Here is a 55,247-nt window from a genome sequence, read left to right as displayed (position 1 = left end):
CTGGCGATCCAGCAGCGCGCGCAGCTTGTCGCCGACGTCGGCCGGATTGCCGCCGAGCAGGCCTGCGGCCTCGGCCAGGCGATGCTCCTCGCCGGCGATGTAATCCAGCGCGCCCTGCCCGGTCACGGCCTCGATCCGACGCACGCCGGCCTGGATGCCGCCCTCGGACACGATCTTGAACACGCCGATGTCGCCGGTGCGGCGCACGTGGGTGCCGCCGCACAGTTCGGTGGAGGTGTCGCCCATGCGCAGCACGCGCACCTGTTCGCCGTACTTCTCGCCGAACAGCGCCATCGCACCGAAATCCAGCGCTTCCTGCATGCCCATGTGGCGGATCTCGGCCTCGCTGTTGGCGCGGATCTCGACGTTCACGAGGCGTTCGATTTCGGCCAGCTCCGCCGGGGTCACCGGCTGGAAATGCGCGAAATCGAAGCGCAGGCGGTCCGGCGCCACCAGCGAGCCCTTCTGGGTCACGTGGGTGCCGAGCACGCTGCGCAGCGCCGCGTGCAGCAGGTGGGTGGCGCTGTGGTTCAGGATGATCGCGCCACGGCGGGCGCCGTCGACGCGGCCACCGATGCGGTCGCCGCGCTTGAGGCTGCCGGCCGACAGCGTGCCGACGTGGCCGAAGAACTGGCCGGCCAGCTTCTGGGTGTCGGTGACGGCGAACTCCGCACCCTCGCCCGCCAGCGTGCCGGTGTCGCCGACCTGGCCGCCGGATTCTGCGTAGAACGGCGTGCGATCGAGGATGACGGTCGCATCATCGCCCGCCGTGATCGCGTCGACCGGCTTGCCGTCCTTCAGCAGCGCGACCACTTCGAGGCCGTCGGCGTCGAGGGCGTCATAGCCGAGGAACGCGGTGGGCGACAACTGGGCGATGAGTTCGCCCGGCAGCGCCACGCCGCCGCCGAACTTGCCGGCCCTGCGCGCGCGTTCGCGCTGTTCGGTCATCAGGCGGTCGTACTCGGCGGAGACCTCCGCCGACAGTTCGCCCAGCCCCTTTTCGCGCAGGATGTCGGCGATGAGGTCCGGCGGGCAGCCATAGGTGTCGTGCAACTGGAACAGTTGCTCGCCGGTGAGCGCGGGATCGGTCGCGCCCGGCTTGTTCTGGTGCAGATAACCTTCCAGCCGCATCATGCCCGCGTCGAGCGTCTGCGAGAACGCGGCTTCCTCGGCCTTCAGCGCACGCTCGACCAGCGCACGCTTCTCGACCAGTTCCGGGTAGGCCTCGCCCATCACGTCGATCAGCGGCTGCACCATCCGCCAGAAATTGCCTTCGGCACTGAGCGCACCGAGCTTCCACAGATGCCGCACGGCGCGGCGGATGATCCGGCGCAACACGTAGCCGCGGCCTTCGTTCGACGGCAGCACACCGTCGACGATCAGGAAACTGCACGCGCGCGTGTGGTCGGCGATGACGCGCAGCGACTTGTGTTCGAGGTCGGTCGTGTTCGTGATCGCGGCCGCGGCCTTGATGAGGTGCTGGAACAGGTCGATCTCGTAGTTGCTGTGCACGTGCTGCAGCACCGCCGCGATGCGCTCCAGGCCCATGCCGGTGTCGACGCATGGCGCCGGCAGCGGCAGCAGCGTGCCGTCGGGCTGACGGTCGAACTGCATGAAGACGTTGTTCCAGATCTCGATGAAGCGGTCGCCGTCCTCGTCGGGCGAACCCGGCGGACCACCGGCGATGCGCGCGCCGTGGTCGTAGAAGATCTCGGTGCAGGGGCCGCAGGGGCCGGTGTCGGCCATCTGCCAGAAGTTGTCGGAGGCGTACGGCGCGCCCTTGTTGTCGCCGATGCGGACGATGCGGTCCGCCGGCAGGCCGATCTGCTTGTGCCAGATGTCGAAGGCTTCGTCGTCGGTGTGGTAGACCGTGACCAGCAGCTTGTCCTTCGGCAACTGCCACACGCCGGTCAGCAGTTCCCACGCGTAGGCGATGGCGTCCTGCTTGAAATAGTCGCCGAAGCTGAAGTTGCCCAGCATCTCGAAGAAGGTGTGGTGGCGCGCGGTGTAGCCGACCTGGTCGAGGTCGTTGTGCTTGCCGCCGGCGCGCACGCAGCGCTGGCTGGACGCGGCGCGGGTGTAGCTGCGCTTCTCGGCGCCCAGGAATACGTCCTTGAACTGGACCATGCCGGCGTTGGTGAACAGCAGGGTCGGATCGTTGCCCGGGACGAGCGGGCTCGACGGCACGATGGCGTGGCCCTTCGAGCGGAAGAATTCGAGGAAGTCGCGGCGGATGTCGGCTGTGGTCTTCATGGCGATTCGGATGACGGGTGCGGCGCGCCTCCGCGGAACCGGCAGGATGCCGGCGCGGAATCGAGCGAACCACCCAAGATTCAATAGATTAGCAGGCGCCACCGGGTTCGGGCGCCGGCACGCGAGCGGTCGCGATCGACCGGCTCAATCCTCGTCCGCGTCGAAGCGGACCGCGGCGCGGATCTGGTCGCCGCCGAACCCGCGGCGGGCCAGGAAATCGGCGGCCTTGCGCCGCTGCGCGAGGTCGTCGGTGCCGCGGGGAAAGCGGCGACGCACGAGATCGCGGGCGTTCGCGGCCCAGTCGCCGTCGTAGCCGTCCATCGCGGCGGCGACGGCGTCGCGATCGAGGCCGTGGGTGCCCAGCTCGGCGCGGATGCGCACCGGGCCGTAGCCGTTGTTCGCGCGGCTGCGGACGAGCTGCTCGGCGAAGCGCTCGTCGCTCTGCCAGCCCTCGGCGGTCATCCGTGCGACCGCCGCCTGCGCGTCTTCGTCCTCGATCCCGCGGGCAGTCAGCTTGCGGGCCAGCTCCTTGCGGGAATGCTCGCGCCGGACCAGCAGCCCCAGCGCGCGCTGCTGCGGGGTGAGTTCGGGGCGGCGCCGCTTGCGCGGCGCGGGGGCCTCGTCGGCGGGCGGTTCGATCTCGTGGCTCATCCCGGAAGTGTACGGCGGGCGGCTCAGCGCGGCAGCCAACCCTCGTTCTCGCGGACGAACAGCCGGTCGGTCAGGGCATAGGTGGCTTCGGCGCGCATCCGGGTGGCGAGGTCCTGCAACTGCGCGACGGCCTCGGCATCGGCGCCATCGGCGAACAGCAGCAGGTCGCGCGCGGGCACAGCCACGACCGGCGCGCCGCGCAGGCGCTCGCCTTCGCGCGCCCACAGGTCGTCGAACAGCAGCAGCGACGCCTCGTAATTGCCGTCGGCGACGACCATGCCGAGCTTCTCGCCGCGCTGCACCTCGATCCCCGGCAACAGGCCGCGCAGGTTGCGGACCGCGAGGGCACGCAGTTCGCCGCGATCGACGCCCAACTCGTCGAGCATGCCGGGCGAGAGGTAGGCGATGTTGTTCGGCGTGTCGATGGCATAGACCACGGCGAGCTCGTCGTTGAGCGGCTCGAAGACCTTTTCCTGCGATTCGCCGCCCTGGGCGCGGACCGAGGCCTCGACCTCGCCCAGCCAGGCGCGGTCCTTGACGATCGGGATGATTGCGTCGCGGGTCGGCTCGAAGCCGCGGGTGGCATCGGCGAACGAGCGCACGAAGCGCTCCATCATCTCCTCGCGCTCGGCGGGCGCGAGCCCGCAGTACATCCGGTAGGCATTGTCGAGATAGACCCTGCCGCTGCTGTCGGTGCTGGAAGCGAGCTCCAGCTGGAGTTCGCCGGGGACGAGCACCTCGACGTCGGGGGCGGCGACACGGACCCGGCGGGCCATCTCTTCGGTGAAGGCATCAGGGGCGAGCGCGGGCGCCCGCCCGGCAGCGCCACCGAACAGCGCGCGAATGGCGGAGAACAGGTCCATGGTGTCGGATCCGGGAAAAAGGCCGGTGCAGGATACGGCACGCGCGGCCGCCTTCCCGGGCAGCCCGGGCCGGGTGCCGGGGACTGCGCTTCGCCGGACGAATCGTTCCATTTGCATGATCAATATTTGCCTTGACAAATATTGTTTGGGCGACAAAATGGCGCCCCATGAACGAGTCCTGCCTACCCCCGTCCGAACCCGGCACCCAGCTCGGGCTCCTGTTCCGGCAGGTCCGCGATGCAATGTGGGCCAGGATGGAACGCGAGCTGGCCGCGGCCGGCCACGACCTCACCTTCAGCCAGTTCATCACGCTCAAGCGGCTCGCCCACGGCGAAGCCAGCGCGTCGGAACTGGCGCGCAAGGCCGAGTTGAACCCGGGCGCCATGACCCGGCTCCTCGATCGGCTGGAAGAACGCGGCCTCACCGTCCGCATCGCCGATCCGGCCGACCGCCGCGCGCTGCTGGTCCGCCTCACCGACGCGGGGCGGGCGATGTGGGCGGACATCGACCAGTGCGGCGTCCGGGTCCGGACCCGCGCCTTCGAAGGCCTGTCCGACGCCGAACAGGACGCCCTCGTCCGCCTGCTGCTGCAGGTCCGCGACAACCTCACCCGTGAAGACTGACATGCGCCCTCTCGCCCTCTCCCGCCTCGTCCGGCCGCTGTCCGGCGCGCTCGCCCTGGCGCTGCTCGCCGGCTGCGCCAGTACGCACGACCTGACGCCGGCCTCGTCGCCGCGCGGCGGGCTGCGGTCGAAGGCGGTTGGCTGCCAAAGCGGCATCACCGGAACATCAAAGGCGGCGCCGATCGCCTGCGCCTGGCGCACATTCGCCGCCCAGGCTGCTGCGGTGTCCGCCGCGAGGCGCAAGATGGCCGCACCGTCGAGCGCTTCGGGTGCGCTGGCGAGCAGCCGGCCGATCCCTTCCAGTTGCATCGCCCAGGCGCGCAGTTGCGCCCCGAAGCGGCGGGAACTGTTGAACTCGCGGCGCCGGTTGTCCTCGTTCTGCGGCCATCCGGCCTGGCGCGATTGCAGCGTGGCGAAGACATCGTTGGCGCCATCGAGGAAAACCGCGAGGTCCGCCGCCGGCTGGCTGCAGGCCAGCGCCGACTGGAACGCGGCGAGGCTCTGGCGCGAGACATAGCCGGACTCGCCGAAGTTCAGCACGCGCACCCGAAGTTCCGGCGCGCGCTCGGCGTAGACCTGCTGCAACTGCGCGGCGAGGGTGCCAGTGTCGCGGTTGCCGGTGCCCCAGGCCACCGAGCCGCCGAACAGCCAGATCTCGCGTTCTGGCGGCTCAGCCGGGCGCGGCGTGACGCGGAAGCCGTGCGCGTCGACGTTGATGATCTCGCCCTGGTGCGGCTGGCGGCGCCAGTAGACATAGCTGCGCCACGCCGTGTCGCGCGCCTGCGCGTGCTCAGCCCAGTAGCGTCCGATCCAGTCATCGCCGGCGACCGCTGCCGCGCGCTCGCGCGCGGGTGCGACTGCACCGGCTTCGAAAGGCGTCGCCGCCAGAGGGTCTGGCAGGAAGGCGCGCAACAGATGATCGACCAGCAGCAGCAACGCCAGCGTCAGGCCGAGGATGGCCCAGGCCTGGCCCATCCATCGCAGCAGGGTGCGCATCAGCACTCGATCACATTGACCGCGAGGCCGCCGCGGCTGGTTTCCTTGTACTTGTCCTGCATGTCGCGGCCGGTGTCGCGCATGGTCTTGATCACCTTGTCGAGCGACACATGGTGCTTGCCGTCGCTGCGCAGGGCCATGTGGCTGGCATTGATCGCCTTGACCGCGCCCATCGCGTTGCGCTCGATGCACGGGATCTGGACCAGACCGCCGATCGGATCGCAGGTCAGGCCCAGGTTGTGTTCCATGCCGATCTCGGCGGCATTCTCGACCTGGTAGATGTTGCCGCCGAGCGCCGCGGCGAGCCCGCCGGCGGCCATCGAGCAGGCCACGCCGACCTCGCCCTGGCAGCCGACCTCGGCGCCGGAGATCGAGGCGTTCTCCTTGTACAGGATGCCTATGGCGCCGGCGGTCAGCAGGAAGTCGAGCACGCCGTCGTCATTCGCGCCGGGGCAGAAGCGTGCGTAATAGTGCAGCACCGCCGGCACGATGCCGGCCGCGCCATTGGTCGGCGCGGTGACCACGCGGCCGCCGGCGGCGTTCTCTTCGTTGACCGCCAGAGCATACAGGTTGACCCAGTCAAGGATGGTCAGCGGATCGCGCAGGGCCGCTTCCGGCTTGGCCAGCAGCTCGCGGTACATCGCCGGCGCGCGCCGCGCCACCTTGAGCCCGCCGGGCAGCACGCCGTCCTCGCGCAGGCCACGGGTGACGCAGTCCTGCATCGCCTGCCAGATATGCATCAGGCCGGCGCGGATCTCGGCCTCGCTGCGCCAGGCGCGCTCGTTGGCGCGCATCACGCCGGCAATGCTGAGGCCGGCCTCGGCGCACTCCTTGAGCAGTTCGTCGCCGGTCGTGAACGGGTGCGGCAACGGCGTCGCATCCGGCACGATGCGATCGGCCGCCGCCTCGTCGTGATTGACCACGAAGCCGCCGCCGACCGAGTAGTAGTCGCGCGTGAACAGCACTTCATCGCGCTCGTCGAAGGCAGTGAAGCGCATGCCGTTGGAGTGGTAGGGCAGCTTCTGGCGTTTGTTGAACACCAGGTCGGTCTTCTCGTCGAAAACGATCTCGTGCTTGCCGGAGACGCGCAGGCGCTTGCTCTGGCGGATGCGCTCCAGGGTGGCCGGGATCTGGTCCGGATCGCAGCGGTCGGGCTCGGCGCCTTCGAAGCCCATGAACACGGCCTTGTCGGTGCCGTGCCCGCGCCCGGTGTGGGCGAGGGAGCCGAACAGCTCGCCGCGCAGGCGGACGGTGCGCGCCAGCACGCCGCGTTCCTCCAGCCGGTGGGCGAAGCGGCAGGCGGCGCGCATCGGGCCCACCGTGTGCGACGACGACGGGCCGATGCCGATCTTGAACAGGTCGAATACGCTGACAGCCATGGCGGAGGATCCGGGGCGCGGAGATCGGGGCCGCGATTATGCTTGCTGCCTCAAGCATTCGGGACACGCGCGCATGGCGCTACGTTTTTATCACCGCGACGGCTGCCATTTGTGCGAACAGGCGCTGGAACTGCTGCAGGCGGCCGGGCTGGCGCAGGGGCTGAACCTGGTGGACATCGATGAGGATGCGCAGCTCGGCGCCGACTACGGGCTGCGCATCCCGGTGCTGGAGCGCGCCGACGGCCAGTCGCTGGACTGGCCCTTCGATGCCGTACAGGTGCGCGCCTTCAGCGGCGGCGCCTGAACCGTTTCAGCCCGGCAGGCTGAGCGCCGCGTAGCTCTTCTTGCCCTTGCGCAGCAGCAGGTAGCGGCCGAACAGCAGGTAATGACTGTTCAACGCTTACACGTAAATTAGTATCTAGATCTTCAAGAAGCTTGATTAAAATTGGAATTGCTTCTGTCGAACCAATCTCACCAAGTACTTCTGCTGCTGTTCTGCACACTCTCAAATCTGCGTTTTCCGTCATCAGTTTAAGCAGAATTGGAATTGCCATTTCTTCATCCAGTTTAGCTAATGCAGGTGCAATATCATAAAATGCATCAAAATCTTCCTTAACAAGCTTAAGCAACACTGGGATTGCTTCTTGTGAACCACTATTGCCTAATAAGCAAGCTGCACTCGCCCTCACATCAGGTTCTGAATGCTGAAGGAGTTTGAATACAACTGGAGGTATCTCCTCTAAACCGAGCTTAGTCAGGGCATCCGCTGCACATATGCATACAAGAGAATCTGAATCTTCAAGGAGTTTAATTAAATTTGGGACAGCGGCTTTTGCGCCAATCATACCCAGTGTTTCTGCCGCATGAGCACGTACGCCTGCTTCTGAATTTTTGAGAAACTTAAGTAGAACTGGTACGGTTTCTTCTAAGCCAATCTTACCTATTATTTCTACCGCTGTAGCAAATACTCCATAATCTGGATCGTCAAGGAGTGTGACGATAACGGAGATCGTTTCATCCGAAGCAACTTTTCCTAGTGCATAAGTCATAGCTTGGCGTATATGAGGATGTGGGTGCTGAGCAAGCTTCACGAAGACAGTAACAGCTTCTTCAGGAGCAATCTCAATTAATGCCAGCACTGCGCGCTCACATACTAAAAAGTCTGAATCTTCAAGAAGATCAACCAAAATTGGAATAGATGCTGTTGAACCAATGTTTCCTAGCGCTTGAGCTACGTACATGCGGATAAAAGAGTCATGATCCCCTACTAGACTAAGCAAGGTAGGCATAGAGAGAGCAGATTTGATTTTGCTGAGTACTGCCACTGCACGTCTACGAGTATCACGATTAGAGTTTTCTATAATCTGAAGTAGCTCAGGAATAATACTGTCAGAGCAAAAGCTGTTTAATGCTTCTACTGCATTCCAACATAACTCAGGATCTTCTATAAGTTTGAGTAGTTCAGGGACAGATGTATTAAAGCTGAGTTTGCCTAAGGCATGCACCGCACTCTTACGCAAATCAACATCAAAATGCTTTAAAAACTTAATAATTTTAGAAGCTGCATAGTCTGATCCTGTCTCTTCTAAAAGTTTAATCTTTAGCCAGCTTGGTCTTTTTAGAGTATCTACGAATTCAATAGTTCTTTGATGAAGCTCAGGTTCTACCTCTCCCGATAGTCTTGCGCCCATCTTTTGATCAATCTCTAATGCTGATTTAACTATCTGTAACGCTAGGCATTCGTTTGAGAGTCCTAGCATCAATGCTATAGGTTCCGTCCACTTCAGAAAATTCAAAAACCCTTGCTTGAATTGCTCACCATCTTCTAGATCAAATTCTTCTAACCGCGCTAATAATGCTTCTGCCGCATAATATTCCTGAATCAGTTGATGCCGAAACTCTAATTCCTCTTGGTTCGTACCCACCTGGATCAAATGATGCTTCTGCAAATCCCGCAAACACTTCCGCGCAAAATCTTCTGCATACGGCACTTTCTGATCTAGAAATTGAGCGATCGCTCCCACAGCTTCCTCAAACCTTATCGCCACTCGAAACTCCGTCGGCTTCTCCCCCTGCATCATCACCCAAGCTAACTGCTGAAGGACGGGCTTCCACCAAACCTTATCGCTCTCGATCCGCACATCATCTTTCAGATATCGCTGATATCCCTGCGTAAACTCCCGAAACACCAACCCCAAATTCTCAGGAATCTTCCCGGTTTGCCGAAACAAGCTACACAGCATCCAGAGCAACAACGGCGTTTGTCCCAACTCCCGCAATCGGTCTTTTAACTGCTGCAACATCTGTTCAGCTTGCTCTGGCACGTAAGCTCGAACAAACTCCCGCATCTGATCTTCAGAAAGCGGCTGCATTTCTAGCTTCTTCTCAATTCCCAGATCTCCCCCGATGCTCAAATCTCGCGTGGTGAAGATCATCGGGAGTTTCGGATGGTTGCGTCGAAAAGCGGAAAGCTGCGATCGAGCTTCCTCAGAGGGCAACTCGTTAACCCCATCAAACAGAATCAGCGCATTCTTCAATGCTGCCTCAACCTGTTCAGCAGGCATATCATGTCGAATCAATGAATCACGGATCAACTGCTCGATCGACCCTTGCCAGTAACGCAATTCTACTAATACAGGAATCCTTGCTTGCTGATTCGTCGCTTCTTCCAGCATCAGTCGCGCCAAAGCCGTAGACTTCCCCGATCCTGGTCGCCCAATTAATAAAACCTGCTGATCCGCATACTTCCGAAGCCCATCCAGCACGGAAAATCGCTCGACTTTCTCTTCTGTCTGTCGATCGCGCTCCTCCCGTTTCACCGTCTGCACCATCAAACCAAAGTCGAAAAACGGCGAGTCTTCTCGCGACTGTCGTTGTTTCCCAGTCGCATCCGTTAAGGTATAGTACTCCCACCACTTGGCGTAAGTCGTGCGAATTGATGCGAGATAAGACTGGAAATCAAAAGTCATACGGAAGCGCGATCGCAAAACGCCATGTCTTTTATTCTACATCGCGCTTTTTTTCTGTTGCTCGATCGAACCTGCAAACAGAAGTACGAAGCAAGAAGAGTGAGGAGTAGGGAGGTACAAACAGAACCACTCCCTACTCCCCACTAAACTTAGAACGGCGATAGTAGCCGCAAATTCCATTCAGCCAGGCAAACGCAATGCGACGCTCTGCCGAACTGATTAGATCCTAGATTTGACAAAAGCAGCTAAGCGATCGAGTCCTCGCTCGATCGTATTCATATCCGTCGCGTAAGAGAAGCGAATATGATCGTCTGCGTCAAATGCAATTCCTGGAATTCCAGCAACTTTCTGTTCTGTCAGCAAACCATCACAAAACTCAAGCGAAGTCATCCCAAGCTGACCAATATTGATAAACAGATAGAACGCTCCATCCGGTTTAACACAAGTTAATTTGGGAATCGCAGTTACCCCGTCAAACATCACTTGTCGCCGCTCGGCAAAGGCTTGGCGCATCTTTTCGACACAATTTTGTGAACCTTCATACGCAGCGATCGCGCCATATTGAGCAAACGTACAGACATTCGAGGTGCTATGCCCTTGAATCTTCGTCACCGCTTTGATTAAATCCAGATTCCCCGCGAGATAGCCGACTCGCCAGCCCGTCATCGAATAAGCTTTGGCAAATCCATGACTGATAATTGTGCGCTCAAACGCTTCTGGACTGACAGCCCCAATGCTCAAATGCTCTGCACCGTCATAGAGCAAGCGCTCATAGATTTCGTCTGAAACCACGTAGATATTTTTCTCAACGATCACTTGAGCGATCGCGCGAATCTCATCCGGCGTGTAAACCATACCCGTGGGATTCGAGGGCGAGTTGAGAATGAAAAGTTGCGTCTTATCCGTAATCGCTTGGCGCAACTGCTCCGGCGTAATTTTGTAGCCTGTTTCAGCCGTCGTTTTGACGATCACAGGCACACCACCTGCAAGCTTAACCATTTCGGGATAACTCACCCAATAGGGAGCCGGAATGATCACTTCATCGCCCGGATCAATCATTGCCATCATCAAGTTGTAGAGCGAATGTTTACCGCCATTCGTCACGATGATATTTTCGGGAGCATAGGAGAGTTGATTTTCGGTTTGCAGTTTGTGCGCGATCGCTTCTCTTAAGAGCGGTTCTCCAGCAGCAGGGCCGTATCGAGTTTTACCTTGTTTTAACGCATCAACCGCCGCTTGCTTGATATGGTCTGGTGTATCGAAATCGGGTTCGCCTGCGCTAAAGCTACAGACATCAATACCGTCACGCTTCATCGCCTTGGCTTTTGCGTCGATCGCGAGGGTGAGCGATGGAGTCACCTGACTTACTCTTCCTGCCAGTTTCATATCAGTTCCAGAACGCGGAGGTTAAATTAGGATTTAGATCTTAACGTGATCCCCTGATCTTAAATGCTAATTTTTTTGGGAATTCAGGTTTGAGAGCAGCCTAAATTTCTTGTTATCCTGATTAAACTTCATTGAGCTAAACGCTTATGAGTGATGATCACGCTCAGATTCTCAATCGCTATCGCAAATTAGACAAAATCAAGCGCCAAATCGTACAGGTGTTCTCGGTCATGTATGAACCGATATACCGTGCAGCTTGTTTGAAATGTCTCCAGCATGCGGGGATCAGAGAGGGTGGGAAAGTCTTGAGCGATGCGATGCTGAAGACGAGACTCGATCGCTTAATTAATGATGAAATTTTAGTGCAAGTTTCAAACGGGTTTCAGTGCAATCCAGCGATCGTTGAAATTGCAACTCGGGACGCGATCGCAGACAACAAGTTTGAAACTCTGGTCGCCGCCACTGAGGCAGTCAATCCCATTCAAGTACTTTCAGGCAGCGCTAAATATTTCAAGACTGAGCAACAGTTTTTGCGCGAATTTCGCATCGGCATTTATCGAAACGATCTCACCTACGCCAGCAAACAGTTTGAGCACTACTCTCGCTACAGTTTCAATCGAACAAAAATCACGATCGATGAAGCGATCTTTCAAGTCTGTAATCGTTCATTTGATGCAGAGTGGGTGCGCTCATTGCCAGCACCTTTATATGAAACAGTCCTCCTCGGAATTTTGAATCATTCCGTGCAGCAATTCGTCCCCGCGAATGAGGCGTTTACGCTGCTTCAGGAAGATTGTCAGGAAAACAAGATTAAATTCAGGTGGCAACCGCTGCTTCTAGTCGAGCAACTGTTACTGAGAGGACAACTGGCTGAAGCACAATCTATTTTAGAACGCTTACCCGCAGAGCCAAGTGCCGCATTATCAGGATGGCTAAAAACGTTAAGTGGGGATTTCGAGACTGCGATCGCACAATATACGATCGGGCTTGCTGCCTTTCGCAAAGCTATCGGCAAACGCAAAGCCTACTTCAGCGGACTACTCGGCATCTTTTTCATTTTGGCATTGCTGAAAGCGGGATCGGCTGCCCAATTGAGTGAAGCTAAAACCTATGCAGGGATTGGAAAACAGGCAAAGAATTGGCTGAGTCCAACCTATGAAACGCTAGAGAAAATCATTCAGCTTCAGCAAGGAGATATTGCTCAGAAAGATTGGATTCTCGATTTAGCTCCTTATCGACATCAGCATGGCATCGAAACAATTGTGAATGCACTCGTCGTGTACTGGACAGACACATCGACTGCGAGATCCAGACTTTCAAGTGGACTCAGCGCTTTCTATGCTCAAGCTCAAGCCTCAGGCTATTACTGGGTCGCGCTCGAAGTTGCTATGTTACTCTCGCGATTCAAACCCAAGAGCGAATTCGTTAAGATTGCAGACCAGCTTCAGCGATCGACGGAAATTGTACCTTTAGTCGATTTAGTAAAGTCACTCGAACCTTGGGAGCTTTGTCTAAATGCCTTAACTAACCTCAATCAAGCTCCAGTTGCTTCTGAACCTTCAGAAACAAAGCAGCGCCTCGCTTGGTTTATCACAATGTATGCTAGCTCTTGGACAATTCAACCGAAAGAGCAATCTCTAAATGCAAAAGGCGAATGGGGAAAAGGTCGCAATGTTGCTTTGAAGCGCTTAGCTCGATCGAGTGAAGATTTTCCTTATCTAACCGAACAAGATCAGAAAATTTGTGCGGGGCTAAAAGCCTATTCATCAGGCGGATATTATGGACAAGTCGATTATCGATTTGACGAAAAAGCAATTCTAGGGTTAGTTGGTCATCCGTATGTATTTTGGGACGATGCACCGGGTACAAGAATTGAGGTGGTTCGAGGTGAACCAGAATTGATCGTGAAAAAGGGAAAGCACGATCGCTTAACCTTAGAACTTTCTCCGGCTCTCAGAGACAATCAAAGCATTTTGTTAATTAAAGAAAGTCCAACTCGGCTGAAAATTATTGAACTGACGGCTGAGCATCGACGAATTGGAGAAATTCTAGGCTCACGCAACAAATTAGAAGTTCCCGAACAAGCAAAAGATCGAGTCCTTAATGCCATTCATGCCATTTCTGGACTGGTGACCGTTCATTCAGATATCGGTGGCGGTGTAAGTGCCGAAGAAGTGCCTGCTGATCCGACTCCTAATTTTCATCTTCTGCCTGCGCGATCCGGGCTGAGAGTTGCCGTATTAGTTCGTCCCTTTGCAACGGGTGGATCATACTATCGTCCTGGAATGGGCGGAGAAACTGTCATTGCAGAAGTCGAAGGTCAGCGATTACAGACTACACGAGACCTGAAGCTAGAACGAAAATTGGCAAATGATGCCATGCTCGACTGCGATATTTTAATGGAACATGAGCAAGAAGATGGCGAATGGCTCATTGAAGATCCAGAGGATTGTTTGGAGCTATTGCTAGAGCTTCAGGAATTGGGCGATCTCATTATTATTTCTCATCCCGAAGGTGAAAAGTTCCGCATTCGCCGCGAAGTTGGAATCGGCAATTTTCAGATGAAGATTCAACGCCAGCGAGATTGGTTTGAAGCCAGCGGTGAACTGAGAATTGACGAAGACTCAGTGCTGGAAATGCAACGGCTGTTAGAACTATTAGGACAATCGAACAGTCGATTTATTCGTCTAGAAGATGGTCAGTTTCTCGCACTCACCAAAGAGTTTCGCAAACGACTCGATGAATTTCGAGCGATCGCAGAACAGCAAGGCAAGAAAACCCGATTTCATCCGCTTGCTGCAGTTGCGATCGAGGATTGGATCGATGAAGTTGGCGAACTAGAAGCCGATCAATATTGGCAAAAACACATTCAAAAACTCAAAGAAGTCGAATCTCTCGATCCGGTTCTTCCTTCAACGTTACAAGCTGAACTTCGCGACTATCAAATCGAAGGATTTCGCTGGATGGCAAAGCTTGCTCACTGGGGCGTAGGAGCCTGTTTAGCCGATGGAATGGGATTAGGTAAAACGTTGCAATCGATCGCCTTAATCCTCACTCGTGCTGCGAATGGAGCAACGTTAGTCATCGCTCCAACTTCGGTGTGCTTGAACTGGATTAGTGAAGTTGAGCGTTTTGCTCCAACGTTGAATGTTGTGCAATTTGGAAGTGGCGATCGCCAAAAAGTTCTCGATCGTCTACAACCGTTTGACATTTTGATTTGCAGCTATGGCTTACTTCAGCAAGATGACGTTGCCCAAAAGCTAGCTCAAATCGAATGGCAAACCATTGTGCTTGATGAAGCACAATCGATTAAGAACTTTGCAACTAAGCGATCGCAAGCTGCAATGAACCTCAGAGGCGGCTTCAAACTAATTACAACCGGAACGCCGATCGAGAATCACTTAGGCGAATTGTGGAATTTATTCCGATTTATCAATCCTGGCTTACTCGGTTCGCTTGAGCAATTTAACGAACGCTTTGCGACTCCAATCGAACGATTTGAAGATAAACAAGCCCGAACTCGCTTAAGAAAACTGATTCAACCGTTCATCCTGCGCCGGACTAAAACTCAGGTCTTACAAGAATTGCCTTCTCGAACTGAGATTGTCCTTCATGTCGAGTTGAGTACTGACGAACGACTTTTCTATGAAGCACTGAGAAAAAGCGCAATGCAGCGTCTTGCAGAATCCGATGCAACCGCGGGACAAAAGCACTTGCAAGTCTTAGCTGAGATTATGAAGCTTCGTCGATCGTGCTGTAATACTCGATTAGTAACTCCCGACTCTCCACTTCCTAGTGCGAAGCTGCAACTGTTTGGTGAAGTACTAGAAGAACTGCTTGATAACAAACATAAAGTTCTCGTCTTTAGTCAATTCGTCGATCATCTCAAGATTTTGCAAGAGCTATTACAAGAAAAAGCGATCGCTTATCAATATCTCGATGGTTCGACTTCAACCCCTGAACGCAAGAAGCGCATTAATGCCTTCCAAGCAGGTGAAGGCGATGTGTTCTTAATTAGCCTGAAAGCAGGAGGAACAGGACTCAATCTGACAGCCGCAGACTATGTGATTCATATGGATCCGTGGTGGAATCCAGCCGTTGAAGATCAAGCTAGCGATCGTGCACACCGAATTGGTCAGCAGCGTCCAGTAACGATTTATCGACTCGTGGCAAAAGACACGATCGAAGATAAGATTGTCGATCTCCATCAACACAAACGCGAGCTAGCAGATAGCTTACTAGAAGGCACAGAAGTCAGCGGCAAAATCTCGACCGATGAACTGCTTCACTTGATTCAAGAAGGTTAAACTCAGTTCAAGCTTTGCCAGTACCAATCAAGCTTCCAATTGCGTTCAGTCTTATTCTCTAAGACATTGGGGTTTACTTCAGAGAATGCGATCGCAAAGCACTTTGACTTCAGGAAATTGAACGAGCATCGAAAGATTGCTGTTCAATTTCTGATAGCTCCGAATCATTCTAAGGATTCCGAACAAGTGTCTGAACAATAGGGGCAAGAAATTCCTTCTTGATACAGAGGAGAGGCTTTTTCCTCGGGAGAGATGGGATGTCCGCAGGCATAGCACATCTCATACGAGCCATCTTTGACTCCCTGTGTCACTGCCACCCGCTGATCAAACACAAAACATTCGCCCCGCCACAAGCTTTCCTCTGAAGGTACTTCTTCTAAATACTTGAGAATCCCGCCTTCTAAGTGATAGACCTGCTGAAATCCTTGAGACAGCAGATATGCCGAAGCTTTTTCGCAGCGAATTCCACCCGTGCAGAACATTGCAACTTTCTGATGCTGAGTTGGGTCAAGCTGCGATCGCACATAGTCTGGAAACTGTCGAAACGAAGCAGTTTCAGGATCGATCGCCCCTTCAAAACTGCCAACACTGACCTCAAATCGATTACGCACGTCAATCACGATCGTCTCAGGATCAGAAATCACCGCATTCCACTCTTGCGGTTTCACATAGGTTCCAACTTTCTGAGTCGGATCGACTTCGGGAATTCCTAGAGTGACGATTTCTTTTTTGAGTTTGATCTTTAAGCGATCGAACATCCGCGATTCGGTTTCAGATTCTTTCACGTTCAGGTCAGCAAATCTTGAATCGCTGCGGAGATAGTCGAGAACTTGAGCGATCGCAGGTCTTGATCCCGCGATCGTGCCATTAATTCCTTCCTGCGCCAGCAGAATCGTGCCACGAATTTCTTGCTCTTGACACAGTGCCAGCAAAGGAGCGCGCAACTCCACATAATCTGGGAGAGAAACGAACTTGTAAAAAGCAGCAACCAACATGAGAGATGAAGAATCAGGGATTCTAGTTTAGCGTTTTCCGTCTAAAGTTTGATCCAGAAAAACGGGCGAAAGAGAATACTGAGCGATCGAGATAAAATAGGAATACTTTCAGGAGGTGAATCCTGTGACCGCCTCAATTACGTTACAACTTCCAGAACGACTCTATCAACGTTTGGTCAGCACTGCTCAAGCAACTCAGCAGCCATTGGAAGCTGTCATTCTCCATGCGCTAGAAGTCGGAAGCCCTCCAGATTGGGATGACGTTCCCGAAGAATTTCAGGCGGACTTAGCTGCTCTCGATCGATTAGACGACAATGCACTCTGGTCGATCGCCCGGAGTCATCAATATTCACCTGACACAGCCCGGTATGATGAATTGCTCGAACTCAATCGAGAAAGCAGCTTGAGTGATTCTGAAAAACTTGAACTTGCTCAACTCAGACACACAGCCGATGCTTTCATGCTTCGTAAAGCCCATGCTGCAACCCTCTTGCGCTGGCGCAGACACCTAATCCCAACGCCTTAAAAGTCTGTGTCAAACTACATTCCAGTTGAGCTACGAAATCAGATTGAAATCAGCGATCGCGGTCGGTGCTGCTACTGTTTGACTCAAGCAGTCAACAGTGGAATTGTTCTATCCTTTGATCACATTCTTCCACGCTCAAAGGGAGGAAAAACAGTCTTTGAAAATGTCTGCCTTGCTTGTCGAGCCTGCAACGAATTCAAATCAGATACGACAGAATCTACTGACCCACTCACTGCAACCACCGTTCCCTTGTTCAATCCACGCTGTCAAAACTGGAATGATCACTTTACCTGGAGTGAGGATGGTACAACTGTCGAAGGGCTAACTGTAGTTGGGCGATCGACGATTTTGGCATTGCAGATGAATCGAGCAATTATTCGAGTCGCTCGAAAACGTTGGGTATCGAGTGGATGGCATCCACCTAAAGATTGAGGCAGACAAATACCCAGCAGAGACTCGATCACTTAATGCGACGTGGTTTTAAGCAGTTGAAGAACTTTCGGCATCGGGAGAATGTGCAAAGAGTTTGTTCAGAATAGGCGAATTGATGAAGTCTTGGGCAAATTACTGACGTTACTGAGTCGGGGGGAATACTGTATCAGTATGTGCTGAGATCCCCCTAGGCAACATGAGTAAAAAAGAACTAAGTGAAGCTGATATTTGCGATCGCTACATTACCCCAGCAATTCACAATGCAGGCTGGAAAAAGAGCCAGATTCGACGCGAGTATTACTTCACAGACGGTCAGATGCTCGTTCGGGGTCAGATGACCGGACGGGGAAAACGGAAGTTTGCAGACTATCTGTTGTTTTATCAAACGAATCAGCCGATCGCGATTATTGAGGCGAAGGACAATAACCATAGCGTTCGAGCGGGGATGCAGCAGGCACTTGCCTATGCCGAGGTGTTGGAGGTTCCCTTTGTGTTTTCTTCTAATGGGGACGGGTTTGTGCTGCACGATCGCAGTGGGACTTATGCTCAAGTCGAACAAGATATTAGCCTGGATGCGTTTCCGTCACCAGATGAGCTATGGGAGCGCTATAAGCAGTGGAAGCAGCTTCAGGATGCGAATGAAGCGTTGCTGAGTTCGTCGTATTTTGTGGAGATTGGTGGGAAAGAGCCTCGGTATTATCAGCAGCTTGCGGTGAATCGGACGATCGAAGCGATCGCACGGGGTCAAAAGCGGTGTTTGCTAGTGATGGCGACTGGAGCCGGAAAGACTTATACCGTTTTCAATATCATCTGGCGACTCTGGAAAACGAAGGTGGCAAAGCGGATTTTATTTCTTGCTGATCGCAATGCGCTGATAGACCAGACGATCGTGAATGATTTTCGTCCCTTTGGTGAGGTGATGACGAAGCTCGATCGCAGACTCGTCGATGAAACAGGACGGATGAATACGTCTTACGAGATTTATCTGGGGCTGTATCAGGCGATCATTGGCAATGAGGAGCGTGACAACCTTTACGAAAAGTTCGATCGAGATTTCTTCGATTTAGTCGTGATTGATGAGTGTCATCGGGGGAGCGCCGCAGAAGATTCCAATTGGCGGCAGGTGCTGGATTATTTTTCAGCTGCGATTCAGGTCGGGCTGACTGCAACGCCGAAGGAAACCAAGTACGTCTCGAATATCGATTATTTTGGGGAGCCGATCTTCCAATACTCCTTGAAGCAGGGGATCGAGGATGGCTTTCTGGCTCCGTTTCGGGTGGTGCGAGTCAATTTGGATAAAGACCTGGAAGGATGGACACCCGAAGCTGGAGAATATGACGATTTGGGGCAGTTGATTGAGGAACGGGAGTATAACCTGCGGGATTACGATCGCACGATTTTCTTCAAGCAGCGGACTGAGTTGGTGGCGGAATATGTGAGCCAATTTCTGCATGAGGGTGATCCGATGCGGAAGACGATCGTGTTTTGTGAAAATATTTTCCATGCGGAACAGATGCGAAGCGCGATCGCGAACGTGGATTTGAACCGGGAATTGGTTCAGAAAGATCATCGCTACGTTATGCAGATTACGGGCGATGAGAAGGAAGGGAAGGCGCAATTGGATAATTTCATCAATCCGAAAGAAGCTTATCCGGTGATTGCGACGACCTCGAAGTTGATGACGACTGGGGTGGATGCTCAGACGTGTCAGGTGATTGTGCTCGATCGACGGATTCAATCGATGACGGAGTTTAAGCAGATCATTGGGCGGGGCACTCGGTTGCGTCCTGATTATGGCAAGAATTACTTCACGATTATTGATTTTCGCGGGGCGACTCAGCTTTTTGAAGACAAGGATTGGGATGGGCCACCGATTCAAGATCAGGAATTTGGTCAGGGGGGACGATCGACGGATTCTCAATCCGAGGGTGAAGAAAATGGTGGAGATGAGGGAGAGTCGAAAGAGCAACTGAAATATCAGGTGAGCCGACAGGAGTTTCAGGTCGCGAGAGAGCGGGTGAGCTACTACGGCAAAAATGGCGAACTCACCACGGAATCGCTGAAAGACTATACTCGTCGCACTGTGAATGAGGCGTATCAGTCGCTCGATCGCTTTTTGACCAAGTGGCATGAAGTCGATCGTAAGCAAGCGATTCTCGATGAGTTGAGAGAGCATGGCGTGATTGTGGAAGCCCTAGAAGAGATGGTGGGCAAGGATTATGACTTGTTTGATTTGGTTTGCTATGTGGCGTTCGATCGTCCACCTTTGACCCGGAAGGAACGGGCGGAGAAGGTTCGCAAGCGGGATGTGTTTGCCAAGTACAGTGGAACGGCGCGATCGGTGTTGGATGCGTTGCTGGATAAGTATGCAGATCAGGGTGTGATCTCGATCGAGGATGGAACGGTTTTACAGCTTGATCCGTTTACCCAGATGGGGACGACGGTGGAATTGGTCAGAAGTTTTGGAGGAAAGAAACAGTACAGAGCGGCGGTTCAGGAATTGGCGCAACTGCTGTATGAGGATCAAGGTGCTTGAGCTTTTTGACCAATATAGGGTACAACTGTTTCTTGGTCTTTGAGGGAGAACAGTTGTATGTCGCTGAGTGCCACCATCAAATCGATTCAAGACATCATGCGAAAAGATGTGGGGGTGGATGGCGATGCTCAACGGATCGGACAGTTGGGCTGGATGCTGTTTTACAAGATTTTTAGCGATCAGGATGCGGAGTTAGAAATCAACGAAGAGGATTATGAGTCTCCGATTCCGTTGAATTTGCGCTGGCATGAGTGGGCAGATAGCAAGGAATTGGGGAAGGATGCGCCGACTGGGAATGATTTGCTGGAGTTGATTGATGGGCAATTGTTTCCTAAGCTCAAGGCTTTGGATGTAGATGAGCTAGAGGGCGTTGCTAAACAGCGAGCGTTATTGCTGAGGAGTGTGTTTGAGGATGCTTACAACTACATGAAGTCGGGGACGCTGCTGCGGCAGGTCGTGGATAAGATTAACGAAAGCATTGATTTTAACCAGTCGAAGACGCGGCATTTGTTTGGGGATCTGTATGAGCAGATTTTGAAGGATCTCCAGAGTGCGGGGAATGCGGGTGAGTTTTATACGCCGCGTGCAGTAACTCAGTTTGCGATCGATATGGTCGATCCGAAGTTAGGGGAAAAGGTGCTTGATCCGGCGTGTGGGACGGGTGGTTTTTTGACTTATGCGTATGAGCATTTGAAGCAGCAGGCGAAGTCTACGAAGGATTTGGAGTTGGCGAAACGTAGCATTCTGGGGGTCGAGAAGAAGCAATTGCCTCATCTGCTTTGTGTGACAAATATGATGGTGCATGGGATTGAGGTTCCGACGAATGTGCGTCACGACAATACGCTGCGTAAACCGCTGCGAGATTATGGGCGTGAGGATCAGGTGGATGTGGTGGTGACGAATCCTCCGTTTGGTGGGATGGAGGAGGATGGGATTGAGCGGGGCTTTCCGAGCGAGTTTCAGACGCGGGAGACGGCGGATCTGTTTTTGGTGCTGGTGATGGAGTTATTGAAGCCGGGAGGGAGAGCGGCGATCGTGCTTCCGGATGGGACGTTGTTTGGGGAGGGGATTAAGACTCGGATTAAGGAGAAATTGCTGCGCGATTGTAATTTGCACACGATCGTGCGTTTGCCGAATGGGGTGTTTAGTCCTTATACGAGTATTCGGACGAATGTTCTGTTTTTTACGAAGGGGGAGCCGACGAGGGAGGTTTGGTATTATGAGCATCCTTATCCGCCAGGAGCGAAGTCGTACTCGAAGACGAAGCCGATGAAGATTCAGGAGTTTGATGCTGAGAAGGCTTGGTGGAACGATCGGCAGGAGTCGGAGTTGGCTTGGAAGGTGTCGATCGAGACGATTGCGGCGAATGGTTACAACTTGGATATCAAGAACCCGAATGCGATCGCGGATAGTCACGAAGATCCTTTGGTATTACTAGATAAGTATCGGGTAGCAGCACAGGAAGCGGATGCGGCACGATCAGCTTTGCTAGCAGCGTTGAAGGATTGCCTAGAATAGAGGAAAAAGTTGTTTATCTTGCGTGAGAGAGGATTGCAATGGAAACATCACTAGCAGAGGTTTTGGAGACGATCGATCGGATGTCTGAGGCAGATAAGCAGCAGATCTTCTTGCATCTTATGACTCAGCTTCAAGTAGGAACGCAGGCTGTAGACGACGATGTTGCCCATGACCCAGATGCTGAAACATTAAATCGTCGCTTATCAAATTGGTTAGAAGAGATGGAATCCTTAGAGCCTGGAGAGCCAATTCAACGATCGGGGTTGAAGAAGGAGATTGAAGAAATTCTGGTTGAGAAGTATCGGCATCAGGGTCTTAAGTTATGATCCTGTGCGATACGGGTGTTTTAGTTTGTTTTGTGGATAAGACGCAGCCTAAGTATGCTGCTTATTCGCGGCTTCTAAGATCTTTAAAATTAAAGTTACCTTTGGTTACGACTTGGGCTTGTCTGACAGAGGCGATGTATTTGGCAGGTCGAGGGAGTGGATATCTTGCTCAAAAACAACTGGGTGGACTTTTACAAGCGCGGATTCTTGAGATTTATGAGATTCAGGTGGGAGATTACGATCGCTTGTTTGGGTTGATGGAGCAGTATCGCGATCGCCCGATGGATTTTGCGGATGCGACGTTAGTGTTAACAGCAGAGCGGATGGGAATTAAGCAGATTTTGACGCTCGATTCAGACTTCTTGTTTTATCGAATTAATGAGAGCGAGAGTTTTGAGATGGTTGCAGTAGAGTGAATAGTTTAGATTTTTTAGATTGCAGTTTTGGGTTTTTAAGCAGGTGGCATTATTAATGGATTTGCAGGCTTTTTTTGATAATTTCGATACCATTGCTCAAGCACCCAACGGAATTGCAAAACTACGATCGCTCATTTTCGATCAAGTAAGCTGAGAACAAAATTGCACGAACAGAGGTTTTATGAAACTGAAAGTTGTTTTAGAACCGAGTGATGAAGGTGGATATACCGTTTATGTTCCTTCGTTGCCGGGTTGTATTAGTGAAGGTGAAAATGTTGATGAGGCGCTGGCAAACATTCAGGAGGCGATCGAGCTTTATTTAGAGGTTATTGAAGAGAGTTTTTCAGAAGGGACAATTGTGCGGGAGTTGGTCGTTTGAGTAAAGCTCCTAGCCTTTCTTATCGTGAAATTATTACAGCATTAACGAAAGATGGATGGGAGGTTGTACGGCAACGAGGTAGCCACATTCGGTTAGAAAAGGAATTGCCGGATGAAACGCTCAAAATTACTGTTCCTGCTCATCGACCTGTTAAGAGATCGACGCTATCTCAAATTTTGAAACAGGCACGAATTAGCGTGGATGACTTTCTGGAACTGCTGTAGAAGAACCTCAAGAGATTAGCTGAATTCATGGATTTCAAAACGTTTCTAGAACACTTTGACACGATCGCTCAAGCACCCAACGGAATTGCAAAATTACGATCGCTCATTCTCGATTTGGCAGTACGGGGAAAATTAGTTTCCCAAAATCCAGAAGATGAACCTGCACAAGAAATAATTGTCAGAAATAAAACACTAATAATTGAGGCTAATAGTGGTAAAAAACGAGATGTTCTACCCCTTCAGAAAACTGAAACATTAATTCCACAAGGTTGGATTAGATGTCGATTAGCTGATGTTGCACTTGTAGAAATGGGTAATTCTCCACCAGGAGATACTTATAACGAAGACGGAGAAGGCGTTCCGCTAATTAATGGTCCGGTCGAGTTCTCTCCTGGTGCATTTGGTCTTACTGTAAAGACGAAATATACCACTGCTCCGTCTCGAATGTGCAAACAAAATGATTTATTGGTTTGTGTAAGAGGCGCAACAACTGGAAGAACTAATATTGCAGCTTTTGATGCTTGTATCGGACGAGGAGTTGCTTTAGTTAGAGGGTGGGAAGCACAAAATTATCTAAATTATTTGCTTTGGCATTTAGGCGAACAACTTTTACAGCAGGGAAAGGGTACTACTTTCCCAAGCATTTCTTATTCAGACTTAGCTGGCTTAGAGGTATTATTACCTCCTTCATCAGAACAGAAACGGATTGTTGAGAAGGTGGATGAGTTGATGGCGTTGTGCGATCGCTACCAACAATCCCAAGAAGCACAAGACAAGCTGCGGCAAAAACTGAGGGAAAGCGCGATCGCTGCTCTCATGAATGCCGAAACCGATGAGGAATTGCAGAAAAGTTGGTCGATCGTTCGTGATAATTGGCGATCGCTCAGCCAAAAGCCGGAAGATGTGGGAGATTTACGTCGATCGGTTTTGCAGTTGGCGGTGAGAGGTAAGCTAACTATGCAAAGACCGACCTCAGTAGTAACAGAAGATGACGACAATTCATCTGACTCGAAGCGGAAAATTTCCAAACGCTGGAAGCATCTTCAACTTTCAGATATCACTGAGCATATTCAGACGGGACCTTTCGGAACAATGCTTCACCAACGCGATTACGTTACTGGCGGCATCCCAGTGGTAAATCCTGAAAACATGAAGGATGGAATAATAATTCCAAAAAATGACAAAACTCTTTCTAAAACTAAATATCAGGAGTTGAGCAATTACAAGCTTCAAGAAGGAGATTTAGTCGTTGCTCGACGTGGTGAATTAGGTAGATGTGCTGTGATTACGAAGGCGGAAGAAGGTTGGCTCTGTGGGACTGGCAGTATGTTCCTAAGGTTAAAAGAAGGCGTTTCTCCAGAGTTTATTGCCCTTCTATTGCGTTCTCCTTACGGTCGTAACCACCTTGGAGAAGCCTCCGTGGGTTCAACAATGAGCAACTTGAATCAGAAAGCTCTTAAAAGTCTTGAGTGTATTCTTCCTCCTCTACTAGAACAGGAAAAAATTGTGGAACTGGTTGAATCATTCTTCAATCTGTGCGATCGACTTGAAGAAAGCCTTCGTCAGACCCAACAACGGGTAGAAGCTCTCGCTGCTTCCGCGATTAACCATCTGACTGTCTAAGAGAGTGTTTGAAACGTATCAACAGTTTCCTCGCTCCGTTCTATCTCGCCCTGGAATGGAATTCCGGGGGCGGGTGAATGCGATGAACGATCTGACTCGATCTCGCTGCTCATCCAATCGATCGCTATCCAGGATTCTGTCTAAATTGTACCGTGACAAATTAAATGTCATCGAGACAGATTAATGTCATCAAGCTGTATCTATTATTTCATAAGAATTTCAGCTTCTTTAACAGGTATTAGAAATACTGCTTAGGCTTACAACTTAGCGACAAAATAATAGTCGCATTCAGGATTTGTGACAAAATAATAGTCGTCTTTCTTTTTGCAGCTAAATCCCAAAAATGACAAATTCGATGTCGTGATTCAATGGGTCAAGTAAGCTCAATCTGCAAACATAAGCGTATAAAGTAAATAGAAATTGCAAGCATTATTACTTCGTAATCTCTTGCAGAAGGAAACGCCTTGGTTCCGTCTGCAATTTTGTGATTATTAAAGTGGCAGAGCGATCGCTTATCGAGTGGTTCTTGAACAATCGCTCTCATTTGAATTGCTGTATGCTTCTGGCAGCGATCGCGAAGTGAGTCAAAGACAAAATCGCCCGTTACTCGCTTTTCTTCGGAAATTGACATTTGACGCTAATTTCCAGGTTGCAGCCACCTTTTGCATTGGCAATGTAAGGGACTCCCGCTTCGCTGCTGATGCTGATGCCGAATTTGAGCGTCACTTCGCTGACTTCGGCGATCGCGACACTCTTAAAGGCATTGAGCGTATGCAGCGTATAGGCTCGAATCGTGTGTTCGATCGCTTGAAAATTTTGAGTAATTGCCTTCTGGGGTTCGTCTGTAAATAAGCCGCGTTTGGGTTCAGTGTTTCCAACAGGTTTATCAGGAACGAGAACGCCAGAGGCAGTGTTGTCTGTAGCTTCGATGTAGATGAGAGTGCCGTCTTCGAGAGTGATCGGGGTCAGTTTTGCCATAAATTGTCTATTAGATAATAATTCTCAAGTTAGCTCAAGAAGCCAGCCGAGTAAAGGAAGCTACATTGATCCAGACAGGCGATCGTACCCTTATTTTTTGCTGGTGATGCCGCACATGGCACGATCTTTCTCGATCGCATTTGGATTTGTCCTCAAGTAATCCTGTACCCAGTTACAGCCAAGCTCCATTAGGCTGTCTATGTCCATGTTCCAGTTCCACAGCTTGATCGTCTTATCCTGACTCCCCGAAGCAATTGTTTGTCCATCAGGACTGAAGCTAACACTCCATACAACAGCATCGTGACTCTTCAGCGTCGTAATCAGAGTGCCGTCTCGCTTCCACAGCTTGATCGTCTTATCCTCACTCCCCGAAGCAATCGTTTGTCCATCAGGACTGAAGCTGACACTCCACACAGCAACATCGTGACTCTTCAGCGTCGCAATCAGAGTGCCATCTTGTTTCCACAGCTTGATGGTGCTATCGCCACTCCCCGAAGCAATCGTTTGTCCATCAGGACTAAAGCTGACAATATTCACATTATTATGCCCCCTCAGTGTCGTAATCAGAGTGCCGTCTCGCTTCCACAGCTTAATGCTATTATCCCAACTCCCCGAAGCAATCGTTTGTCCATCAGGACTGAAGCTGATACTCGACACAGCAGCATCATGCCCTCTCAGCGTCGCAATCAGAGTGCCGTCTTGCTTCCACAGCTTGATCGTCTTATCCTCACTCCCCGAAGCAATCGTTTGTCCATCAGGACTGAAGCTGACACTTCGCACAGTATCATCGTGCCCCCTCAGTGTCGTAATCAGAGTGCCGTCTCGCTTCCACAGCTTGATCGTCTTATCCTGACTCCCTGAAGCAATCGTTTGTCCATCAGGACTGAAGCTGACACTGAGCACATAATCATCGTGCGCCGCCAATGTGTTTTGTTCCCTTACCCCGTAAACTGCCTGTTGCAGGGCTGCTACGACTTGCATCTGCGTGTAATCTTTCTCCCAAACAGATCGATCAAGTTGTTTGAGTTTTTGCACGGCTCTCAGTCCCTCAAGCAACGCCCCAAAAGGTTTCCCAGAGAGAAATAATTCCTTAGAAGTGGCACTTTTGAGCCTCACATTTGCTGCTGCAAGCATCAAACTCGCTGACTTTGCTTCTGCTAAAACCTGTTGTCTTGCTGCTTCAGCTTCGCTCAAGCGTCGATGCGCTTTGCGGTTTGCCTCGGACAACACTTGCTTTGCCTGCTCCTCCGCTTCCAGCCGGAGTTGCATTTGTCGCTTATCCAGATCTTGGCTCGCCGCCAGAAACTGATAGTCCTGATCCCCCAAGCTCTTGCCTACTGCCCAAGCCTGAGCATCCAGCAATGCCTGTCCCCGCAGCAACCGCGATTCATCTTGTTGATTCGAGCCGAGCCAAGCGGAGATCGCACTTCCATACGGTCTTAACTCGGAGAGCGATCGCTCCAGCCAATCGCGATCGAACACCTGCTGATACACTCGGTTATAAACCCGCAGCATTCCCTGCCGCTTCACCACCAAACCCGTGAGCCGCAAATCCACTTGCTCTAGGCTGTCATCGGCTGCAATCTCTCCGTGTTGCACAATCTGTTGATACAGTCCCAACAATCGCCCCGTGCGTTCTTCGCCACTCAGCAATAAGCGATCGCGAATCGTCTTCAAATGCTCTGGAGTATCCTGCGCTTCCCAATTCTCAATGATTTTGCTTTGCACCAACGCCTCAACCCAAGCGGCTTCTTGTCCGATCGCCGCTGCACCAGTCGCGCTCAAAATCAATCGACAAACTTTCTGCGTCAAAAACGGCTGTCCACCCGTCCAGTCCAACACTGCCTGCATCAATGCTTGGGGATTGCTCGACTTTGCCGCTAAACCCTGAGCCAACGGATCAGCCTCGTGCAATTGAAATCCCATCAATTCAATCGGACGACCGATATTAAACGGCGTTCGCTGCTTGTCTTGCATCAAATCAGAAGGTGTGGTTACGCCCAACAGCGCAAACGTTAAGCGATCGTAGTCGGATTTCTCGGCTCGTCGGTTGTAGCACTCCCGAATCAATGCAAAAAAGTCATCGAGCTTAAACGGTAAGCTCAGAACGCTATCAATCTCATCAATAAAAACGACGATCTCTTGTGGAATCGCCTTCAGCAAGACTTCCTCAATGAATTTGTCAAACCGCCGTACATACGACAGCAAACGGTGTTCTTCCCACCAATTGTAGAGATCAAACGACTCGTACAACTCCAAACTACTGACAATACTATCGATCACGCTGCTATACCATTGCTCTGGCTCCATATCTGAGGTGCCAATGCGAGTGAGATCGATCGCCGCACACGCCACCCCTTCCGCTTGCAATCGCTGCATCGTTTGCACTTTCAAACTCGACTTGCCCATCTGTCGAGAATTCAGCACGTAGCAAAACTCGCCCTTCTTCAGTGCCTGGTAAAAAACTTCATCGGACTGTCGTTGCACATAAGTAGGCGCATCCGCAGGCAAACTCCCGCCCACCTGATACTCATATCCAGCCTCTGGCACGATGCTCATGCACCAACCCCCAACCGTTCTCTGAAGTATTGCCGATACAAATTACACGAGGGCACAACCTTGCTCCCTTGAAACAGCACTAGCCCCATACTGGTGAGCTTAAAGGCTTCACTGGTATTAATCGAAACGGATTGTTCCACTGCAATCACTTGTTTCATCGCTGCCATCAGTTTCTCATCTCCCTCCAAGTTCAGCAGATGACGACGCAGATGCTCACCATACAACCCTCCCTCAGTGGGAGACAGTTCCAACAGTTGTTCCAAGGTTACTTCATCTCGCGCAATTTGATACAACGCGGCTCGCACGAGATACGGATGTCCCCCCACCATTGCCATCAGTTGCTCAATGGTTGCTTCTGACCAGTTCAACCCATGCCTCTGTACTAAATCCATCACTTGCGGCTGAGTCAATTGCGGTAGTTCGATCGGTACTCCCACATTAAACGGCGATTGGTTGATATTGAGCGGAATATAGACCTCTTTAGAATGCACAATCACCAGCCGAAGGTTCTTCCAAATCGGCTTAATCTTGGCATCCTCATGCCATGCCCGCAGCATTCCAAAAAAGTCAGTCGCGATCGTCGGATACTCAAATACCTGATCGACTTCATCGAGGCACAGTACGACCGGACGTTGCAATTCTGGCAACAGATAGCGCTGAAAATAATTGGTGCATTTATTTTTTGGACTAAACGTACCTTTCCAATAGTCAGCTAAGCGATCGTCAAGGTTCAATTCCCAAGTAATGCTGTTACAGAACCACTGCAAAAATAGGTCGAGACTGCTGAGCGACTCACGATCAACGAGTTGAAAATTCAACGATGAGGTTTGATAGTTCTGCTCGATCGCATGATTGAGAATTCGCAGCATCAGCGAAGATTTACCCATCTGACGTGGCGCTTTGATCCGAATGAGTGCGCCTGGTTTGACGATCGCTTCATAGCAGCGAGCCTCGATCGGCGGACGATCGACATACAGCGCTGACTCTAGCGGCACTTGCCCTTCCGGTTCATCCAAATCCAACATCGGACGGGAAATGGAAGCGGCTGGAGTTGCAACCTTAACAGGTTCGAGCTTGCGCGATTCGCCCACGATGACGGGTTGTGGCGATAGTTCCGGTTCTGGCTCTACTATTGCCTCCGATTGCCGTTTGATCACGGGGGTCAAATCTTCGGGAATGCCATGCAAGCTAATACTGATGCAGCCATTTTCGTAGGCAAACTCGATCGATTCCCCGGCTCCCAACGCATCGTAAAACCCAACGGCAAACTCCCGCGCGGCACCATCTCCGATCGCTTGATTCATGCCGATGACAAAGGGAACGTGTTGAGCGATCGCATTAGCTTGCACTTCCGAATAACAGGCATTCAGTACCACACACTCAATCTTGCATTTTTCAGCAAAGAAGCGAAACAGCTTTGCTAGCGCCTCTCCCCGCACAAAGGTTGCTTGTCCAGTAATGTCCTCTAACACCAACCCTTCTTCGCCCACCCCATGCCCGGAGAAATGTACGATTTGGGGTTTGTAATCCAACATCGCTCGCTGCAAATCGCGTGGCGTGATGGCGGACATCTTCTCTAATTGAAATTTGTCCCGCTTTTGTGATCGTTGAAGTCCTGCATCAATTTCCTTAACCTCTTGATCCAATCGCAGTTGCGTCGAATTCTTCGGATTAGCAGCTAAAAATAAAATCGTTTTTTTCTTGCGGGACGAGCTACTCATGAATTCGCACTGGGGCAGGGTACGCTTCAAAATTATTATCTTTAAATACAATTAATTCGGGCAGAGGCGCAACAAACTACACAATAAGTTTGACTTTCAAGACCTAGATTCGCCTAACCCATTCTTAACTCTACTGTGGAAGAAATAACCGAAGCGGCGCACCCTTGCCTCAAATTCTTACGCCAAAGCCTAATCCATGTCGAACTGGCATAGTTCAAAATAAGTCATGCTCTGAAGAGGCTTGTGTAGAATAAGTATCTACCCGTGCTGAACAATACTGAGCTGAGATGTCACAGAATCTGCACTCTTGGAAACTGGGAACCTTGCGTGGAGGAGTTGTATTGCTAAGGATTGCGATCGCGGCTCGAAATTGTGCCCGAAAATCATCATTTACTTGAACTGCCAGAATCTCTACCACCTCATCCCGATAAATTAATCGACCTTGCACGGAAAGCCCTTGGCACGGAGCCAAGCTGATTGGAAGCAATAACAAGTAAATCAGGATTTGGTAGAAATCAGAGTTTTTTCTTTGCCCAGTCTTGCAATCCTCAACCCAAGCGTAGTTATCTTTGATTGCAATAATATCGGGCTTCCCAGCAACTTTCACTAAATGATCTCGACCTAATACTTCAAATCGATTCTCTCCCTCGACATAAACCGTATAACCTTCCGCTTCCAAAATGTTGATGCGCCTATTCACTAGAATGCGATGGTTTGCATTCCAGGCAGCAGAATCAAAGTTTGTATTGAGTTTTTCATACTTAAAGTGTGTCCGAAACCAAACCGACCAAACACACTGGATTTCATCTGCTATTAATCGCGACAACCACGTGACCCAGATTGAGGGAATGGCTTTCTGTTCATGCATATTCACTGCTTCTCATCCAAGTGTTTGACATTTTGCAGCTAGCGATTGCCCAAGGCTTGCTCCTCTGCAAATGTGGACTATGGATAAAAGTACGCTTGAACTAAATAAGATGACAAGAAAAACTTGCCATATGACAATTCCTATTTATCCTTCTTTCGTCGCTGTTTCGTGGCGTACATCTGCCGCAATGTCCGTAAGTACTCCGGTTCGGACTCAATTGTGAGCCAAAGATGGTGTGCCAGTGCTAGGCGCTGTTCGTGCTTATCTGTTGGGACTCTGCGATGTTCTCCCTGAGAAAACCAATGGTTCACAGTCGTCAATGAACAGTCGCAGATAAACGCTAACTCTTCACGTGATACATCCCAATGTTTAAGAAACTCATCAAGTTCCATCTGCTCACCGTCCAACGGTTGAAAATATGCCTTTAACGCATTCCAGTGTCGATGAGTCGGTAGACGAGGAGCAAGAGTCATAGCCAATGTACTTGTCAGCGTGGCAAATTACAAATTCTATACCTGAATAGAACAAATGTATTTTTTATAAGCTGTATTGAAAATAATCCAAACAATTAACGTTCCATACAGATCTGCACAATTTTTGAGGAACTTTGGATTGGCAAATTCAATGTCACTTTGCTTGTCGTTATGGTAAATTACGACAAGAATTAGTACATAAGTATTTATATGCTGTACTCCTCTGCTCCTGAAGACCCCGTGCCAAGTAATTATTCCGAAATTCCTGTACAGGAAACTGAGCAATCAGAAACTAGGATTATTGTGAGTACACTTACTCCTGAGGCTCAACGAAAGCTAGAGGTTTTTCAGAGCCTGATCGAACCCTGCGATCGCGCTACCTATGGTCAAAAGTTGAGAGATGCTGCTGAAAAGTTAGGAGTTTCAGTGCGTCAAGTTCAGCGCTGGGTGAAACGGTGGGAACAAGAAGGTCTAGCAGCAATTGCTAAAGATAATAGAGCCGATAAGGGTAGGCATCGCATTGGTGAGTTTTGGGAAACCTTCATTATCAAAACCTATCAGGAAGGCAACAAAGGCAGCAAACGCATTTCTCCCAAGCAGGTTGCTGTCCGGGTACAAGCAAAAGCTCGTGAAATTGGAGATGAGAAACCGCCCACCTATCGCACTGTTCTCCGGGTTTTGAAGCCGATCATTGAGCGGCAGGAAAAAGCCAAAAGTATCCGTAGCCCAGGCTGGCGAGGGTCAACTCTATCAGTCAAAACGAGACAAGGAGAAGATATCTCGGTAGAGTACAGCAACCACGTCTGGCAGTGTGACCATACACGTGTGGATGTGCTGCTTGTAGATCAGTACGGTGAACTGCTCAGTCGCCCCTGGTTAACTACCGTCATCGACACCTATTCCCGTTGCATCATGGGGATCAACTTAGGATTTGATGCACCTAGTTCTCAAGTCGTTGCCTTAGCTCTGCGTCATGCAATTCTGCCTAAGCACTATGGAGCAGAGTACAAGCTGAACTGTGAGTGGGGAACATATGGCAAACCGCAGTACTTCTACACCGATGGGGGTAAGGACTTTCGCTCCAACCATGTTCAGCAGATTGCTACCGATTTAGGCTTTGTCTGTCATTTACGCGATCGTCCCTCGGAAGGCGGTGTAGTCGAACGTCCCTTCCGAACTCTAAACGAGCAGTTATTCTCAACCCTACCTGGCTATACCGGATCAAACGTGCAGGAACGTCCAGAGGATGCCGAGAAAGATGCGAGGCTAACGCTACGAGAGCTGGAACAGCTGATTGTGCGCTTTATTTGTGATCGCTACAACCAAAGTATTGATGCTCGAATGGGGGATCAAACTCGCTTCCAACGCTGGGAAGCTGGATTACCAAACGTTCCTGATGTCATTGATGAGCGACAACTGGACATTTGCTTGATGAAAGCAACCCGCCGGAGTGTGCAACGGGGCGGCTACCTTCAGTTTGAAAACCTCATGTATCGCGGAGAGTATCTGGCTGGATATGCCGGAGAGACTGTCTCACTCAGGTTTGACCCCACTGATATTACGACGGTTTTGGTGTATCGCCAGGAAGACAAGAAGGAAGTGTTCTTGACTCGTGCTTATGCTCAAGGTCTGGAAACAGAGCAGCTATCTCTAGAAGAGGCAAAAGCGAGCAGTCGTAGGCTGCGACAAGCTGGAAAAGCGCTCAGTAATGAAGCAATTTTGCAGGAAGCCTTAGAGCGCGATGCACTGGTTGCTAGGAAGAAAAGCCGTAAGGAACGGCAGAAAGAGGAGCAAAAGCTGGGGCGATCGCAGCCTGAAAAAACTGTTGAACAGAGGATGGTTCAGCCATGCGAACTTATCGAGACTGAGCCAGAGACTGAGATCGATTTAGGAACTGAAGCCTTTGATCCGATTGATTTTGATGAACTGAGAGGCGAATGGTAAAAATGACACAAGCACAAGAATGGGCTGCTGTATTAGGTGAATCTCAACCAGCTGGAGCGCAATTACAAGCTGAAATTGATCGACTCCGCAAGAAAGCTATTATGCCACTTGATCAGGTCAGTAAGTTGCACATCTGGTTCGACGGTAAGCGCAAATCAAGACAATCCTGCCGAGTGGTCGGAGAGTCTAGGACAGGCAAGTCGGTTGCCTGTGAGGCTTACTTCTATCGCAACAAGCCGCAGCAGGAAACTGGAAAAAAGCCAATTGTTCCAGTCGTTTACATTCAACCTCCTCAGAAATGCGGCGCAAAGGACTTATTTAAGGAAATTATTGAATTCTTGAAGCATCGAGCGACGAAAGGAACAATCTCGGATTTCCGGGGGCGGGCGATGGAAATCTTGCAAGCTTGTGAGGTGGAGATGCTGATTATCGATGAAGCGGATCGGCTCAAACCTGAGACTTTTGCCGATGTGCGTGACATTTATGATAAGTTAGCCATCTCGGTCGTGCTGGTCGGGACCGATCGTTTGGATGCAGTTATCAAGTGCGATGAGCAAGTTTACAATCGTTTTCGTTCCTGCCATCGATTTGGCAAGCTATCGGGTGAGGAGTTTAAGAAGACTGTTGCCCTTTGGGAACAGAAAGTATTGAACTTGCCCGTTGCCTCCAACTTAACTAGTAAGGAGATGCTACGAATCCTGACAACGGGTACAGAAGGTTATATCGGGCGCATGGACGAGATCCTTCGAGAGGCAGCAATCCGATCGCTCTCATCTGGGTTTAAGAAGGTGGAAAAAAAGATTCTTGAAGAGGTTGCCAAGGAGTATAAATAATGGTCGTTTCAGGAATTCAGCCTTGGTTATTTCAGGTTGAGCCTTATGAAGGGGAAAGCTTGAGTCACTTTCTGGGGCGATTCCGCCGACCGAACCATCTGACCCCAAGTGGGTTAGGACAGTTGGCAGGGATTGGGGCAGTGGTGGCGCGATGGGAGCGCTTTCACCTAAATCCATCGTCTAGCCAAAAGGAATTGGAAGCGTTAGCGAAAGTCGTTGGAGTTAGTGCAGAGCGGTTAGCAGAGATGCTGCCCCCTAAAGGTGTTGGAATGCAGTGGACTCCAATTCGATTATGTGGTGCTTGTTATGGGGAAACACCTTGCCATCGAATGGAGTGGCAATACAAATCGATGTGGAAGTGCGATCGACACCAGTTGAAGCTTTTAGCAAAATGCCCTAAATGTGAGGCGACATTCAAAATCCCTGCTCTATGGGAATCAGGAGCCTGCCATCGTTGCCGTTTGCCATTTACAGAAATGGCGAGATACCAGAAATTCTCCTGAACGAAAATTGTAAGGTAGTGGCTGTATGGCTGGGCTTCTGTCGATCTCTACTATCTCCGTTCCTTAATTCGCTCGCTAATTTCCTGTACAAGGTCATGCCATACTCGTTGCTGCTTTTCTTTAGCAGTTTTAAGATTACTGTCTGATGGGTTGTAAGCAATCAAAGGACAATGCGCTGATACTGCTTTTCGGAGAACATCGGCAGTAGGAATTTTGGTCTCAAAAGTTATCTTCTCAACTGTGCGTTTTTTCAAGCCTTGTTGGTATTCCTGCTCCCACACTTGAAATTTTCTCTCCCAAACTTCATTCTCAATTGTTGCTTTGGAGTCAACTCGGGAAAACAGAATCCCAAGCAACTCGACTTCACAGCTTGCCTTACAACGCCTGAGAGTATTGACACGCTCAATGATTTTGTCGAGTCCCCAATGAGAATAGGCATCAAGCAGAGTAGGGACAATGTAATATCTGCTCAAAGCTAAACCATTCAGCGTGACTAGTCCAAGGCTAGGTGGGCAATCAATAATGATGTGGGTGTAGGCTTTATCTTCTGACTCTCGAAGTTTGTTCAGTGCATTGAAGAGAATATCCGTTGCGCTCAGATAGTAGCGTTGATATCTGACAAGCTCATCCTGGACATCAAACAGATCTAGCCCTGATGGAATTAAGTCGAGGTTGAGTCCTGCAATGGAAGCAATACGAATTTCATCCAAATCATAGGAATTCTCAGTATCATGCCGCTCCAATTCGTGTCTAAATAAATTCACGATCGTTTTATCTCGGTTGTATTCCTCTGGCTTAAGCAATGTAAGAGAGGCGTTACTTTGAGGATCGAGATCAATCAGTAATACTTTTGCAGGTTTGATACTGGTGCCGCTTCTGATATTCGCTTTTGCAAGGGTGGCAGCAAGGTTGACGGCTGATGTGGTTTTGCCCACACCGCCCTTCAGATTAATAAAGCTAATGACTGTTGTATTACCGAGTTTCATGGATTAACTTTTCCCAAAACATTTTCAGAACAACCTTCTTCAGGGATTGTTCAATTGGATTAGAGCACATCATCCTTAGAGCGGATCACCCAGCGTCTTGATCGCGAAATTGCTCAAACCATTCCCGTTTGATGAACTCTTCAACCTCGGGAGCTTTGATCTTTCTATAAAGGTCAAGTTTGGTGTGGATGAATTTGAGAAGGATTTTATCGACGATTTCACTGAACTTCTCGCGTTTGGTTTGTTCCGTATTGTTAGCAGCCATCACTGCTTGTAGGTCGGGGTTCTGCTCAACCTCATGGCGAATACGTTCTAGATCGATCTTGTCGTCCTCGGTTAGGTTGGCTCCATAAGTTTGGTTGAGGTGATCGACGATATTGGCGAGGGTGTCTTTTTCTGGAGTTTGGGGAATGCCACCAGAACCGTCACCAATGCCTTCCAAGGTTGCGTTCTGCCGAATTAGCGCAATCGAGCCTTCGGAGATACGCTCAACCCGCAGTGAATCTAGCTTGACCGCATCAAGCAGTTCTTTCGGCAGCTTGCCGCTTTCGCGAGGGTCGAGTTTGCGGTTGAGAAGACGGACAAAAGCGTAGAACTTTTCTAAGTCGGTGTCTCCAAAGCTGATCACCTGTGCCAAAAAACCGTAGAGACGAACGAATTTCTGAAGGCTGGAGCGGAATTCTTCACGTTCCTCTTGCTCCCGTTGTCGCCATTGATCACGGGCACGATCGAGGATGGGCTGGATTTGTTCGAGGTGGTTGGGTTGATTCCAGAAGATAGCGGCAAATTCGTCTACGTCTTGTTCTAGAAAGATTTCATAACGAAGGATTTCATCTTTCTGATCGTAGAGGCGATCAGGGTCGGGCGTTTCTTCCAGAAGAGTTGCCTGGTAGTAGTCCTGGAAGGCAGCTTGAATGTCTTCAACTTCGTTAGTGAAGTCTAGAACGAGGCATTCGGTTTTATCCTTCATGGTGCGGTTGAGACGGGAGAGGGTTTGAACTGCCATCACATCTCGCAATTTCTTATCTACATACATGGCATAAAGCAGCGGTTCATCGAATCCAGTTTGATACTTGTCAGCAACAACCAGGATGCGATAGTCCGGAGTTTTGAGAGCATCGGGGATGTCTACTTTTGCTTCCAGTTGATTGAGGCTGTTTTCCGTGTACTCTGCCTCGGTATCGGGATCGACAACCTTGCCACTGAAAGCGACGAGGGGTTTATAGGGAAGGTTGGCTTCCTGCATCAGACGGCTGAGGGATTGGAAGTAGCGAACGGCATGGAGGCGCGATCGTGTGCAGATCATTGCGCGTGCCCGTCCATTCAGCTTGTCTGCAACATGCTCCAGAAAATGGCTCAGCATGATGCGGATTTTCAGGTCGATCTTATTGGGCTGGAGGTCTACATAGTCGATCAGAACACGGGTAGCTTTGCGCTTTTCAAATTCTGTGGGTAGCTCGTATTTCTGGTGGAGTTTGAAGTACCGCTTGTAGGTGGTGTAATTCTCCAATACATCTAGAATGAATTTCTCTTCGATTGCCTGCCGCATCAAGTAGCAGTGAAACGCTTCATACCGACCTTCAGTATTTGGACGACCGAAGGTTTGCAGGGTTTTTTCTTTTGGGGTAGCGGTGAAAGCAAAGTAGGAGATATGCGACTGATTGCGAGAGCGGGCTTGAATGTCGGCAGCGATTTTGTCTTCTAAGCTCTCTTCTTCGCTGCGATCGAGGGCTTCCGCATCCTCCAGGTTGGCGGAAAGTGTTTGGGTCAAATGCTTGGCAGACTCGCCACTTTGAGAAGAGTGAGCTTCGTCAATAATGACGGCGAACCGTTTTCCTTTCTGATTGGCAGTGCTATTGGAGATGACGGGGAATTTTTGCAGGGTGGTAATGATGATAGATTTGCCTTTCTCGATTGCTTCTCTCAGTGCTGCTGAGTTGGTTTCGATGGGGACAACCACTCCTTTGGTTTGCTCAAATTGCTTGATGGTGTTCTGAAGCTGGCGATCGAGCACTTGGCGATCGGTGACGACGATGATGCTGTCGAATAAGCGATCGGCATCTGTTTCTTTGCGATAGAGGTTGGCGAGTTGATGGGCTAACCAGGCAATGCTGTTGGATTTGCCTGATCCGGCGCTGTGCTGAATGAGATAGCGGTGCCCGGTTCCCTCCTGCTTAAGGGTGCTGAGCAGTTTACGGACGGCATCGAGTTGATGAAAGCGGGGAAAGAGCAACTGTTCTTTGTCTTTTTCGACTAGCCTGCCATTTTCATAAACCTTTTCTGATTTTTTCTCCAAACAAAGGTAGTTCTGCATCAGATCCAGCAGGGTATCAGGGTGCCAGATGTCTTCCCAGAGATAATGGGTGCGGAAGCCGTTGGGGTTGATGGGGTTTTCGGTGTCTTTGTTGAAGGGCAGAAAGAAGGTATCTTCTCCAGCAAGTTGAGTCGTCATGTAGACTTTCTCATTGCCAACGGCGAAGTGAACTAGGCAGCGTTTGAAGCGGAACAAGGGTTCACGAGGATCGCGATCGTGTTTGTATTGCTGGATGGCTTGATCGACGAATTGCCCGGTGAGGGAGTTTTTCAGTTCGGCGGTGAGAATGGGGATGCCATTGAGGAAAAGGGCGAGGTCGAGGGAGTTGTTGTTTTGGGTGCTGTATTTGAGTTGGCGGACAACTCGGAAGCGGTTTTGCTGATATAGCTTGAGATGATCGGGGTTGAGTCCGCTGGAGGGTTTGAAATAGGCGAGTTTGAATTTACAGCCACGGGTCTGGATGCCTTTTCGGAGGACTTCGATCGCGCCTTTGCTATCGATTTCTTTTTTGAGGCGATCGCACAGGTGTCTGCTTGTATCGGCTTTGAGTTGCTGCTCTAGTTTGCGCCACTGCTCGGGTTGAGTGTCTTGCACGAAGGCGATGACTTCAGCAGGAATCAGGCAGAGATCGCGATCGTAATCCTCTGGCTTTGCTTTCTTGTAGCCTGTTTTGAGGAGGTGCTGTTCGATGTGGTCTTCAAACTTTTTCTCAGTGGGGTGAGCAGGACTCATAGTATGAGTAGAGGGATGAAGGGGGCATTAATTAATACAACGGTCATAACTCACTTTTCCAGAAAAAGTGAGCAGTCAAGTTACTGGCTCAATTTCTTTACCTTCTCATCATCTTATTTTCAGCTTCCTTCGTAGCTCTTAATGATGAGGGGCTTGGCTTTTTCTAAGTCATCGGGAGTTTTAATCATCAGTTCCAGGTCGCCTGTGCCCCAGTGCCCAATGTTACGCACGTCCCGGCTGAAGCCGTCTTCCAGTTCTACGGTATCGGGATCGAGTTTGAGCCAAACCATAAGACAACGGGTATTGGTTTGGACAGAGACGCAGGCAAAGTTTTTCAGGCGTTTGAAGGCGACATAGAGTTTCAGCATGTTGACGGTTACATCGTCGCTGAGGGAAGTGGCGAAGTCATGAAATGCCTGGTAAAGACTCTTGAGTTGGTCGTCTGCCTGGGAAATGGCATCGGCAACGGTTCTTTGGGTATGCGTTGAGGTGGATGTTGCCTGAGAGAGTGCATTGCTGCTGTTACTGCGGCTGGTTGCTTTGACTAGATCAAGCATCAGCAGATCGTCGCCGTAGTAGCTGTAGCGGATGAGTTCTATATTCCGGTTGATTTGCTCAACCGCGTAGGTGTCGTATTTGGTGAAGTCGCCTGCGATGCAGAGAAGACGGGGGTTGCTCCAATCGATTTTATCGGCGAGGTCTTTGCCAAATTTGTCGAGGACGAGGAGCTTAAATTCGCCTTGATGATCGAGGAGCCAGTCGAGGTAATAAAGCCCCTGGTTGATGACGTTTTCGTTGAGGCTGCGTTTGTATTCGACGATGGCAGGACAGCCGTTTTCGTCGATGCCGAGAGTATCGATGCGACCACCATGACGCGGACCTGTACTGTATTCGGTTTCAAGGAATTGGATGCCGAGCAGTTCTTTCAGGTGCTTTTCAATCTGGTTCTGGACGTGGCGTTCTAGAGTGGCGGATTTAGCTTCTAGCTGGGTAACGGTATCTCCGGAGATCCGAAACAGTTTGATGTCGCTCATGGGGCTACTGCTTGCGTCACATCTAGTTTTCCCGTCACAGCAGCAGTGATAACGGATTGACGGTATTCCTGGAGCTTATCAATCTGTTGTTGTAGAAGTTGAACGGTTGAGAGAATTTTGGCAGTCTGTTTGTCGAGAAAATCTGCAATTTGCTTCTGTTCTGTTGATGGTGGTACTGGAACCCGTAGATCTCCAAGCATAGAACGACTAATACGCCAACGATGCCCTCCACCTACACGGCACAGAACTTGATTCCATTCAAGGTAAGGTTTGCATGAGAGGAAATACACAATAAAGCGTGGATCGTGTCTTAGATCTGGCTTCAAAATAGTGTTGTCAACTGATGTGATCATGCGAATACCCAAATCTGGCGCTAAACATCCCCTTCCTACAGGACCATCAAGACGACAAATTAAAACATTACCCGGTTCTACTTCTGTGCATTTCAAACTACGAAAGGTTGTTTCCGAAACATACCTAAAGCCCTTCTCTCGGTAGGCACCAGTACCAACATTTCCTGTTTGAATAAGACGAACCCCTTCTTCTGTGATATACGGAAGTTCTATCCAATCGCCATCTACGAATGTTTTACGTCCAGGACGCGCAAGACGTTTGATTGCCATTACTTCCCAATGTTCTGGAACTCTACCTAACCACTCAACACCTGATTCTCGCATGGGAACATTTGGATTAAGCCCTTTAGTAACAGATTGAGTAATGAGAGCCGATCGCTTCTCTTCCAGCAGTTCAATCAGGCGTTTGTCAAAAATCCTGACTTCCTTCCCTTCCTCAAATTCCGTATAAAGCTCCGTCAGTTCCCGAATATGCTGCGGCGATAGCTCATTCCGCTTGTCACCCAACGACTTCCGCATTTTCTGGAAATGCTTCACCCCATTAATCAACTGCACCTGTCCCTTCCGGTGCTTCAGCTTGCGGTTCGTCACAATCCAGATGTAGGTGTTAATCCCCGTGTTGTAAAACATCTGGTCAGGCAACGCCACGATCGCCTCCAGCATGTCATTCTCAATGATCCACTTGCGGATATTGCTCTCGCCACCGCCTGCTTCTCCCGTAAACAACGGACTGCCGTTAAAGACGATCGCAATCCGACTGCCCGCCGCCTCCATCTTCGAGATCATGTGCTGCAAAAACAGCAACGCTCCATCATTCACCCTAGGCGTACCCGCAAAAAATCGCCCATGCGGATTCTTTGCCTCTTCCTCAATAAATGCCTGAGCACTCTTCCAGTTCACCCCAAACGGCGGATTACAGAGCATGTAACGAAACCGCTCCGTCTTAAACTGGTCATTCGTAAAGCTGTCCCCCTCCCGAATCCGGCTCGGCTCCTCTCCCGTCACCAAGAAATCGGACTTCGACACTGCATAGGTCTGCTCGTTCAACTCCTGCCCAAACAACCGAATCTCTGCATCTGGGTTGATGTGAGCCAGAATGTGATCTTTAGCGATCGTCAGCATCCCACCCGATCCACAGGCAGGATCAAAGATATCCCGCACAATCCCCTTCCCCTGCAAATCTGCCCCATGTTCCGCAAATAGCAGATTACACATCAGCCGAATCACCTCACGGGGCGTGTAGTGATGCCCTGCCGTCTCTCCCGTAAACTGATTGAACTTATAGAGCAAATGCTCGTAGATATAGCCCATCTCATGGTTCTTCACCACGCTGGGATGCAAATCAATCTCCGTAAACTTGCTCACCAACTGATACAGCAGATTGTTCTTAATCAGCTTGGCAATTACGCCTTCCAGCTTGAAGTTCTGCAAAATATCCCGCACATTGCGACCATAGCTTTTCAGGTAAAAGTCAAAATTTTCCTCGATCGCCTGAGCATTCCCCGCCAACCGCACCAGATTGAAATCCGAAACGTTGTAGAACTTCAGCCCACCCGTCGCATCCAGCAAAATTGGCTCTAGGTCATCCTCGCTCGGAAACACATCCTTGAACTGGCGATACGACTTCTGCACCCGCTCCCGAATTTCATCTGTATAAATACAATCCAAACGCCGCAACACGACAAACGGCAGCACTACATCCCGAAATTCATTGTGCATGAACGGACCAAACAAAATGTCGTCCGCCACCTGCCAGATAAAGTTTGCCTTTTCCTGAAAGTTAATCGTATCTGTCGTTTGAGTCATATCGGCACACAAAATTACGGCGATCGATCCCATCTTGGTCAACCGATCTTGCTTGGGATTGCCCTGTGAGTGTCATCAGTTAAGCATCGCTAAACCGCAAAGAAGACGATCGCCTGAAATTCTTCAAATTCTCATTGAACTGCGATCACACCCAAGCGGTTCTAAATAGTACAACGGGTTGACCCAAATTCAACACTTCCCATACAGTTGCTAGTCACATGCTGCTGCTCCCTTTCACTGCAATAGAGTAGTAAACATTTCTCCCCTTCCTGGTCGCATTAACTGTGCATTGAGCGTCCCCTTCTCGCTTAAACTTGCGGCTGCTGTCGAGAGTAACGAGAAATTTCAGCAGCTTCTGTACTTGTAAAGAAATAGACAGCCATCTTTGTCGATCGTAAATACGCCTTCTTAAAAAAACATACTGACTCTCTTGCAATCATCTTGTGCTTCTGGTACCTTTGTCTCAGTTTAGAACATATGTTCTATGAACCAAATTACGATTCAGTGCCGTCTAGTTGCCTCATCAGAAACCCGTCAACAGCTTTGGACGTTGATGGCAGAACGTAATACGCCACTCATCAATGTACTCATTGAGCAACTGAGTCAGCATTCCGAATTTGAAACTTGGCGACGCAAAGGCAAGCTTTCTTCTGCTGTCGTCTCTGAGCTTTGTAAGCCTCTCAAAACGGATTCTCGCTTTACTGGTCAACCCGTTCGCCTCTATGTCTCCGCAGAACGAACCGCCGCTTACATCTTCAAGTCCTGGTTAGCCATCCAGAAACGGCTGCAACAGAAACTGGATGGCAAATTGCGCTGGTTAGAAATGCTTCAGAGCGATGAGGAATTGACTCAAGTCAGTGGCATTGACCTTGCCAGAATTCGCGATCGTGCGGCTGCAATTCTGCAACAGCTTCAGCCGACAGTTTCCGATGAAACAACTCCGAACTCAAGCCAGAAGGGAAAGAAAACCAAAAAGAAAGCAAGCTCCGATCGCGGTTTAGCCAATCAGCTTTTCGATCGCTATCAGAACTCAAAAGATGTCCTGAATCGATGCGCGATCGCCTATCTCCTGAAAAACGGGTGCCAAGTCCCTCAACAGGAAGAAGATCCACAGAAATTTGCCCTCCGTCGTCGTAAGGTTGAGATCCAGGTCAAACGACTCCAAGACCAAATTGAAAGTCGAATCCCACACGGACGGGATCTAACAGGACAAAGCTGGCTAAACACCCTAGAAACCGCAACCCAAAACGTTCCCAAGGACAACACAGAAGCTAAACGCTGGCAAGATCGATTACTGACTCAGCCTAGTATTCTCCCCTTCCCCCTGATCTTCGAGACAATTGAAGATCTAGTTTGGGATAAGAACGAAAAAGGACGGCTCTTTGTTCACTTTGGAGGTTTGAGCGACCACACCTTTGCTATCTATTGTGATCAACGCCAACTACATTGGTTTCAGCGCTTTTTGGAAGACCAAAAGACGAAGAAAGCCAGCAAAAATCAGCACTCTAGCGGTCTATTCACGCTTCGTTCTGCCCGTCTCGCTTGGCAAGAAGGTGAGGGAAAAGGACATCCTTGGGATGTACATCGCCTCACCCTCTACTGCACAGTTGACACTCGGCTCTGGACTGCCGAAGGAACGCAGCAAGTTCAACAAGAAAAAGCTGCCGAAGTAGCCAAAAAGATTACGCAGATGGAAAGTAAAGGGGATCTTCTAGAGACTCAGCAAGGCTATGTCAAACGCCTCAACTCTACCCTTTCTCGCCTCAATACTCCCTTCGATCGTCCGAGCAGACCTCTCTATCATGGACAATCTCACATTGTTGTCGGACTGTGCATGGGTCTAGAAAAACCTGCTACCATTGCCGTCTGCGATGCCCATACCAATCAAGTTCTCGCTCACTACGGCATTCGTCAACTACTTGGAGAGAACTACAGGCTACTGAATCGAAGACGTTCCCAGCAGCAGAAAACTGCACACCAGCGTCATAAAGCTCAAAAACGATCTGCCCCAAACCAAGTTGGAGAATCTGAATTGGGACAACATATAGACCGATTGATTGCAAAAGCGATCGTCACGATCGCCAAGACCTACAATGCTGCCAGCATTGCCGTCCCCAAACTCAGAGACATCCGAGAAATTGTAGAAGCAGAGATTAAAGCCAAAGCACAACAGAAATGCCCAGGCTATCTAGAGGGACAACAGAAATACGCGAAGCAGTACCGTGCCAGCGTTCACCGTTGGAGCTATGGCAGACTCATTGAGAGTATTCGCAGCCAAGCTACCAAACTTGGAATTGTAATTGAGGAAGCAAAACAGCCGCTGGTTGGAAAGTTAGAAGAGAAAGCGCAAGCAGTCGCGATCGCGGCTTACCAAGCTCGTGCTTAGAACCAGTAGTTCCAAAAGCTTTGCACCATGAAAACCGAATAAGTCAAACAGCGCCGCGACGTATACTGCTTGCAGTGTACGCTTCGTGAAAAATTAGGGTTAGTTTGGCTGTCTGCCGACAGTCTTGCTTTCTGACCCTGGTAGCTGCTCACCCTGATGCCGTCCGATGCGGAACTTCGGTTTCTTAGAGGAGATTAAGTCATGGTTGAAGAGTTCATCTTCTTTAATTATGGCGTAGGTGCGCTCCCGGCAAAAAGGGCGCGGATGTACTGTTGTAGTGGCTACCGAACCACCCCCAATCAAGGGGGAACCCGCTTCTATTCTTTGTTTCAACGATCAACGAGAGGCTATTTTCTCAAACTGATCCGCGCGAAGCTTGAAATTCAAGTGATGTCTGGTTTTGGGACTTTAGGCAGCATTTGAATCTTGAACTTTGATAACTCGGATAGGGATAGACAAAGTGATCCGCGCACACAAATCCTGAAACTGATACTCAATAAAGGTTTGAGGAGTGTGCGGTCGCAATTGCCTGTCCTAATTGGGGCAGGTTGAAAGCAGTTGTCATGCTGCCCCTCAAACGGCACGGCGGCGTCGCAATTGCCTGTCCTAATTGGGGCAGGTTGAAAGTTCAACAGAAGAAGCTTAACCGGGAACTTTATGCCAGTCGCAATTGCCTGTCCTAATTGGGGCAGGTTGAAAGCTGGAAACAAGATATACAATGAATCCACCCTTTGTGTCGCAATTGCCTGTCCTAATTGGGGCAGGTTGAAAGGGGACTAATTTAATCTATGGGCGCAGCGCAATCGACTCGTCGCAATTGCCTGTCCTAATTGGGGCAGGTTGAAAGTCCCGATCAAGCAGCTACGCTGCCGGATCAGTAGTCGCAATTGCCTGTCCTAATTGGGGGAGGATGGAAGGAGCATTAAGCTTGGCAAAGTAGGCGAAATTAAAAGTACCTACTTCAATTAGCAAGGATTGAAAAGAACTTTCCGAACTGGATTGTAGAAATTGAGCATCATCTATTACAACGTTTTCCAGGCGGGTTGAAAGATCAACAGGGAACACACCAGTTATCGAATCTTGTATATGTTCCGTGACATCAATTTGTCACCACTGTTTGAGCGACACTAATTTGTCATCACGACATTTAATTCGTCTCGACGACATCAATTCGTCCCCGATGACACCTAATTAGTCACTGTACAATAATAAAAACCGACAGTCTTCCTGAGAAATCTGTCGGCCAGTCGTGTGTTCCCTGTTGATGACTCGGCTAAAGTTGAGTCTTCTACAGTATGTCTGTGGTCAATGATACTGTGAGTGATCGAGATCACACAAGTGGATGATTCTAATCATCGATAGATTAATGTCCGCTCATCGCTGCATCGAATCGACGGTTAATCTCTTCCCAATTCAAGACATTCCACCAAGCATTGAGATATTCCGGTCGTCGGTTCTGATACTTCAAATAGTAAGCATGTTCCCAAACGTCATTTCCCATAATCGGCGTATGACCATCTATCAGCGGGCTATCTTGATTTGGCGTTGAAAGAATTTGCAAATCGCCCTGCTGCGATCGCACAAGCCAAACCCACCCACTACCAAAGCGTTTTGTGCCTGCGTCGTTAAACTGCTGCTTAAAGGCATCAAAACTACCGAAGGAATTGTTAATCGCTTCAGAAATTTCCCCAGTCGGTGCGCCGCTACCATTTGCGCCCATAATTTCCCAGAACATCGTATGGTTCACATGCCCACCCGCATTATTGCGAACAGTAGTACGAACATCTTCCGGGACTCGATCGAGATGAGTTACGAGATCCTCAACAGACATGCTTTGTAGGTCGCTGTATTTCTCGATCGCTGCGTTCAAGTTATTCACATAAGCGGCATGGTGCTTATCGTGATGGAGCTGCATCGTCGTTGCATCGATGTAAGGCTCCAACGCATCGTAAGCATAAGGTAACGGTTTCAGTTCAAAAGCCATGATTTGAATCTCTCCAATGAATTTTCCGAAAACTTGTTGGCTGAAGTGACAACTCAGCTTTAATATCTAAATCATAGTCATTCTGATTTTGAGTTGCATTAGCAAATCCGAAATTCTAGGGCGGGTTAACCGTACAATTAGGGGCAAAAAGCCTTTTGAATCCGAATATTTTAGAAAATGCTGACAACATCTATCTTGATACCAATTCTCATTAAAAAAGGGGCAAATGCCCCTAACATGGATAATTCTTGATTTCTACAAACTTCGCTCAGTCGTTTCAGCGAAACGTCTCAACAATGCGGACAAAGAACTCGACACCCATCCCCAATACCGTTTCATCAAAATCGAATCGAGGATGGTGGTGTGGAAAATCTAATCCTTTCTCTGAATTAGCCGATCCTAAGAAGAAATAGCATCCTGGAACTTCTTGCAGAAAGAACGCCATATCTTCGCCCCCCATCGTTTGGCAATCCGGCACAACTCCTAAGGGCGATTCGATCACCGTTTCCGCGATCGACCGAACTAAATCCGCGATCGCGCCATCATTAATCACAGGCGGATACAGTACGTCATAGTTGAATTCATACGTTGCGCCATGTGCCTGACAAATCCCTGCAACGATCTGTTCAATCCGTTGCGCAAAATATCCCGCATATTTGGGGTTAAAGTAGCGGACTGTGCCTCTGAGCCGCGCTGAAGCCGCAATCACATTACAAGCTGTCCCAGAATGGAATTCACCGACCGTCACGACTGCTGAATCGATCGGATCAACGTTCCGCGCCACGATCGTTTGCAGCGTATTCACGATTTGAGCACCGACCAAAACAGAATCGATCGTTTGTTGCGGAATTGCGCCATGCCCGCCTTTCCCAACGATCGTGAAGTCAAACGTTTCCACGGCTGCCATCAATGCCCCAGTCCGCACACCCACCATTCCCAAGGGCAAATTATTCCAAATATGCAATCCGACGATCGCATCGACATCTGGATTTTTGAGCACTCCCGCTTCAATCATCGGTTTTGCACCACCTGGCCCTTCTTCCGCCGGTTGGAAAATGATTTTTACCGTGCCTGAAAAATCACGATGTTGCGACAGATAATAAGCCGTTCCAAGCGCGATCGTTACATGTCCATCATGTCCGCAAGCGTGCATCAGTCCATCATGCTGCGACTTATAGGGCACATCATTTTGCTCTTGAATTGGCAACGCATCCATATCGGCTCGAATTGCCAAGACTCGACCCGGACGATTTCCTGCGATCGTGGCGACAATTCCGGTTTTTGCAATTCCGGTTTCGTGTGGAATCTGCCATTCCTGAAGTTTTTGGGTGATAAATTCAGCCGTTAACTGTTCGCGAAAGCCGAGTTCAGGACGTTGATGAAGTTGTCTGCGCCAGGTGACGAGTTGAGCTTGCAGCGATCGAATTTCCAGTCGAATTTGTGAAACATCGACTGAAGGTGAACTTAGGAAAGTAGAAACCATGATAGGAAAAACCTTTTTCGTGATAGAAAAACTCTAAGCTTAGACTTCCACTATCGCAAACTTCACTCCTGATGGGATCGTGCCCTAAAAATAGAAGCCGGATTTTTCAGAAAAATCCGGCTTCTAGCAGCTCTAGTAGTTCATCACAAAATCTGTAGAGGATAAGGAGCGAGCTAAGCCTGGTTTCTCCCCACTCCCCATCTCCCCACTCCGCTTACACTTTCTCAGCCAAGCGATAAGCACTCGTCAATTTCTCAAGTTGCTGCACCAACAAACTCAAGAACAAGCCCACATCGGTCACAACGCCAACCGATTCAACCGAACCACGATCGCTGAGTTTCGTCACAACTGCTGGATTGATATCAACACACACCATCTTCACGCCCGATGGGGTCATATTGCCTACCCCGATCGAATGCAACATCGAAGACAACATCAAAATCATGTCTGCGCCTTCAATCAAACGCGCATAATCTTGCTGTGCTTCGATCAGATCCATCTTCGTATCCGGTAATGGACCATCATCACGAATCGATCCAGCAAGCGAGAATGGAATATCATTCCGAACGCATTCGTACAAGATGCCACTCTTGAGCACACCTGCTTCCACAGTTTTGGCAATGCTACCGTAGCGCCGGACTGTGTTGATCACTTTCAAGTGATGGCGATGTCCACCCCGGACAGAAACCCCTCGTTTCATATCCACACCGAGCGATGTCCCGAGTAATGATTGCTCCATGTCGTGAACTGCGATCGCATTGCCACCGAGCAATGCTTGCACATAGCCTTCTCGAATCAATTTCGCCAAGTGTTCGCCGCCGCCTGTATGAATCACAACAGGACCTGCCGTCACCACAACTCGACCACCTTGATCGCGAATTTGCCGCAATTCCCAAGCAATCTGCTCAACGACTAATTCGACGCGCCGCTCACTCGAAACGCCTGCACCCATAAAGCTAAATTCTTGAGTGTTGCGCTGATCGCGAGTGCTCGTCTTCCGAATCGTGCGAATGCCTTCAACTCCGACCACAACGCGATCGCTCGTGGTCAAATCTCGCAGTAATTTACACTGAGCACTTTTACCATCGGCGGAAACTGCGATCGCACCATCCATTCTCTGACGATCGACTCTCACCCATTCGCAATTCACCCGAACCTCGGTTGGATAAATCGTCGTCACATAGAAATCATCCGGTGCAACGCCATCTTGAACCACTGCCTCAAGTTCAGCATCACAGACTTCGGTTGGACGCGGCAAGGCTCCTAAATCGATCAACTGTGACATGATCGTTTCCATCAGATCATGCGACGGAGCCGATACCTTCACTTCCGCAGAAGACGTACTTTGACGCTGTGTTCCCAAGCTGAAATTCAAGACCTGGAAGCTTCCCCCCGCTTCAACAATCACATCCAATGCTCGGTTGATCAGACCCGAATCGAGCAAGTGACCTTCAAGTTGCACCACTCGGCTCTCGATCGTTGCCACCGCATGAAGTTCCACCCGGACAGGTTCAGTCACCCGTAAGGTCAAACATTTTGCGGCTCCTCCAGCTTTGAGAAATTCTGTCAGCGGCGTTTCTAGCACTGTAAATCCGGCATCTGCTAAGCGCTGTTTCAGTTCAGCACTCGCTTTATTCATAATCACAATATGATCGAGATTCACCGCATTACACGCGAAATTCACCGCATCAGGTTCTGCGATCGCGATGCGTTTCTCAGCGGGAACTCGCATCTCAATCAAGCGATTAGAATACGCATCAAACGCAGGTGGATAGTAAAGCAAATAGCCATTGCTCAACGGACAGAAGCAAGTATCTAAGTGATAAAAGCGCTCATCCATTAAGCGCAGGGATAACACTTCGACATCCAGCCATTTTGCCAAGTAAGGATGCGAATCCAATTCAGATCGGAAGCCATACCCTGCCCAAAGCCAGCGTCCTTCACGATCGAACAAAGCATCGCCCGCGCCTTCAAACGGCAGTTCTGGCGGAAGCTCGTACACGGTGAACCCATTGTTCTCGAACCATTCTTTGAAAAAGGGTTCTTCTCCCTGCCGTTCCTTGTGATAAAAACGACTCAAGACAGCCGTATCTCCTAGTACTAAACCCGCATTAGCGGTAAAGACCATATCGGGGACACCTTTTTGTGGCGTGACCAGATCCACGATCGCATGTTGCTTGATCAAGTCATGCAAACCGTGCCATTGTTCTACTGCGCGATCGCGCGACGACTTGTGAATATTCCCTTCCATCCACGGATTAATCACATAATCCACATCGTAATGGTCAGGAGCACACATCAAAATCCGAATCGAAGATGTCATAGAGAAAAATCTGGGTAAATGTGTATTCTGGGGTGTCCCTCAATGAATGAGAGTGTGCACCCCAAGGTTGTCTCGATGTTGTATCGATGACTACAGGACATCCTGGGCTAACGTCGAACTTGTAGCGGCAGACATTCGATCCATTCTAGGAACAAAGGGAACGCTTAATTCCTAAAATGTGTCAGCAAACGATGAACTCATGAAGAGAGGCTTAATGCGATCGTAGCGCTCACAAACTGCATTAGCCAACCTTCTCGTGCTCAACGACGGCAAGATATTCCGAAAATAATTTAAATTAAAAAGAGCATTCCGAATCTCAGAACGCTCGCAAACCAGAAACGAAGTTAACGCTTTGAGATGAAATGCACCCAGAACTGATGATCTGTACAGCAAGTTTGATAGATCAGATTGTAAGAATAAGTCAGTCCTGCACCTGTGGTGTAGATATCGTAGTGGCTGAGTTCAGGATTTGGATCAAACATTAATTCACCATACGGATCATTGACGATAAAGCCTTTTTCGTTGTAGCCAATGATGCAAATGATATGTCCGGATGGAGTAAAGTAACCATGCACGATCGCTGGATTGCCCTGAGCTAACCATTCCTTAACTTGCTCAAAGCTTGCAGTTTGCGTGAAGCGATCATGGCAGCCATAATCTTCAGCGACTTGAGCGATCGTTGCGGGTTCATGGCGATCTAAATTCTTTTCAGTGCAATAGCGATCGAGTTCATCAGGAAAGCGGATACTTGGATTACGCGGAGGAACTCGGAAGTAAGACAGCACCATTGCAAGACTTGTAACATTGCAAGTTCCGTACGGATTATCGGAGTTATCTAACTGATCGAGATAAGGTACGGCTAAACGAGTGGCTTGCGGAAAGTTCACCTTTCCATCTTTGAGAATGACTGCATGACGTTGGAAGATCATCCAGGTTTTTTGACCTTGAAACGATCGATCAGCAAACGTAACTTTGAGATGGTCTGCAACAACAGTAAACGAGCTAATCTCTAAAACCGTTTCGGCTGCGATCGACTGTTTCTGATCAGCAGGAAGCTTGCTAGAGTCGATGGGCTGCTGCTTGAGCACTGAATTGACTAAGACTTTGAGTTGTAGCATCTGACGCTCCTGACAAATGGTTGCCTGTGACAACAGGGAGACGCGATCGGTTTGCGGATGAAACAAAAAAAAGATAGAGAAAATTTTCTCTATCTTTTCTGAAAGATTGGGAGCGATGACAAGTTCCAACTAGGATTCTTAAGATTGCGTCGCCGAATTGCTACGCAGTATGAGTAACCTTGCTATACAAGAATTCTAATGCTCGGTTCCGTAGATCAGAGGATCGCGCCACAATCATCGATTACATCTGTTGAGTAAACAGATGTAATCTCGTAAAACCGTTACTTGCTAGCTGTTTCCACAGCCGGGGTAGATTCTGGGATAGGAGTTGTGGATGAACCAAAGGCAACCCGTAAAAAGGGTGGAGCCAGAAAAGTTGTCAGAATGACCATGATAATAATCGATACCTCCAACGGCTTATCCAAAATGCCGCTAGCTGAGCCGATGCCAGCAAACACTAGACCTACCTCACCTCGAGGGATCATTCCAACCCCGATCGCCACTCGATTGATGCCGGGTTGTCCGAACACTGCCCAACCTGTGATCAGCTTGCCGATAATCGCCACCACCATCAAAAAGATAGCAATCAAGAGACCCGCCCGATTCTCCGGTACTGTCGGGTTCAACACACCGAGGTCGGCACGCGCTCCCACTGTCACAAAGAAGATGGGTACCAGTAAATCGGCGATCGGTTTGATTAATTCATCTAACTCGTTCCGGGCATCGGTTTCATCGAGCACCAAACCCGCTGCAAACGCGCCCAAAATCGCTTCGAGATGAATGGCATTCCCTAAAAATGCCATAAAGAACGCAAAGATGAATGCCGGAATAACAATATTTCCACGGGTTTTGAGCTTATCTACGATCGCTACAAAAGTTTTGTTAAAGATACCCCCCAACAAAATTGAACCCATCAAAAATGCCGTAGCGCTGACAATCAAGTAAATGACATTGGTAACATCAATCTCACCCGTTTTAGCTAAGCTAGCGACGACAGCTAGAACAATAATGCCGAGGACATCATCAATCACTGCTGCGCCAACAATGATTTGCCCTTCTTTGGATTTGAGTTGACCTAGCTCTGACAACACTTTAGAGGTAATGCCGATACTCGTTGCCGTTAATGCGGCTCCCGCAAAAATTGCTGGAATTGCTGCGACATGAAAGAGCATCATTAACCCTGCCGTACCCGCTGCAAAAGGTGCTGCGACTCCGACGCAGGCGACCACCGTGGCTTGAATTCCCACTTCCTTTAGCTGTCGCAGATCGGATTCCAGTCCAATTTCAAACAGCAGAATAATCACGCCGATTTCAGCCAGAACCGAAATCACTTCACTTTGCGACTCAAAGATCCGAGTCATCGCATCCGGTGCTAACTGATTTAATCCTTGCAGCGCTGACATAATCACCGAGTCAGAGGCAGATAGCCCCCCTTCGGGAAAGATCACCAGATGCAATGCCGAAACGCCGACAATCACACCCGCGACCAGTTCCCCCAAAACGGGCGGAAAATCTAATCGCCTAGCGACTTCTGCGCCGAGCTTGCTGGCTAGGTAAATCACCACCAGCGTCAGCAATACGCCAGACAGAATTAGGGGTGAATCTTCAGCAACAGCGGTCGCCAGGAATGGTATTGGAGTCATGAGAGCGGCTATCCCCCCACTAAAAGGATGCAGAATGTTGGACAAAATCATGAATTTAGAACAACGAAGGTTAAGGGTTTGAAAGATTCATCAAACTGCGGACAGTTATGAAAAAAGCAACCGATCGAATCAAAGACTCTCATGCTTTGGATGCGGTTGCCTGGATCGAGACAAGCCTATTAAACCGACAATGAAAGCTATCAAAGAAAATCTAGAATTTTCAAGGGTTCCAGCCTCAAAAATGCACTCTCAATCATTGCCGGAGTCATAGCTTTCAATGAGTAACGGGGGCAAATGAGTGTTGAGATGATCTCAACAGCCCTCTGGTCCACAGAAACTTCTCCCGTACAGTACCTCTGCTTCACAGAGATAGGCAATGCCCGCATAATCGGTGAAAAACGTCAATGCAACTTGATCTGCAATTTTCTCAGCCATCTCCCGAGTTTCGGTGAGGATCTCGAACTTCACATTCGAGTCGGTGTCGGCAGTGTTGGGTTTACCTGTAGAGCGCACGTTGCGACTGCCTTTACCGCCAGTGTCCACCACTGTGTAACCGGTTGCCCCGCATTCCTCAATGATCTTGGCGACCTTTTTCAGCAGAACCTTTTCCGTAACGATGACAAGCTTGTTGGCTTTCTTAGACATATTGGCTGTTTCCTTAAACGATGTACATTAACATGCTGGGTCTGTCGAGCTAAGGGAACACCGACAGACCACGGCCCGTCATTATAGTCCGCCGATCGCTTGGGCGAGACCGACGAAGAACGGGATACATAAGCCGATCGCAATGGGTGTACCGATGGCTGTGGACGCGCCGATATAGGCAGAGGGGTTAGCCGATGGGATACCCGCTCTCAACGTGGGTGGACCTGAGATGTCTGAACTAGAGGAAGCAATGACAGCCAGGATCACGACACCGCCCATGCTGAATCCTGCAACGTAGTGGGCAATCATGCCGAGACCAAAGGCGATTAGCCCATGCACAAACGGTGCTGCCACGCTATACACGACATACCATTGAGCTACCTTGCGCAGTTCGCCAAGTCTTGACCATGCTTCCATGCCCATGACCAACATCAAGATCGAAAGCAAGCCGCGAAAGGCAGGGTCGTAGAAACCTTTATAGACACTCTCTGGTCGGGTGAATATGCCAAGCGCAAGACCTAACAACATTGCTGATAAGGCAGGACCCCGAAGGCTTTCCTCAATGATCGGCCATATCTTGACCCGATTATTCGCAGCCCCTTGATTGCTGAGATACTCCTGCTTGCTGAGATACTCCTCCTCGGTGAGATGCGCCTGTGCAGCCTTCAGCTTCTTCTTGTTGAGATAAATGTTGGCGACCACAATCGCAGTCACGAGGGCGGGGATATCCATAAAGGGATAAAGTGCGCCTGCCCATGCCTCGAATGGCACTTTTTGTTCTTCCAGGACTGTCAGTCCAGCAGCCATCGTGGAGCCACTCACGGCTCCAAACAATCCTCCAGTCGCGATCGCATCGACGACTTTGACCTTTGGCAGCTTCGCCAATGTATAGCGCGCGATGAAGACAACCAGAATCCCTACGACTACTGCACAGATCATGGGTAACACCATGTCCGCCAAGTTGGAGTTACGGATAGCAATGCCACCGGTCAGACCGATTTTGGTGAGCAGCATGAAGACGATGATTGTACAAATCGACTCGGGAATTACCAATTCACTCCCGAGAGCAGCAATGATCATCCCACCAATCAAAAAAGCGAGTGTTGGGGACTGCAACTGCTGCACGAAGTCCATGACAAACAAGGACCAAAAATCCATAAATACCTCCTTCTCCTCTGTCGAGGAGTGTTGCAGTGAATGAACTGAATGAACTTTCAAGAGTTAATCGAGAGTAAGAGTGAGGCGCTTCACTCTTGAAACACCTGTGGTGCACGAAAACCTGTAGTCAGGGCGCTCACAAGGGTCACTCTCCAAAATGAGTCTAAAAATTGAGCCATGTTCCTCTCCAAAAAGGGACTGAACTGCACGCCGTTGCTCAAGAAAATTGGGCGCAAAAATCCCTAGATCAATCTCATGAATTAATCTCAACAGCGTCTGATTTTGAAGTAGTTGATCAATGTCAGTGGGAAAATCATTGATTTCAATCAATCGATATGATTGACCCCACGAACGATTTGATTAACTATATTCAGTTCAAGTAAATGATTGAAATAACCTTATCGTTATTTCTTGTATTCCGTCTAGTCTTAAATAGATGAAAATCCAAGAAAAACCAAATGGAGCGAATAAGAAAAACCTCTTAATTCGCTCTAGACTTTTGAACAGTATTGATATTTGTTGATAGATTGGCGCTATTTCATGGGCATCTACGAACAGTATTGAATTCGCCCAATCTTGAGTCCTAAGAATATCTATAATTAAGCTTCTTCTTCTATTTTGTAAATCAAGCGAATTGGACAGAATCCAGAGAGACGTTTTGGCGATGAGAGAGAAAAAATAGATGCGCTTCTTATAAATCGATTCAAAGTAGCGCATCTGTTCAAATACTTGGGACAGGCTTCGGTGCAAGCAAACTTTTGAGAGCGTTGGGCATTGCATTCGTTCGGTAATGAAGGGGATTCAATACTAATTTTTAGTATTAGATTTCAATTGAATGCCCTTCACTGGCTCCTGAAGATTAGTTACGTTATTCGGTAGTGTTCTAGATATGTGGATATATGGCAGAATGAAAACGATGTGTTAGAGGGCTGAGTCGAGATGGTCCTAGAACCTGTTCAATGTCCCGATTGCCAGAGTGTGGATGTCGTTAAGCATGGTCG

The 55,247-nt window shown here is 50.0% G+C and carries 42 protein-coding genes and 1 CRISPR repeat array; of the genes, 18 read left to right on the top strand and 24 right to left on the bottom strand.

Features of this window, described 5'->3' with window-relative positions; all coding sequences use genetic code 11:
* The 3 genes from alaS to J0L70_RS27975 form a co-directional block, all read right to left on the bottom strand.
* The coding region (alaS, locus tag J0L70_RS27985) for an alanine--tRNA ligase (RefSeq protein ID WP_287456708.1) at positions 1-2,253 on the bottom strand (2,253 nt) is incomplete at its 3' end.
* Positions 2,254-2,397: 144 nt separating this feature from the next.
* Positions 2,398-2,904, bottom strand: coding sequence for a recombination regulator RecX (gene recX, locus J0L70_RS27980; protein WP_287456707.1), 507 nt, complete (start codon positions 2,902-2,904; stop codon positions 2,398-2,400).
* Between the two features lie 23 nt (positions 2,905-2,927).
* Positions 2,928-3,767 carry a DUF1444 family protein gene (locus J0L70_RS27975; RefSeq protein ID WP_287456706.1) on the bottom strand — a complete coding sequence of 280 codons (840 nt, stop codon included), beginning with the start codon at positions 3,765-3,767 and terminating at the stop codon, positions 2,928-2,930.
* 167 nt (positions 3,768-3,934) lie between these two features.
* Here J0L70_RS27975 and J0L70_RS32050 point away from each other — a divergent pair, with 167 nt between their 5' ends.
* A complete protein-coding gene (locus J0L70_RS32050; RefSeq protein WP_353736671.1) occupies positions 3,935-4,390 on the top strand; it encodes a MarR family winged helix-turn-helix transcriptional regulator in 456 nt (151 codons plus the stop codon).
* A gap of 1 nt (position 4,391) precedes the next feature.
* On the top strand, positions 4,392-4,907 hold the full coding sequence (locus J0L70_RS32045) for a hypothetical protein (RefSeq protein ID WP_353736670.1): 516 nt from the start codon (positions 4,392-4,394) through the stop codon (positions 4,905-4,907).
* A gap of 478 nt (positions 4,908-5,385) precedes the next feature.
* Here J0L70_RS32045 and J0L70_RS27965 read toward each other — a convergent pair whose 3' ends face one another.
* Positions 5,386-6,765: an L-serine ammonia-lyase gene (locus J0L70_RS27965; RefSeq protein ID WP_287456703.1), complete on the bottom strand. Its 1,380-nt coding sequence runs from the start codon at positions 6,763-6,765 to the stop codon at positions 5,386-5,388.
* 73 nt (positions 6,766-6,838) lie between these two features.
* Between J0L70_RS27965 and J0L70_RS27960 the strand changes: the two genes are divergently transcribed.
* Complete coding sequence (locus tag J0L70_RS27960) at positions 6,839-7,069, top strand: glutaredoxin family protein (RefSeq protein ID WP_287456702.1); 231 nt, start codon at positions 6,839-6,841, stop codon at positions 7,067-7,069.
* Here the strand turns inward: J0L70_RS27960 and J0L70_RS27955 are convergent.
* Together J0L70_RS27955 and J0L70_RS27950 are read right to left on the bottom strand one after the other, a co-directional pair.
* Positions 7,053-9,734, bottom strand: coding sequence for a HEAT repeat domain-containing protein (locus J0L70_RS27955; protein ID WP_287456701.1), 2,682 nt, complete (start codon positions 9,732-9,734; stop codon positions 7,053-7,055). The genes J0L70_RS27960 and J0L70_RS27955 overlap by 17 nt on opposite strands.
* 219 nt (positions 9,735-9,953) lie before the next feature.
* The gene (locus tag J0L70_RS27950; protein WP_287456700.1) at positions 9,954-11,120 is read right to left on the bottom strand and encodes a pyridoxal phosphate-dependent aminotransferase; all 1,167 of its coding nucleotides are present in this window, start codon (positions 11,118-11,120) and stop codon (positions 9,954-9,956) included.
* Positions 11,121-11,266: 146 nt separating this feature from the next.
* On the opposite strand from J0L70_RS27950, the gene J0L70_RS27945 reads away from it, so the two are divergent.
* Complete coding sequence (locus tag J0L70_RS27945) at positions 11,267-15,427, top strand: DEAD/DEAH box helicase (RefSeq protein WP_287456699.1); 4,161 nt, start codon at positions 11,267-11,269, stop codon at positions 15,425-15,427.
* Between the two features lie 164 nt (positions 15,428-15,591).
* On the opposite strand, the gene trhO is transcribed toward J0L70_RS27945, so the two are convergent.
* Entirely contained in the window at positions 15,592-16,422 is an 831-nt protein-coding gene (trhO, locus tag J0L70_RS27940) for an oxygen-dependent tRNA uridine(34) hydroxylase TrhO (protein ID WP_287456698.1), read from the bottom strand.
* A 124-nt stretch (positions 16,423-16,546) separates the two neighbouring features.
* Here trhO and J0L70_RS27935 point away from each other — a divergent pair, with 124 nt between their 5' ends.
* From J0L70_RS27935 to J0L70_RS27895, 9 genes are all read left to right on the top strand, one after another.
* Positions 16,547-16,948, top strand: coding sequence for a hypothetical protein (locus J0L70_RS27935; RefSeq protein WP_287456697.1), 402 nt, complete (start codon positions 16,547-16,549; stop codon positions 16,946-16,948).
* Positions 16,949-16,954: 6 nt separating this feature from the next.
* A complete protein-coding gene (locus J0L70_RS27930) occupies positions 16,955-17,380 on the top strand; it encodes an HNH endonuclease (RefSeq protein WP_287456695.1) in 426 nt (141 codons plus the stop codon).
* A 196-nt stretch (positions 17,381-17,576) separates the two neighbouring features.
* Entirely contained in the window at positions 17,577-19,916 is a 2,340-nt protein-coding gene (gene hsdR / locus J0L70_RS27925; RefSeq protein ID WP_287456694.1) for an EcoAI/FtnUII family type I restriction enzme subunit R, read from the top strand.
* 57 nt (positions 19,917-19,973) lie between these two features.
* Positions 19,974-21,434 carry an N-6 DNA methylase gene (locus tag J0L70_RS27920; RefSeq protein WP_287456693.1) on the top strand — a complete coding sequence of 487 codons (1,461 nt, stop codon included), beginning with the start codon at positions 19,974-19,976 and terminating at the stop codon, positions 21,432-21,434.
* Positions 21,435-21,472: 38 nt separating this feature from the next.
* Positions 21,473-21,760, top strand: coding sequence for a hypothetical protein (locus tag J0L70_RS27915; RefSeq protein WP_287456692.1), 288 nt, complete (start codon positions 21,473-21,475; stop codon positions 21,758-21,760).
* Positions 21,757-22,176, top strand: coding sequence for a type II toxin-antitoxin system VapC family toxin (locus J0L70_RS27910; protein ID WP_287456691.1), 420 nt, complete (start codon positions 21,757-21,759; stop codon positions 22,174-22,176). The genes J0L70_RS27915 and J0L70_RS27910 overlap by 4 nt, the downstream gene beginning before the upstream one ends.
* A gap of 181 nt (positions 22,177-22,357) precedes the next feature.
* Positions 22,358-22,555 carry a type II toxin-antitoxin system HicB family antitoxin gene (locus tag J0L70_RS27905; protein WP_287456690.1) on the top strand — a complete coding sequence of 66 codons (198 nt, stop codon included), beginning with the start codon at positions 22,358-22,360 and terminating at the stop codon, positions 22,553-22,555.
* A complete protein-coding gene (locus tag J0L70_RS27900; RefSeq protein WP_287456689.1) occupies positions 22,552-22,779 on the top strand; it encodes a type II toxin-antitoxin system HicA family toxin in 228 nt (75 codons plus the stop codon). The genes J0L70_RS27905 and J0L70_RS27900 overlap by 4 nt, the downstream gene beginning before the upstream one ends.
* Before the next feature lie 27 nt (positions 22,780-22,806).
* Positions 22,807-24,402 (top strand): restriction endonuclease subunit S, encoded by a 1,596-nt coding sequence (locus tag J0L70_RS27895; protein ID WP_287456688.1) that lies wholly within the window; start codon positions 22,807-22,809, stop codon positions 24,400-24,402.
* Positions 24,403-24,775: 373 nt separating this feature from the next.
* On the opposite strand, the gene J0L70_RS27890 is transcribed toward J0L70_RS27895, so the two are convergent.
* The 6 genes from J0L70_RS27890 to J0L70_RS27865 form a co-directional block, all read right to left on the bottom strand.
* Positions 24,776-25,033 carry a hypothetical protein gene (locus tag J0L70_RS27890; protein ID WP_287456687.1) on the bottom strand — a complete coding sequence of 86 codons (258 nt, stop codon included), beginning with the start codon at positions 25,031-25,033 and terminating at the stop codon, positions 24,776-24,778.
* Positions 25,006-25,380 (bottom strand): CU044_2847 family protein, encoded by a 375-nt coding sequence (locus J0L70_RS27885; protein WP_287456686.1) that lies wholly within the window; start codon positions 25,378-25,380, stop codon positions 25,006-25,008. Before J0L70_RS27885 ends, J0L70_RS27890 begins: the two co-directional genes overlap by 28 nt.
* Positions 25,381-25,470: 90 nt before the next feature.
* The gene (locus J0L70_RS27880; protein ID WP_287456685.1) at positions 25,471-27,939 is read right to left on the bottom strand and encodes an AAA-like domain-containing protein; all 2,469 of its coding nucleotides are present in this window, start codon (positions 27,937-27,939) and stop codon (positions 25,471-25,473) included.
* The gene (locus J0L70_RS27875) at positions 27,936-29,690 is read right to left on the bottom strand and encodes an AAA-like domain-containing protein (RefSeq protein WP_353736669.1); all 1,755 of its coding nucleotides are present in this window, start codon (positions 29,688-29,690) and stop codon (positions 27,936-27,938) included. Before J0L70_RS27875 ends, J0L70_RS27880 begins: the two co-directional genes overlap by 4 nt.
* Positions 29,691-29,874: 184 nt before the next feature.
* Positions 29,875-30,528: a PD-(D/E)XK nuclease family protein gene (locus tag J0L70_RS27870; RefSeq protein WP_287456710.1), complete on the bottom strand. Its 654-nt coding sequence runs from the start codon at positions 30,526-30,528 to the stop codon at positions 29,875-29,877.
* A 140-nt stretch (positions 30,529-30,668) separates the two neighbouring features.
* The gene (locus tag J0L70_RS27865) at positions 30,669-31,001 is read right to left on the bottom strand and encodes a hypothetical protein (protein ID WP_287456683.1); all 333 of its coding nucleotides are present in this window, start codon (positions 30,999-31,001) and stop codon (positions 30,669-30,671) included.
* Between the two features lie 210 nt (positions 31,002-31,211).
* On the opposite strand from J0L70_RS27865, the gene J0L70_RS27860 reads away from it, so the two are divergent.
* From J0L70_RS27860 to J0L70_RS27850, 3 genes are read left to right on the top strand one after another with little or no spacing between them, the layout of a single operon-like run.
* The gene (locus J0L70_RS27860; RefSeq protein ID WP_287456682.1) at positions 31,212-32,945 is read left to right on the top strand and encodes a TnsB C-terminal domain-containing protein; all 1,734 of its coding nucleotides are present in this window, start codon (positions 31,212-31,214) and stop codon (positions 32,943-32,945) included.
* On the top strand, positions 32,939-33,778 hold the full coding sequence (locus J0L70_RS27855; RefSeq protein WP_287456681.1) for a TniB family NTP-binding protein: 840 nt from the start codon (positions 32,939-32,941) through the stop codon (positions 33,776-33,778). The genes J0L70_RS27860 and J0L70_RS27855 overlap by 7 nt, the downstream gene beginning before the upstream one ends.
* Positions 33,778-34,281, top strand: coding sequence for a TniQ family protein (locus J0L70_RS27850; RefSeq protein WP_287456680.1), 504 nt, complete (start codon positions 33,778-33,780; stop codon positions 34,279-34,281). Before J0L70_RS27855 ends, J0L70_RS27850 begins: the two co-directional genes overlap by 1 nt.
* 50 nt (positions 34,282-34,331) lie before the next feature.
* Here J0L70_RS27850 and J0L70_RS27845 read toward each other — a convergent pair whose 3' ends face one another.
* The 4 genes from J0L70_RS27845 to J0L70_RS27830 form a co-directional block, all read right to left on the bottom strand.
* On the bottom strand, positions 34,332-35,267 hold the full coding sequence (locus J0L70_RS27845) for a ParA family protein (protein ID WP_287456678.1): 936 nt from the start codon (positions 35,265-35,267) through the stop codon (positions 34,332-34,334).
* A gap of 85 nt (positions 35,268-35,352) precedes the next feature.
* Entirely contained in the window at positions 35,353-38,313 is a 2,961-nt protein-coding gene (locus tag J0L70_RS27840) for a type I restriction endonuclease subunit R (protein ID WP_287456677.1), read from the bottom strand.
* Positions 38,314-38,432: 119 nt separating this feature from the next.
* Complete coding sequence (locus tag J0L70_RS27835) at positions 38,433-39,347, bottom strand: DUF5655 domain-containing protein (protein WP_287456676.1); 915 nt, start codon at positions 39,345-39,347, stop codon at positions 38,433-38,435.
* Positions 39,344-41,506, bottom strand: coding sequence for an N-6 DNA methylase (locus tag J0L70_RS27830; protein ID WP_287456675.1), 2,163 nt, complete (start codon positions 41,504-41,506; stop codon positions 39,344-39,346). Before J0L70_RS27830 ends, J0L70_RS27835 begins: the two co-directional genes overlap by 4 nt.
* A gap of 484 nt (positions 41,507-41,990) precedes the next feature.
* On the opposite strand from J0L70_RS27830, the gene cas12k reads away from it, so the two are divergent.
* The gene (gene cas12k / locus J0L70_RS27825; protein WP_287456674.1) at positions 41,991-43,892 is read left to right on the top strand and encodes a type V CRISPR-associated protein Cas12k; all 1,902 of its coding nucleotides are present in this window, start codon (positions 41,991-41,993) and stop codon (positions 43,890-43,892) included.
* Between the two features lie 201 nt (positions 43,893-44,093).
* A complete protein-coding gene (locus J0L70_RS27820) occupies positions 44,094-44,315 on the top strand; it encodes a hypothetical protein (RefSeq protein ID WP_287456673.1) in 222 nt (73 codons plus the stop codon).
* 95 nt (positions 44,316-44,410) lie between these two features.
* A CRISPR array of direct repeats spans positions 44,411-44,809; the repeat unit is 37 nt; unit sequence GTCGCAATTGCCTGTCCTAATTGGGGCAGGTTGAAAG.
* Positions 44,810-45,255: 446 nt separating this feature from the next.
* Here J0L70_RS27820 and J0L70_RS27815 read toward each other — a convergent pair.
* From J0L70_RS27815 to J0L70_RS27785, 7 genes are all read right to left on the bottom strand, one after another.
* A complete protein-coding gene (locus J0L70_RS27815; protein WP_287456672.1) occupies positions 45,256-45,876 on the bottom strand; it encodes a superoxide dismutase in 621 nt (206 codons plus the stop codon).
* A 277-nt stretch (positions 45,877-46,153) separates the two neighbouring features.
* A complete protein-coding gene (locus J0L70_RS27810) occupies positions 46,154-47,359 on the bottom strand; it encodes a M20 metallopeptidase family protein (RefSeq protein WP_190652719.1) in 1,206 nt (401 codons plus the stop codon).
* 214 nt (positions 47,360-47,573) lie between these two features.
* Entirely contained in the window at positions 47,574-49,682 is a 2,109-nt protein-coding gene (gene argZ / locus J0L70_RS27805) for a bifunctional arginine dihydrolase/ornithine cyclodeaminase (protein ID WP_287456671.1), read from the bottom strand.
* Positions 49,683-50,026: 344 nt separating this feature from the next.
* Entirely contained in the window at positions 50,027-50,866 is an 840-nt protein-coding gene (locus J0L70_RS27800) for a C39 family peptidase (protein WP_197693248.1), read from the bottom strand.
* Between the two features lie 215 nt (positions 50,867-51,081).
* Positions 51,082-52,443 carry a cation:proton antiporter gene (locus J0L70_RS27795; RefSeq protein WP_287456669.1) on the bottom strand — a complete coding sequence of 454 codons (1,362 nt, stop codon included), beginning with the start codon at positions 52,441-52,443 and terminating at the stop codon, positions 51,082-51,084.
* A gap of 312 nt (positions 52,444-52,755) precedes the next feature.
* Positions 52,756-53,088: a P-II family nitrogen regulator gene (locus J0L70_RS27790; protein WP_017289691.1), complete on the bottom strand. Its 333-nt coding sequence runs from the start codon at positions 53,086-53,088 to the stop codon at positions 52,756-52,758.
* 81 nt (positions 53,089-53,169) lie between these two features.
* On the bottom strand, positions 53,170-54,246 hold the full coding sequence (locus J0L70_RS27785; protein WP_026148815.1) for a sodium-dependent bicarbonate transport family permease: 1,077 nt from the start codon (positions 54,244-54,246) through the stop codon (positions 53,170-53,172).
* Positions 54,247-55,247: the final 1,001 nt, after the last annotated feature.

Source organism: Leptolyngbya sp. UWPOB_LEPTO1 (assembly GCF_017302695.1).
GTDB lineage: Bacteria > Cyanobacteriota > Cyanobacteriia > Leptolyngbyales > Leptolyngbyaceae > Leptolyngbya > Leptolyngbya boryana.
This window is presented reverse-complemented; position numbering and strand designations above follow the sequence as displayed.

What these genes read in the sequence shown, in the direction of transcription:
- J0L70_RS27865 (WP_287456683.1), bottom strand. Translation starts at nt 31,001, where the DNA reads ATGACTCTTGCTCCTCGTCTACCGACTCATCGACACTGGAATGCGTTA.
- J0L70_RS27790 (WP_017289691.1), bottom strand. Translation starts at nt 53,088, where the DNA reads ATGTCTAAGAAAGCCAACAAGCTTGTCATCGTTACGGAAAAGGTTCTG.
- J0L70_RS27845 (WP_287456678.1), bottom strand. Translation starts at nt 35,267, where the DNA reads ATGAAACTCGGTAATACAACAGTCATTAGCTTTATTAATCTGAAGGGC.
- J0L70_RS27920 (WP_287456693.1), top strand. Translation starts at nt 19,974, where the DNA reads ATGTCGCTGAGTGCCACCATCAAATCGATTCAAGACATCATGCGAAAA.
- J0L70_RS27880 (WP_287456685.1), bottom strand. Translation starts at nt 27,939, where the DNA reads ATGAGCATCGTGCCAGAGGCTGGATATGAGTATCAGGTGGGCGGGAGT.
- J0L70_RS27945 (WP_287456699.1), top strand. Translation starts at nt 11,267, where the DNA reads ATGAGTGATGATCACGCTCAGATTCTCAATCGCTATCGCAAATTAGAC.
- J0L70_RS32045 (WP_353736670.1), top strand. Translation starts at nt 4,392, where the DNA reads ATGCGCCCTCTCGCCCTCTCCCGCCTCGTCCGGCCGCTGTCCGGCGCG.
- recX (WP_287456707.1), bottom strand. Translation starts at nt 2,904, where the DNA reads ATGAGCCACGAGATCGAACCGCCCGCCGACGAGGCCCCCGCGCCGCGC.
- cas12k (WP_287456674.1), top strand. Translation starts at nt 41,991, where the DNA reads ATGAACCAAATTACGATTCAGTGCCGTCTAGTTGCCTCATCAGAAACC.
- J0L70_RS27965 (WP_287456703.1), bottom strand. Translation starts at nt 6,765, where the DNA reads ATGGCTGTCAGCGTATTCGACCTGTTCAAGATCGGCATCGGCCCGTCG.
- J0L70_RS27955 (WP_287456701.1), bottom strand. Translation starts at nt 9,734, where the DNA reads ATGACTTTTGATTTCCAGTCTTATCTCGCATCAATTCGCACGACTTAC.
- J0L70_RS27815 (WP_287456672.1), bottom strand. Translation starts at nt 45,876, where the DNA reads ATGGCTTTTGAACTGAAACCGTTACCTTATGCTTACGATGCGTTGGAG.
- J0L70_RS27915 (WP_287456692.1), top strand. Translation starts at nt 21,473, where the DNA reads ATGGAAACATCACTAGCAGAGGTTTTGGAGACGATCGATCGGATGTCT.
- J0L70_RS27835 (WP_287456676.1), bottom strand. Translation starts at nt 39,347, where the DNA reads ATGAGCGACATCAAACTGTTTCGGATCTCCGGAGATACCGTTACCCAG.
- J0L70_RS27830 (WP_287456675.1), bottom strand. Translation starts at nt 41,506, where the DNA reads ATGACTCAAACGACAGATACGATTAACTTTCAGGAAAAGGCAAACTTT.
- J0L70_RS27820 (WP_287456673.1), top strand. Translation starts at nt 44,094, where the DNA reads ATGGTTGAAGAGTTCATCTTCTTTAATTATGGCGTAGGTGCGCTCCCG.
- J0L70_RS27810 (WP_190652719.1), bottom strand. Translation starts at nt 47,359, where the DNA reads ATGGTTTCTACTTTCCTAAGTTCACCTTCAGTCGATGTTTCACAAATT.
- J0L70_RS27890 (WP_287456687.1), bottom strand. Translation starts at nt 25,033, where the DNA reads ATGTCAATTTCCGAAGAAAAGCGAGTAACGGGCGATTTTGTCTTTGAC.
- trhO (WP_287456698.1), bottom strand. Translation starts at nt 16,422, where the DNA reads ATGTTGGTTGCTGCTTTTTACAAGTTCGTTTCTCTCCCAGATTATGTG.
- J0L70_RS27910 (WP_287456691.1), top strand. Translation starts at nt 21,757, where the DNA reads ATGATCCTGTGCGATACGGGTGTTTTAGTTTGTTTTGTGGATAAGACG.
- J0L70_RS27850 (WP_287456680.1), top strand. Translation starts at nt 33,778, where the DNA reads ATGGTCGTTTCAGGAATTCAGCCTTGGTTATTTCAGGTTGAGCCTTAT.
- hsdR (WP_287456694.1), top strand. Translation starts at nt 17,577, where the DNA reads ATGAGTAAAAAAGAACTAAGTGAAGCTGATATTTGCGATCGCTACATT.
- J0L70_RS27795 (WP_287456669.1), bottom strand. Translation starts at nt 52,443, where the DNA reads ATGACTCCAATACCATTCCTGGCGACCGCTGTTGCTGAAGATTCACCC.
- J0L70_RS27905 (WP_287456690.1), top strand. Translation starts at nt 22,358, where the DNA reads ATGAAACTGAAAGTTGTTTTAGAACCGAGTGATGAAGGTGGATATACC.
- J0L70_RS27785 (WP_026148815.1), bottom strand. Translation starts at nt 54,246, where the DNA reads ATGGATTTTTGGTCCTTGTTTGTCATGGACTTCGTGCAGCAGTTGCAG.
- J0L70_RS27950 (WP_287456700.1), bottom strand. Translation starts at nt 11,120, where the DNA reads ATGAAACTGGCAGGAAGAGTAAGTCAGGTGACTCCATCGCTCACCCTC.
- J0L70_RS27975 (WP_287456706.1), bottom strand. Translation starts at nt 3,767, where the DNA reads ATGGACCTGTTCTCCGCCATTCGCGCGCTGTTCGGTGGCGCTGCCGGG.
- J0L70_RS32050 (WP_353736671.1), top strand. Translation starts at nt 3,935, where the DNA reads ATGAACGAGTCCTGCCTACCCCCGTCCGAACCCGGCACCCAGCTCGGG.
- J0L70_RS27870 (WP_287456710.1), bottom strand. Translation starts at nt 30,528, where the DNA reads ATGCATGAACAGAAAGCCATTCCCTCAATCTGGGTCACGTGGTTGTCG.
- J0L70_RS27895 (WP_287456688.1), top strand. Translation starts at nt 22,807, where the DNA reads ATGGATTTCAAAACGTTTCTAGAACACTTTGACACGATCGCTCAAGCA.
- argZ (WP_287456671.1), bottom strand. Translation starts at nt 49,682, where the DNA reads ATGACATCTTCGATTCGGATTTTGATGTGTGCTCCTGACCATTACGAT.
- J0L70_RS27840 (WP_287456677.1), bottom strand. Translation starts at nt 38,313, where the DNA reads ATGAGTCCTGCTCACCCCACTGAGAAAAAGTTTGAAGACCACATCGAA.
- J0L70_RS27860 (WP_287456682.1), top strand. Translation starts at nt 31,212, where the DNA reads ATGCTGTACTCCTCTGCTCCTGAAGACCCCGTGCCAAGTAATTATTCC.
- J0L70_RS27885 (WP_287456686.1), bottom strand. Translation starts at nt 25,380, where the DNA reads ATGGCAAAACTGACCCCGATCACTCTCGAAGACGGCACTCTCATCTAC.
- J0L70_RS27960 (WP_287456702.1), top strand. Translation starts at nt 6,839, where the DNA reads ATGGCGCTACGTTTTTATCACCGCGACGGCTGCCATTTGTGCGAACAG.
- J0L70_RS27855 (WP_287456681.1), top strand. Translation starts at nt 32,939, where the DNA reads ATGGTAAAAATGACACAAGCACAAGAATGGGCTGCTGTATTAGGTGAA.